The following is a 57,671-nucleotide window of genomic DNA, read 5'->3' as shown; positions in this document are numbered from 1 at the left end:
CCTGACATCATGCTCTTTGACGAGCCTACCTCGGCACTGGACCCGGAGCTTACCGGCGAGGTACTGAAGACCATGCGGGAGCTGGCGGCAGAGCACATGACCATGGTGGTAGTCACCCACGAGATGGCATTTGCCAGGGAGGCAGCGAACCATGTCATGTTCATGGCGGACGGAGTGATTGTGGAGCAGGGCATCCCGGCAGAGTTTTTTGCCCATCCTGCTCAGGAAAGAACCATAGCATTTTTGAATAACATGCTGTAACTATCGGCAATTTGCACAGCAGCTTTATGGCAATCAGCCTGCAATGCTGCTGTGCTTGCGTTTAGAATATCTGGAGGAATTGAAAGATGCAATATTGCGAAAAAAGAGCGTGGCTGTGCCTGTTCAGGCAGGCAATGCTGTTTATCGCTGGTTTTATGCTCATATTCGGAGCGGCTCAGGCCGAGGCGGCAGGCTTTGCGGAGCGTGCCGGTTCCATGTCTGAAATCAAGGCTGTCAGGGTTAGCAGTAGTGCTGACAAGACACGCATCGTGCTGGATGGCACCAAGGAAACATCCTACAAGGTCAGCATTCTGTCCAATCCCCAGCGCATTGTGGTGGATATACAGAATGCCTGGATTTCTCCTGACTTGAAAAAGTCTACTACGATAGACAGCCGTTTTGCCAAGTCTGTCAGGATTGCCCAGCATGATACCTCGACGGTAAGGGTTGTGGTGGAAAGCAGCATGGGAAAGAATAATTACAAGGTATTTCCTTTGAAAGGCGGCAGTACGGCATACCGCATCGTTATGGATTTTGGCAATCTGGGGGGCAGCAGCAGCGGTGCAGCCATTGATTTTAACCCTCAGCCGAAGCCAAAGGATGAGGACAAGGGGACTGCTTCCGGCTCCGGCACGGCAGGCGGTACTGGTGAAGGCACGGCTATTGGCGGAAGCACTGGCGGCACCGGCAGCAATACCGGCAGCGGCAAGGAAACAGTCACCAAGGGAGAGCCGGTTTTCACGCCTGGCCTGAAGGGCAAGATTATCGCCCTGGATGCTGGTCACGGCGGCAGTGATGTGGGGGCCATAGGCCCTACCGGCGTTACGGAGAAGGGTGTTACACTACGGGTGGCAACGGAGCTGCAGAAACGGCTGGTCAAGGAAGGTGCCACCGTGCTCATGACCCGCAGCACTGATACGGAGGTTTCCCCGAAGAAGGCGAAGGCATCCGATATTGAGGAGTTGCAGGCAAGATGTGATGTGGGCAACGACAAGAATGCTGACATTTTCATTTCCCTGCACATGGACTCCTTCACCAATAGCTCCCCAAGCGGTACTACCGGCTACTATTATGTTAATGGCAGCAAAGCTGGACAGCGGCTGGCAAAGGAACTGTCCGAGGGAATTGTATCCGCACTGGGGACCGGCAACCGGGGCATCAAGAGCTGCAACTTCTATGTGGTGAAGCATACCACCATGCCGGCTGCCCTGATTGAGATGGCGTTTATTTCCAATGACAGGGAAGAACGGCTGATGAATTCCGATGAGGGTGTCAAAAAGGCAGCAGAAGGCTTGGTAAACGGACTTATCAGCTTCTTTGGCTGAGTACCTTGCCAATAAATAAGCTGGCAGATAATATTCGATAGCAACTGGAGTGAATTTGCAAAGATGGAAACAGAAAGAGAATTTACCTTTTCTGAGGCGGAATACAATGAGCTGATGGAGGCGCAGAAGGCGGAGCGCATGAAAAGCCTGCGCCGGCACAAGCTGCCGGAAAAGCTCACCCTGCGGGAGGCTTTGAACGGTATGACCAAGCAGGAGCTGGAGGATATTCAGTACAACCTGAATCTGCCTATGGCAAAGAATATCGACCGTGTCAAGAAGGCGGAGATGCTGGACATGGTGGAGCCTGAGGTGGTGAAATTCGCCGGTCGCTGGTTTGTCAGTGCCTTGCAGGAGCAGAAGGAACTGTTCGATTATGCCTGCCAGCATAAGGGGCTTTTGGAGAATGTGCACTGCGAGGATTACCGGCTGGATTACCTCCGGGGCATCGGCGTGCTGTCCTGCGGCATGCAGGATGGAAATCTGGTGTGGTTTATGCCGGAGGAAATCCAGGCTGAGTATCAGAAAATCAACAACGGTGCCTTTGCCGATGCGGTCAACCTGAACTCGGAAGTAATGCGGCTGGCAGCAGGCATGGTCTTTTACTATGGCATCATCAACTACGATGAGCTGTACAAAAAAATCTGTGATTATATTGATGCCGACTTGGAGTTTGCCGATTTTATGGGCATTATCTTCAATGGGGGATGCTGGTATCCTCATGTGGTGACAGGCCAGCATGACCTGATGCATGAGTCACTGATGAATCCGGAGGCGTTGCAGCAGGCACAGCGGCAGCAGGGAAGCCTGGGTTATGCTGACCTGCCTTATGACAAGCTCTACGATGCAGGGCAGGATGGCTACATTGAGTCCACTGAGGCATATCGTGCCCTGGCACAGTATTTCATGCAGAAAAAGGAGCTGGATGTGCTGCAGGCGGCAGAGGCTGTGCGCAGCATTACCATCATTATTCAGAATGGCTACGGCATGAAGGAAATTGTGGGCTTTTTGGCAGACAATCAGCTGAAAATGGATAATGGTCAGGATACTGATGAGCTGTACCATCTGATTGGTGAGTACAACAACACCATGCCTCTCTGGATGCTGAAGGGGCATACCCTGGCAGATGCTGCCAGCCAGCCACGTCCTGCCGTAGTCCGGGAAGGCCGCAAGATAGGCAGGAATGAGCCATGCCCTTGCGGCAGTGGCAAAAAGTATAAGAACTGCTGCCTGGATAAGGAATGGAACTGAGATAAATTTCAGTTTGTCGTAGTGGTTATTCGTTACTTCGTGCATATACTGATGATTTAGTTTGATATTTCGTGGATTCTGTTCAGACATTATAAAGGGACAGGTAGCGGCAGTACCCATAGAAAACTCGCTCTCGCTCTTAGCACAGCCTCGCGCTTCTAAGCTCCTGCGTCGCTTACGCTCGCACTCGCTAAGAAGCGAGGCTGCACTCAAGGTTTTCTTTGGGTACATGCCGCACCTGTCCCTCTTTGTGTCTGAACAGATATGCACATAGTTATCAACTATACTCTGCTGTACGCTACCAAGGTAATCAATCTGACTTTACGAAAAAGCTGAAAAGGGGGAGCCGGGAGGCTGACGAAACTTGCTATTGCCGACCGCTGTATAAACTGAAATTCCTAAAATGTATAAAAATGTAATATCGTTTTTATTCTGCAAAATATATAAAAATAAGTATTGACTTCAATTAGGACTTTTTGCATAATGTATATAGAGATATTAGGCATAGATTACATAAATGTCCGTTAGGGGGGGGACGATACATATTTTTTATACTGTGCAGGCGTAGGTAAGGATGCACAGATTTGTGTTTTTTATGCAAAAAGGATTATATTTATGGAATTAGAAGGGGAATATATTTAATGAAAAAGATATTGATTGCCGACGATGCAGAGTTCAACAGGGATATACTCAAGGAAATATTCAGCGAGCAGTATGAGATTTTTGAGGCAGGAGATGGAGAGGAAGCGGTCAGGTGCATCAGGGAGAATTTTGAGAGCCTGTCGCTGATTTTCCTTGATCTGATGATGCCGAAGATGAGCGGCTTGGATGTGCTGGAGATCATGAAGGACGAAGGGTATCTGGACCTGATTCCGGTCATTATTATAACCGGTGAGGCTACAGTGGATACTGATGCCGCCGCTTATGATTATGGTGTGGCAGATATTATTTACAAGCCTTTTGCCCGCCGGGTAATCACCCGCCGCGCCCTGAATATCATCGAGCTGTATGAGCGCAGAAAAAATTTGGAACTGCAGCTGGATGAGACTACCTCGGAGCTTCTGGCAAGCCGGAAGAAGCTGGCGGAAAATAACGAATTTCTGGTGAATGCCCTCAGCTCCGTGGTGGAGTTCCGCAGCCTGGAGTCCGGCATCCATATTAACCGGGTTAAGGAGTTTACGGATGTATTGCTTCATACCTGGGCGGCACTGCACAGCGACTTTGACTACAAGGAGCTGGATATCAGGCAGATGGTGAATGCCTCTGCCCTTCACGACATTGGCAAAATCAGCATTCCGGATGAAATCCTGCTGAAGCCTGGCAGGCTGACCTTGGAGGAATTTGCCATCATGAAGGAGCATACTACCAAGGGCTGTGAGATTTTGGAGAAGTTCAAGCAGGAGGACAGCGATTTTTATCAATACTGCTATGATATTTGCCGCTATCATCACGAGCGTTATGACGGCAAGGGCTATCCTGACCATCTCAAGGGAGATGAAATCCCGGTATGGGCACAGGTGGTGTCAATTGCAGATGTGTTTGATGCCCTGATTAGCCCTCGTTGCTACAAGGTTCCTTATGCTATTCCGAAGGCTGTCGACATGATTTTTAACGGCGAGTGCGGTACTTTTTCGCCGAAGCTTTTGGAGTGCTTTGAATCAGCCAAGTTCAAGCTGATTGAGATTGCAGAGCGTGACTGATAGCCCGGAATTGGAAGAATGGAAATGGCTGCCAGCTATATAAGGAGAAAACAGGGGGAGCGGCTGGTGGCCAAGGGACAGCAGCTGGCAGAGCCTACGGATTACCTTGTGCTGAAGTAAAAGAAATGGAGAGGAATATGATAAAAAAGCTGAATGGAAAAACCTGCGGATATATTGCGGCTGTGGCGGTGCTGCTGCTGTCTTTTTTGCTGACAGGCTGCGGCAGTGATGACACCCCAAAGGCGGAGAACGGCAAGGAAAAGGTGACTATCGCCCTGTGGGGCAACGACCTTTTGGAGAATTATGCGCCTTATCTGTGCAGGCAGTTCCCGGATGTGGAGTTTGAATTTGTGCTGGCGACTAACTCCATTGATTACTACCGCTATCTCAATGAGCATGGTGATTTGCCGGATATCATGACCGTAAGGCGTTTTTCCATGCGGGATGCCATGGCCATGAAGGATGTGCTGTACGATTTGAGCAATACGGATTTGGCGGATATATATTACGGCACTTATCTGGACAACTATACCTACAGCGACGGTACGGTGAACTGGCTGCCGGTGTGTGCCGAGGTGGATGATATCATTGTCAACAAGACCTTGTTTGAGGAGAACGACATTCCGCTGCCTACAGATTATGACTCCTTTATTGCCGCCTGCCAGGCCTTTGAGGCAAAGGGCATCATGGGCTTTTATCCTGATTACGGCCAGGATTACTGCTGCATGGAGGTGCTGCAGGGCTTTGGCGCGGAGTATTTATACACTATGGAAGGCAGGGAGTGGCGCCAGCAGTACGAAAGCGGCCACACGGACCAGCTGGACGAAAAGGTGTGGCTGCCTGTTTTTGCCCGTTTTTTTGATTTAAAGGAAAAGACGGGGATTCAGCCGGAGGCTGCCACGGAAATGAACTTTGTCCAAAAAAACAGGTTTACTGCTGGCAAGCTGGCAATGTACCGGGGCACAGGCAATGATTTGATTACCTTTACGGGTAGAGCCGGCAAAAATGACGAGGTTGTCCTGATGCCGTATTTTGGCACAGAGAAAAAGGATGACTGGTATCTGACCTATCCTGCCTTCCAGGTGGCAGCTGCCAAAAAGGGCATGGAGAGCCCGGAGCGCAAGAAGCTGATTTTGGAGATTATGCAGGCAATGCTCAGCCAGGATGGACAGAACAACATTTCTCACGGCAAGAACATGGTTTCTTATACCAAGGGCGTCAAGCTGGAGCTTTTGCCGGAGCTGGATAACCTGCGTCCTTATATAGAGGAAAACAAGATGTATATCCGGCTGGCTTCCACCGATATGTTCAAGGTATCCAAGTCCGTGGTGCAGGGCATTATCAAGGGTGAGCTGAAGACGCCACAGGAGGCGCTGGAGGCCTTTAATGAGCAGATGAATGCGGACCCGGCTCAGGAGCCGGTGGTGGTGCATATCGACAAGGGCTATTCCCATGAGTTTACCAGCAAGCATGGCAATCAGGCCGCTTCTGCAATCTATAACACCATTCGCAAGAAGCTGGCTGTGGATATGGTCTTTGTGCAGTCCTGCTATGTCAGCGGCGATATTTATGCCGGTGATTATACGGAGAGGCAGCTGAGCTACCTTACCCATACGGATGCCGCCTGGCCGATGCTGGCGAGGCTGACCGGTGATCAGGTCTATGAGATGGTAGAAAGGACCTTTGCCCTCAAGAGTGGCTACGGGGTTATCAGCAATGACAGCACCTTGTATGTGTCCAGCGGCTTTGAGATGGATATTGCCCGGAATGGGGATGGCAGCTACAAGCTGAATAGGCTTACCAGAAATGGCAAGGAGCTGGACAGGAACGGAGTGTATACTATTATCCTGATGGGGGATAGAAACTGGACCAATCAGCTTATGATTACCAAGATGGGGATTACGGATTTTTCCTATGATATTGACAAATGCAATGTACAGCTTTACGATTATCTGGTAAAGGAAGGCGGCAAGCTGGAGGAACCGACAGATTATATTACGATCAATTAGCATTTCAGGGAATTGATGCCGATATAGGGGAGGCTAGGCGGAGTGAAATTAAGTTTGCAGAGGTTCACGAAAAATGATGTATCAAGGCACGTTGCACCGGTACTGTTTTCCATTATGTTAGCATTTGCCCTGATCGGGGGCGTTGTTCACCTCCGCAGCTTTATGATGGAGCAGATGGTCAATGAGCGTTCTGCCCAGCTGGAGGAGCTTATCGGGCAGATTCGGCTGAATCTGAGATATGGCATTGCCGCCCATTGGAATGTGGTGTCAGGACTGGATGAGGCATTGCACCGCAAGCATTATGCCAGCAGCCGGGAGCTGCTGGCAGGCATAAGTGATTTGGAGGGCCAGTTCTGTCTGGATTTGTACGGCAGCCGGATAATGCTGCTGGAGTCCACCGGCACGGTTTATACCCGTGATGGTGATATGGGCATCTGGGATGATATCAAGTTTGTATCTGGTGGCAACAGCCGTTACATTTTCGTTACTGATACCAGCAGTGTGAAGGGAACCTATTTGGCCTTTGCCCAGAAGCTGGAACAGCCGATTGTCACAGATAACGGCAGGGTGATTACCCACCTGATTTTGCTAAAGGATATCGCCAGTGTCAAGAAATACTACAGCACTGAGTCCTTTGGCGGTCATGCAGCAACTTATATTATTCAGAAAAATGGCACTCTGGCTTATTATGATGCAGATGAAGATGATATCATCGGTGCCAGGAATATCTACAAGGCACTGGGGGAGGCTGAATACGTGCGGGGCAGGAATTTTGCCCAGGTGCGGGAGTCTCTGGCAGAAAACGGCATTGCCACCGCCAATATCATGCTCAATGGGACGGAGTATTATTATTGCCTCACCAGGATGAAGGATTATGATCTGACTGTCATGATGCTGATTCCGGCAGAGTATGTGGCGATTAGCACCCGGAGTATGATGGAGTCCACCTTCCAGGCGCAGATGGCCTTCACGATTATTCTGCTGCTTTTGCTGGTGCTGGCAGTTGCCAGCGTGGTGAAGGTTCAGCGCAGCAGACAGCTGGTGAAGGTGGAGCAGGAAGCAAATCATGAGCTGAACAGGCTGAGGATTGCGGCGGAGGATGCCTTGCATGTAGCGGAGGCGGCCAACAAGTCCAAGAGTGTGTTCCTGTCCAATATGTCCCACGACATTCGCACCCCGATGAATGCGGTTATCGGCTTTGCTACTTTGGCTCTGACCAATCTTGAGCAGCAGGACAAGGTAAAGGATTACCTGTCCAAGATTTTGTCTGCCAGCAATCATCTCCTGAGCCTGATTAATGATATTCTGGATATGAGCCGCATTGAAAGCGGCAAAATCCAGCTGGATGAGATGGAGGCAAATCTGTCGGATATGCTCCACGATATCAAGGACATCATCGGCGGCCAGGTACAGGCAAAATCACTGGAGCTTTATATGGATGTTATTGATGTGGCAGATGAGGATGTGTACTGTGACAGAACCCGGCTCAATCAGGTGCTGCTGAATCTTTTATCCAATGCCATCAAGTTTACACCGCCGGGAGGCACTGTATCCGTGCGCATTGCCCAGCTGCACGGGGCTGCCGAGGGCAAGGGCATGTACGAAATCCGGGTGAAGGATAACGGCATTGGCATGAGCCAGGAGTTTGCGGCGAAGATTTTTGAGCCCTTTGAGCGGGAGCGTACCTCTACGGTCAGCAAAATTCAGGGCACGGGCCTGGGCATGGCGATAACCAAGAACATCATTGATATGATGGGGGGCACTATCGAAGTCATTACGGAGCAGGATAAGGGCACGGAGTTTGTCATCCGGCTGGAAATGCGTTTGCGCTCTGCCAAGAAGACCAGCTTCCGCATTCAGGAGCTGGAAGGGCTGAAGGCTCTGGTGGTGGATGATGATTTCAACACCTGCGACAGCGTTACCAAGATGCTGGTGAAGGTGGGCATGCGCTCCGAGTGGACCATGTTCGGCAAGGAGGCGGTGCTTCGGGCAAGGCAGTCCATTGAGCTGGATGATGCCTTCCATGTATATATCCTTGACTGGCGGTTGCCTGATTTGAACGGCGTGGAGGTGGCGCGGCAGATTCGCGCTCTGGGTGACGATACGCCGATTATTATTATGACGGCTTATGACTGGAACGATATTGAGGAGGAGGCACGGGCAGCCGGAGTGACAGCCTTCTGTGCCAAGCCGATGTTCATGTCCGATTTGCGCGACTCCCTGCTGACGGCTCTTGGCCAGCAGCGGGAGAAGCAGCAGGCAGCGGATGTGATGGCAAGAGGCAGTCAGGTCAGCTATGAAGGCAAGAGGCTGCTGCTGGCAGAGGACAATGAGATGAACCGGGAGATTGCCTGTGAAATCCTGGGGGACTACGGCCTTCTGGTGGAGACGGCGGAGAATGGTGCCAAGGCGGTGGAGATGGTGGCAAAATCCCAGCCTGGCTACTATGATATGGTGCTGATGGATATTCAGATGCCTGTGCTGAACGGCCATGATGCCACGGTGCGTATCCGTCAGCTGCCGGACAAGGCGCTGGCATGTATCCCGATTGTGGCAATGACGGCTAATGCCTTTGACGAAGACCGAAAGGAAGCGGAAAAGCATGGCATGAATGGCTTCATTTCCAAGCCGATTAATATGAAGGAAGTGATGGAGGCATTGTCCAGCTTCCTGCGGTAATTTGCTTAATTTGGTTGACATTTTATGGGGGTGTTTGCATAATAAGAGTAGTTTTTAGATTTGATTTGGAAAGTAGGTAAGTGATTTGACGATAGAAGAATTTTACAATGCAGTGGGAGGCAGCTATGCATCCGTCAAGGAGCTATTCCTGACAGATGAGCGCATCAGGAAATATGTGCTGAAGTTCAAGACTGAGGGCAGCTATCAGAAGCTGATGGATGCGGTGGCTTCCGGGGAGCCAAAGGCTGCTTTTGAGGCGGCTCACGCCTTCAAGGGGGTGGCTGGCAATATCGGACTTACCAGGCTCTTTAATGCGGCTTCTGATTTGACGGAGCAGCTGAGGGGCAGCCAGGAACCGGCGGACCCGCAGCTGGTAGAGAAAATCCGCGAGTATTATGCTGAAGTGCAGGAAAATATCCTCAAATTGTAGTCCGCCAACGTGCAAAGTAAATGATTGAAGGTCTCTTGAAGATGTCCTCCGGGGCATCTTTTTTTCTGTATTTTCTTGCTGTCAGGCTAAATGTCTGATATAATAATTATCGACATATAACGGAAACTAAGAGCGGAGGGATGAAATGGCAAGACCGAGAAGATGCAGGCGTGTGTGCGCGGAGCCGGTATATGGCAGCTTTTGCCCGGCAGGGAATGCTGCCAATGGCGAAGTCATGCTGACTTTGGATGAGTATGAGGCAATACGCCTGATTGACCTGGAAAAGCTGACACATGCCCAGTGCGCGGTGCAGATGGATATTTCCCGTACTACCGTGACGGAGATTTATGAGCTGGCACGCACCAAGCTGGCTGATGTGATTGTCAATGGCAAAAGCCTTTTCATTGCCGGGGGGGATTACCGCCTGTGTGATGGCTCTGCCCTTGCTTCCGGCTGTTGTCATCAGCGTTGCAGGAAATTTTATGCGGGCAGTGAAAGCCTGCTTTGCCAAGAGAAAGGGGAAAAGGCAATGAGAATAGCAGTAACCTACGATAACGGACAGATTTTTCAGCATTTTGGGCATAGTTCTCAGTTCAAGGTGTACGATGTGGAGGATGGCAGGATTGTCAGTGAGCAGATAGTTGACACCAATGGCAGCGGCCATGGCGCCCTGGCAGGCCTCCTGTCAGATGCCAAGGCGGATGTGCTGATTTGCGGCGGCATCGGCGGTGGTGCCCAGATGGCACTGGCAGAAGCAGGTATCAAGCTGTATGGCGGTGCAGCAGGTGATGCAGATGCGGCAGTTGCAGCTTTCCTCCGGGGAGAGCTTGCCTACAATCCTGATGTGCGCTGCAGCCATCACGACCATGGCGGCCACGGTCATGGCAGCTGCGGCGAGAATAAGCACGGCTGCGGCGGCAGCTCCTGCCATTAAGTGAAATAGAATAATAATATGCATAAAAAAGGATGCCGTACTAGCAGATAGACGGCATCCTTTTTTTAGAAATGGAAATGGTTCATCATCTTGGTGGCAAGCTTCTTGGCATCGTCATTTTTGTGCTCAAGGATGTAGTCCAGGGAGCTGACGAAGAAGAATGAGTTGATGGGCAGGTAGCGGCGGCGCTTCTTGAAATTTGCCCAGTGGAAAATCTTGTCAAAGACCAGCTCGTAGTCCTCCCGGGTAGCGTTGTGCCTGGCAATGATTTTCTTCAGCCGGAAGTCATTGCAGCCATACTCGTACATGGTATCGAGAAGCTCAGCCTTAGTCATTTCGCCCCGCTCCAGAAAGGCGAGAATCAGGCTGTTGATGTAGTTGTCCCGGCGCATAATCCGCTTCATGGCAAGGTAAAAGGTCACTGCCAGAAACAGCATGGTGCCGATGTAAATCAGTTTTGCAGTCATAAGTATTCTATTTCTCCTTGGTTGCAAAAATATATCTTACAGGTGCTTTACTATGGCAGCCAGATAATGGAAGCCATAGTCGGATGCCCCGTGCGTATCAGCATGGCCCGCAGCCTTTCCAGCCTGCCCCAGAGGGGGGCACCGTGGAGCCGCAGCTTGAATTTCCAGAAGGAATGGGCATTGTGACCGAAGATAGGCACCCGGCTCAAAAGGTAGGGATTATCCCCCGGATGTACCAGGTCGTAGCGCACGGTAAAGCCCCCCTTGAAGCCGCAGTCCCTGGCAACCGCCAGCACATCGGCATTGTAGGAGCCGCATGGGTAGGCGATGTACTCGGTGAATCGCAGGGTTTTCCACTCTATGGCCAGCTTGCCGCCCTCTATCTGCTGATAAAGCTCCGCCTTGGACAGCCCCGGCAGCTCAAAGTGGCTCAGGGTATGTGCCCCCATGTAAATTCCGGCTTCGCTCATTTCCTGCACCTGCTGCCAGGTGAGATATTTGTCAAACCTGTCCATGAAGTCCGAAATCAGGAAGATGGTGGCGGTCATGCCATACTTTTGCAGCACAGGAAAGGCATTTTCGTAGTTGTCACGGTAGCCGTCATCAAAGGTAATCAGGACAGGCTTCTCCGGCAGGGGAGCACCTTCCGTCAGATAGGCGTTGAGCTGGTCCGGGGTGATGGCGTGGTAGCCGTTATCATGCAGGTATGCCATCTGCTGCTCAAAGACTGCTGTGGGAACGGTCAGGGCATTGTCATCCTCATCATTGACCTGATGATAGCTGAGCACAGGCACCCCCACGGCGGCTTCCCGTTCCAGGCAGAGAAAGCCTGCCAGCAGCACCGCTATCAGCAGATAAAGGCAAATTAAGCCCCATTGCTTGAGAGATAAAACCATTTTAACACGACCTTTGCTTTCTTATCGTCTAATAATTGTACAATGGTATATTGAGATAGTCAAGAATAGGACAAAAATGCCCCAATCTGCTATAATAATTTTATTATGGAAGCTGTTGCCAGCTATGTGATTGAGCAATTTTAGAGGATTGGTGCGAGGTAAATGATATGAAAAAGAATTTTTATCTGGATATTGTTATCTTTATCGCCTGCCTGGCATGCCTGATTACGGGGCTGATGCTGGATTTTCATCTCTTTGAAGGAGGCAGGGAAGTGCGGCATTACTGGCGTGACATACACGCCTATATCGGCTATGTGATGGCTGCCGGGGTGCTGCTGCACATCATCTGGCATGTGAAATGGATTAAGGTGGCGGCAAAGCAGATTTTTTGTAAAAAATAAGGGTGGACTATTTTCGATTTTCCTTTATAATTATAGATGGACTGTTATTTTTTGCGTGCAGGGAATAATAGCCACAGTGTAATTGAAAGGAAGCTACTTCTGTATGAATAGAAATGATTTGTGCTGGTGCGGCAGTGGGCGTAAGTACAAGAAATGTCATCTCGCCTATGATGAGCGACTGGATGCAATGAAATTTGATTTTTTTAAGGGGCAGGTGCGTCCGCCCAGGAATATCATCAAGAATGCAGCGGATATCGAGGGCATCAGGAAGGCTGGCGTTCTGAACGATGCGGCTCTCGACCTGGCTGCCAGCATGGTGGAGGAAGGCAGGGACACCGCTTCCATTGACGATGCGGTGCGCAAGCTGATAGAGGGCAACGGGGGCATTCCTGCCTGCCTGAACTATGAGGGCTATCCCAAGAGCATCTGCATTTCTCTGAATGATGTGGTGTGCCACGGCATCCCTTCCCGGAAGACAATCCTCAAGGAAGGGGATATCCTGAATGTGGACATTACCACCATCCTGGATGGCTATTATGCCGACGCTTCCCGCATGTTCATGGTGGGCAAGGTTGCCCCCGAGGCAGAGCGGCTGGTGCAGGTGGCCAAGGAGTGCATGCTCATCGGCATTGAGGCGGTGAAGCCCTGGGGCTATGTAGGGGATATCGGTGCTGCCGTCAACGCCCATGCCAAGGCTAACGGCTGCTCCGTGGTGACGGAGCTGGGAGGCCACGGAGTAGGCAAGGACTTCCACGAGGATCCGTATATTCCCCATGTAGGGGAGCGGGGCACCGGCATGCTGCTGGTGCCGGGCATGGTCTTTACCGTGGAACCCATGATTAATGCCGGCAGGTACAAGGTAACCGTGGACAAGAAGGACGGCTGGACGGTGCGCACCAAGGACCATTCCCTGTCTGCCCAGTGGGAAAAGACCATTCTGGTGACTGAGACAGGGGTAGAGGTGCTGTCCAGCTAAAGATGCCCGGTTAAGTGTTTTCGTGTATTCCCATCAGGTGCATCCTGACTGGCAAGGAGGTGGCAGCTGCTATGCTGAGGGAGTTTTTGGGACAGGCTGAGGATGGCAGCATGGATATTTCCTCTGCCCGGAGGCTGAAGGAAATTGTGGCAGTGCTCAGGGACAGGGAGCTCTTGCAGGGGGTAACCCCGGTGAAGGTGCGGCAGGTGCTGGAGGATTTGGGACCTACTTTTGTGAAGCTGGGGCAGATTATCAGCATGAGGCCGGATTTTTTGCCCAATGAGTACCAGGCGGAGCTGACCAGGCTGCAATCCGAGGTGAAGCCCATGGATTTTTCCGTGGTGAAGGAGATTGTCCAGCGGGAGTACAACCAGAGCTGGGACGGGATTTTCGCCTCCATTGATGAGCATGCCATGGGCTCCGCTTCCATTGCCCAGGTGCACAGGGCAAGCCTTTTGAACGGTGACAGGGTTGTTATCAAGGTGCAGCGTCCCGGTATTTATGAGGTGATGGCCAAGGATATCGCCCTCTTGAAAAAGGCCATTTCCCTCCTCAATCTGGTGCGGGATTCTGAGGGTGTTGTCAACCTTGAGAGCATCGTGGATGAGATGTGGGAGATTGCCAAGCAGGAGATGGATTTTCTGCTGGAGGCTGATCACATCGAGGAATTTGCCCATCTGAACAAGGATGATGAAAATATCCTCTGCCCCAAGGTCAACCGCCAGCTGACCACCCAGCGCATCCTGGTGATGGAGTGCATGGAGGGCATTCCGCTGGATGACGGGGAGGGGCTGCAGGCCGCCTGCGTGGACATGGAGCGCATCGGCAGGAGGCTTGGCATCAACTATGTGAAGCAGATGATTGATGACGGGTTTTTCCATGCGGACCCCCATCCCGGCAATATCTGGGTGAAGGACGGCAGGATTATCTGGCTGGACCTGGGGATGATGGGCAGGCTGTCCGTCAGGGACAGGAACAGCTTCCGCCACGCCATTATGGCACTGGTGACCAATGATGTCTACGGCATGAAGGAAGCGGTGCTGGCCCTGGGCATGCCCCGGGGCAAGGTTGACCACATCCAGCTTTATGACGATGTGTCCGCTCTGATGGCACAGTATGGTGACCTGGACTTTGAGCACCTGAAGGCAGGCGAGGTGGCCAGGAAAATCCTCATGGTGCTGAAAAGCAATAACATCGCCATCCCTCACGGCTTCAGCATGTTTGCCAGGGGCGTGATGATCATGGAGGGTGTAATGACCAGGTGCTGTCCCCAGGTGAATTTTTCCGAGATTTTTGCCAAGGGGCTCAGGGTCAGCATGGAGAAGGATTTCAGCTGGCTGGCGGAGCTGAATAAATTTAAAAGGGACAGCTACATGCTGATGAAAAAATCCATGCAGCTGCCGGAGCAGATTTCTGATATACTAAAGATGACATTGAGCGGCCAGACCAAGGTGAATCTTGACCTGACCGGTTCCCAGGAGCCCTTGCAGAAGCTGGACAGCATGATAAACAAGATGATTATGGCCATCATCAGTGCCGCCCTGCTGCTGGGTTCCAGCACAATCTGCACCACTCAGATGGAGCCGAAAATCATGGAAATCCCCCTGCTGGGAGTGCTCGGTTATCTGGCTGCCATGGTGCTGTGCAGCAAACTTTTGTGGAGCATAATAAAGACGGACAGGAGGAAGTAGGAGCTTGCGAGGAATCAGAGGAGCCATTACAGTTGAGGAAAACACTGCAGAAGCAGTGATGAGTGCCACTCAGGAAGTGGTCAAAGCCATGCTGGAAGCAAACGGTATCAGGACAGAGGACATCGGGGCGGCGATTTTTACGGCTACCGAGGATATTACGGCGGTATTTCCTGCCAAGGGAGCCAGGGCATTGCCGGGCTTTGACCTGGTGCCCCTGTTTGATGCCCGGCAGATGGATGTGGATGGTGCCCTTGACCACTGCATCAGGGTGCTGCTGCTGGTAGATACTGACAAGGGACAGCGTGATATCAAGCATATATTCCTGGGCAGGGCAAAGGGATTGCGCCCTGACCTGGTGAAATAATTTACCGGCAGAGGCATGGCGGTGCAGCTGCACTGGCAGGAATATATGCCGGTATTTTGGTAAGGCAATAGGACTAGGAGGTTAATTATGAACAAGATTATTTCTACTGACAGAGGACCTGGGGCAATCGGCCCTTATTCGCAGGCTGTGCAGACTGCTGGCGGCATGCTGTTCGTTTCCGGGCAGATTCCGCTGGTACCGGCTACCGGTGCCATGGTAGAGGGGGGCATCGAGGCACAGGCAACCCAGGTGCTGGAAAACCTGAAGGGCATTGTGGAGGCGGCCGGCTATCAGCTGTCCGATGTGGTGAAGACCACCGTGTATCTGGCTGACATCAATGATTTTGGCACTGTGAATGGAATCTATGCCAAATACTTTGTGGAGAACTGCCCTGCCCGTGTCTGTGTGGAGGTCAGCAAGCTGCCCAAGGGCGCCTTGGTAGAAATTGATGTAATTGCTTCCAAGTAATGAGGCAAATCTGCAAATCTGCAAATCTGCGAATCTGCAAATCTGCAATATGCAATATGGATTAGAGGTATCTGTATAACAGAAGGAGAGTGTTACCGTTGATTAATGTTGAGAACACCAGTGTAAATGCCATCCGTATTCTGGCTGCCGAGATGATTCAGAAGGCAAAGTCCGGCCATCCTGGCCTGCCGATGGGCTGTGCGCCAATCGCTTACGAGCTGTGGGGCAGGCACATGAGCCACAATCCGAAAAATCCAAAGTGGCTGAACCGGGACCGCTTTATCCTGTCCGGCGGCCATGGCTCTGCCATGCTGTATTCCCTGCTGCATCTCTTTGGCTACGGCCTGACCATGGATGACCTGAAGAATTTCCGTCAGCTGGATTCCCTGACTCCTGGCCATCCTGAGTACGGCCACACTGTAGGCGTTGAGGCAACTACCGGCCCTCTGGGAGCAGGCATGGGCATGGCAGTGGGCATGGCGATTGCCGAGGCACATCTGGCTGAGAAGTTCAACAAGCCGGGCTATCCTGTGTATGACCATTATACCTTTGCCCTGGGCGGTGATGGCTGCATGATGGAGGGTATTTCCTCCGAGGCCTTCTCCCTGGCAGGCACCCTTGGCTTGTCCAAGCTGATTGTCATCTATGACAGCAACAACATTTCCATCGAGGGCGATACTGATGCTGCCTTCACTGAGGATGTGCAGAAGCGCATGGAGGCATTCGGCTTCCAGACTATCGATGTGGCTGACGGCACTGATCTGGCTGCTATCGGCAGGGCTATCGAGGAAGCAAAGGCTGACAAGGAGCGTCCTTCCTTTATTACCGTCCATACCCAGATCGGCTACGGCTGTCCGGCAAAGCAGGGCAAGGCCAGTGCTCATGGCGAGCCTCTGGGGGAGGAAAACCTGCAGGCAGCCAAGGATAACCTGGGCTGGACTAGCGAGCCGTTTACTGTGCCTGAGGAGGTCTATGCCGACTATGCAGCCAAGGCTGCCAAGGGACAGGAAGCAGAGGACAAGTGGAATGCCATGTTCTCCGAGTGGAAGGCGAAGTTCCCGGCAGCAGCAGCTCTCCATGACAAGTTCTACGATCAGGATGCCATCAAGGCTGTGATGGAGGATGAGTCCTTCTGGGCTCCGGCTGAGAAGCCTACTGCCAGCCGTGCCCTGTCCGGCAACATCATCAACAAGCTGAAGGATATCGTGCCAAGCCTCATGGGCGGCAGTGCTGACCTGGCTCCATCCAACAAGACGGAGATGAAGGATGAGGATTTCTTCAGCAAGGAGAACCGCAACGGCCGCAACATGCACTTCGGTGTCCGGGAGCTGGCTATGGGGGCTATCGGCAACGGCATGGCCCTCCATGGCGGCGTGACTGCCTATGTGGCTACCTTCTTCGTATTCTCTGACTACATCAAGCCGATGATGCGCTTGGCTGCCCTCATGAAGCTGCCTGTTACCTATGTGCTGACCCATGATTCCATCGGCGTTGGCGAGGACGGCCCTACCCATGAGCCAATCGAGCAGCTGGCTATGCTGCGCGCCATGCCGAACATGCAGGTATTCCGTCCTGCTGATGCAGTGGAGACCGCTGCCGGCTGGTACACTGCTTTGGCTGATACGGAGAGCCCTACTGCCCTGGTGCTTACCCGTCAGAACCTTGACGTTATCCCGAGCAGCAAGGAAGGTGCCCTGAAGGGCGGCTATGTTATCGCTGATGCAGCGAAGGATGTGCCGGACGGCATCATCATCGCTACCGGCTCCGAGGTGGGCATTTCCCTGGCTGCCAAGGAGATTCTTGCGCAGGAGGGCAAGGATGTACGGGTTGTTTCCATGCCTTGCATGGAGCTCTTTGAGCAGCAGAGCGATGAATACAAGGAGCAGGTGCTGCCGAAGGCTGTCCGTGCCCGCGTGGCTGTGGAGGCCGGCTCCGACTTTGGCTGGGGCAAATACATCGGCCTGGATGGCGCCGCTGTGTGCATGAAGGGCTTTGGTGCTTCCGCACCGGCTGCCGCTCTCTTTAAGAAGTTCGGCTTCACCAAGGAGAATGTGGCTGAGACCATGCGCAGCCTGCTGAAGTAAATTTCACGAATTAAAACACCCCTGATATGTACTGCACTTTGCAGGCATATCAGGGGTGTTTGCATAATAACGCTAAATTATCTTAGCCGAAGAACTGGTTGTACATGCTTAGTCCCAGCAGGCAGATGGAAGCCAGCATCAGGGCGGAGCTGACACCGATGAGCACCTTGCGCACCTGGTCGCTGAACTCCATGCGGCGATTGATGTATACTACGACCATGCCTACGAACAGGGCGCCGTACATGCCCCTGCCGATGCCGTCCATGTTGCTCCATGCCAGCACCAGGATAATCAGTGTCACGGCAATGAGCACCAGCAGCAGCGCATCACGGCTGGCCTTTGGCTTCAAATCCACATTCTCCTTTTTCTCATCCTTGGGATGTATTTTATTCTGAATTTTTTTGTACTGTGTTGCCATTTTTCATCTTCCCTTTCATTAGACCTTCTTGCCAAACAGCAAATCCATTATATCATAATTTGTGAGTGTGTAAAATAAATTTGCAGTAGAAAACTTGTAATGATAGAATAAGGGGTGTAAAGTGAAGGGAAGGATGTTACAATGATCAGAGGGCCGCGCAGCCGCGAAAAGCTAAAGGCATATTATGAATCATATATGAAGACAGGCAGACCGGACCCCAACGTAAATCCGGAGGTGGCTGCTTCCTGGGCGAAAAGCCGTGCCTACGGTGCGCCTACAGACAGGATTCATACGGACCACAGGCTGTCCAGGGAGGATTTTGCTGCCCGGCAGAGGCTGCACAAGGAAGCCATCAGCTACCTGCGGCACCTGACCAACAACCTGCGGGATTTTTTCAAGGAATACGATATCAGCCTGCTGCTTTTGGACGAGGAATGTGTTATCCTCAAGAGCTATACCATGCCCTTTTATCAGATGACGCCGGGGGAAATCGAGGGCGTCCGGGTGGGCGTGGAGGAAATCGGCACCAGCAGCGTCAGCATGGCTTATGATTTGCAGCAGCCATTCTGGCTTTTTGGCCCTGAGATGTGGGTGCAGGATTCCCATGAGAGCGACGCCTGCTCGGCACCGATTTTCGTGGACAAGAAGATGCGCTATATCATCACCATGGTAGGCATGCACTATCAGAACATGCCCCAGGAGGCGGTGATGGCAGTGCTGAAAACCCTGTGCTACGGCCTGGAGAACTATATCCAGCAGCAGACCCGGCTGAAGGCTCAGGAGGCAATCCTGGATGTGATACCCTTTGCGGTATACCATGTGCAGGAGGGCTCCGAGGTGGCTTATGCCAACAAGCTGGGCATGCAGCGGCTGAAAAAAATCGGCATCGGCCGCAAGGATAACAAGAGCTTCGGCACAAAGCTCAGCGATGTGGTGCTGAATTACCGCCACACGCCTATATATTCCGGCTTTCAGGGGGTGCTCAGCCACAACCGGGAGGTGACCTGGATTACTCCCAGCAAGACCTATGAGGATATTACAACCGTGGTGCCCTTTGAGCGTGACAGTGAGGACGCTGTGCGCAGCGTAGTGGCAATCTCCATGCCCATAGAGGATTTGCGGACGATGGTGGCTCATGCGGCAGGCTTCACTGCCAAGTACAGCCTCAGCTCCATGGTCTGTGCCAGCGCAGCCTTTAGCTCCGTCAAGGAGAAGGCACTGCGCCTGGCCAAGGGCAGAACCCATATCCTGCTGCAGGGGGAGAGCGGCACCGGCAAGCAGCGCATGGCTCACGGCATCCATCAGGCCAGCCCTTTTGCCACCGGGCCTTTTATTGCCCTGCATTGCGGCGATGTTACCCCGGAGCTTCTGGAGCAGGAGATTTTTGGTGTCAGCATCAGCAGGGAGGTCAGCCATCCCGGCAAGCTGGAGCTGGCATCCGGCGGCACTCTTTTTATAGACGAAATCGAAAAAATGCCAACGGATATCGCCCGTGCCCTGGCGGCCTCCCTGACTACCATGGAGTCCAGCCGTATCGGCGAGGAGACCAGCCGTCCCATCAATGTGCGGCTGGTAGCTGCCTGTGATACGGAGCTCCGGCGGCTGACAGAGCGGGGCAGCTTTGACAAGTCCCTGTATGAGGTGCTGTCCCACAGCGTTATCCGCATACCGCCTCTCAGGAACCGCAAGGAGGATATCGGGGTGCTGGGAGAGCATATCCTGTCAGAGCTGGCAGGGCTGCACCAGTCCTCTGCCAAGGCACTGGCCCCGGATGCGGTGGATTTTCTCATGACCTATGAGTGGCCGGGCAATATCAAGCAGCTGCAGAATGTGATAGAGCATGCCTTTTTCCGCACGGAGGGGGAGGTTATCCACGCTGAGGACATCAACCTCTTTGGGGATATTACCCTGGATGCCAGATGGAAAGAGGACAAGGAGGTATTTATCAAGGTGTGGCGCGTGGCAGGAGGCAATATCAGCCGCCTGTCTACTCTCTTGCATGTGAGCCGTGTCACCCTGTACAGATACCTCAAGAAATACGGCATTGAAAAGAGCAAGATTGATAGCTGATATTTGCTATTTAATATTTAATATTTGCTATGTACTTATTAATTATTAAGACGTTGTGATTGATAGATAACAGCGTAGTATAGGAGGAAGCTTGTGCGTTTAAGAAGAAAACCCTGGGTAGACGAAGCTATTCACGATTTTGATGATTTTGTATTCCCGAAGGACAGGCCGGCAGGCGAGGAGCAGAAGGGCTGCTGGCAGCAGGTCTTTGGCAGGCCTGGCAGCCTTTATGTGGAGCTGGGCACCGGCAAGGGTGATTTTATCAGCCAGCTGGCCCTCAGGCATCCCGAGGTGAATTTTATTGGCATCGAGGCTCAGCAGGATGTGCTTTATTCGGCTGCCAAAAAGGCGCGGGCATTGGGGCTTGCCAATGTAAAGCTTTTGGTATTTGATATAAACAATATTGAAAATATCTTTGCCGAGCATGAGGTGGATCAGTTCTACATCAATTTCTGCGACCCGTGGCCAAAGGCGCGGCATGCCAAGAGGCGGCTTACCCATATCGGCTTTTTGCAGCGGTACGGAAAGCTCCTGAAAAAGCCGGGCAGGCTGATTTTTAAGACGGATAACCGTCCCCTCTTTGATTTTTCTCTGGAGCAGTTTGCGGAAGCAGGCCTTGCGGTGGAGGATGTTTCCTTTGACTTGCATAGCGAAAACCGTCCGGACAATATCATGACCGAGTATGAGCGCAAGTTCAGCGGCTTTGGCGAGAAGATAAATAGATGTGAGGTCGTGTTCGCTTGAAAAAAGTGCTTATTCCAAAGAGAAAGCTTCCCTGGGGCAGTGACCACGAGGCAATAATCTGGCTAATGGCGGTGCTGCTGGTAGTGGGGATGGTAAATGTTTTTAGCTCTACATTTATTACGGCAGAAAATGAGAATAGCGCACCCTATGCATACCTTTTGAAGCATCTCATCAGCATGGGGATAGGCTTCGTGCTGTTTGCCATGTCCTGGCGGGTGGATTACCACAAGTGGCGTGACTGGCTGGGGCCTGTAGCCCTCAGCATAGCGGCACTGCTGCTTTTTGTGCTGGCGGCAGGCACTGTGGTCAACGGTGCAAAGCGGTGGATTTACCTGGGGGCATTTTCCTTCCAGCCGGCGGAGTTTGCCAAGATATGCAGCGTGATGATAGCGGCCTATATCCTCTCCTACCGGGTGGAGCACAAGCTGCCCATCAATATCCTCAACGCCCAATACGCTTTTATTGCTTTTTTGTTTGTGGCGGTTGAGATGGAGCCGGACATGGGGACGGCATGCGTCATTCTGGGCATACCCATTGTGATGCTGTGGATGGCGGGGCTGAAAACCTACAAGCTGCAGCGGCTGGCTCTGGTGGGGCTGGCAGCGGTGGTGGGCATGTGCATCTATCAGCCCTATCGCCTGGAGCGCATCAAGGTCATGTTCAACCCCTGGTCTGATGCCCAGGGCATGGGCTATCAGACGGTGCAGTCCGTGACGGCCATCGGCTCCGGCGGCTTTTGGGGCATGGGGCTGGGGCAGGGACTGGCAAAGTACGCCTACCTGCCGGAGGCGCATACTGACTTTGCCTTTGCGGTGTTCTGCCAGGAGAACGGCTTTGTGCTGGTGGCACTGGTGCTGCTTTTGTATGGGGCTTTTGCCTATTATGCCGTGCGGATTGCCCGGGATGCCTATGATGTCTACGGCCAGCTGCTGGCAGGGGGCATCATGCTTTTGGTGGTAGGCCAGGCGGTGGTGAATATCTCCATGGTGGCCGGCTGCTTCCCGGTGGTGGGCGTGCCGCTGCCCTTTATCAGCTATGGCGGCACATCCCTGATGATGACCATGTTTTCCGTGGGGGTGCTGATCAATATCGGCCGCTACAGCAGGGCGAAGCAGGCCAAGGAAAAGCTGGACGAGCTCCGGCGCAACAACCTGAAAAATCACGAGGCGGCACTGGCTGCCATGCCGGGGCGGCGCAGGCTGCAGCGGATTAAGTGATGCTGTCAATGCATGTTAATGCTTTGGTGGCAAATAGCATGGCAAGTGGTATGGGAAATGACATGAGAAATGACATGGTGAAAAGATTTTTTGACGGTGGCTGTGACTATGAATAAGGCGATGGTTGAGAATATGGATAATATGGCGATGAAAAGACAGAAGCGCATTGCGCTGATAAATGATATGACAGGCTTTGGCCGTTGCTCCATCGCGGTGGAGCTGCCGTTGATTTCTGCCATGAAGATTCAGGCATGCCCGTTGCCTACGGCGGTTTTGTCCGTGCACACGGGGTTTGCCGAGCATTATATTGACGATTATACTGACAGGATGCGCCCTTATATGGAAAACTGGGCGGTGAACGGGCTGGAGTTTGACGGCATCTGTACCGGCTTCCTGGGCTCCGTGGAGCAGATAAATATCGTGGAGGAGTTCGTGCGGCGGTTCAAGAAATCCTTTACCCGGGTGATGGTGGACCCGGTGATGGGGGACTACGGCAAGCTGTATTCCTCCTATACGCCGGAAATCTGCCGGGAGATGAAAAGGCTTCTGAAGCATGCCGACCTGGTGACGCCGAACCTTACGGAGGCCTGCCAGCTTCTGGATGAGGCATATCCTGAGAACGGGGTGATTGGCGAGGATGCCCTGGCGAAGATGGCCAGGGCGCTGTCCGAAAGAGGCCCGGAGCAGGTGGTGATTACCGGCTTGCAGGGGGAGGGGCAGGTGCTGAACTTCCTCTATGAGAAGGGAGGCAGCCATTCCATTGTCCGGGAGCCGAAAATAGGCGGTGACAGGTCAGGCACAGGTGATGCCTTTGCGGCCATTGTGGCTGGCGGCCTGGTCAGGGGCCTGTCCTTGCAGGAGTCGGTGGAGAAGGCGGCAGGATTTATTACCAAGGCGCTTCGGTACACGGTGGAGCTGGATTTGCCGTGGAACTACGGGCTTGCCTTTGAGGAATACCTGACGGAGCTGGATTAGTATTTGTGGCCGTTTGGATATGGTTTATACATGGTTTGTATATGATTTGTATATGATTTGTATATGATGGCGTGTTATTGTTATATTTTTGATGTGGAGTGAGAGAATTTGAGTATGCTGGTTTATGCCGTTCATGAGGGCGGCCGCTACGTGCAGGTGGCAGACAGCCTGAAGGAGCAGCCTGAGGGCAAGCGCGGCTTTTATGTGAATATTACCAATCAGTGCAATTGTGCCTGCACCTTTTGCCTGCGCACCATGAAGCACATGGCGGAGGAAAGCACCCTGTGGCTGAAGCAGGAGCCATCGGTGGATGAGGTCAAGGAGGAGCTGGACAAGCTGCCGTGGGACATGGCAAAGGAGATTGTCTTCTGCGGCTTCGGGGAGCCTACCATGCGGCTGGATGTGCTGCTGGAGCTGATGGCTTATGTGCGGCAGAAGCATCTTGATATGCCTATCCGGCTGAACACCAACGGCCTGGCTGACCTGGCCTATGGGCGTTCCGTGGCAGGGGATTTCGAGGGCCTGGTGGATACCATCTCCATCAGCCTGAACGCTTCCAACGCAGAGCGTTATCTGGAGCTGACCAGGGCAAAGTACGGCATCGGTGCCTTTGAGGCCATGCTGAAATTTGCCATGGACTGCAAGGAGCATATTCCCAATGTGGTGCTGACGGTGGTGGAAAAGGTGGAGGACCAGGCTGAGATTGAGGCCTGCCGGAAGCTCTGCCAGGAAAAGGGCTTGCAGCTGAGAGTACGCATTTATGAGGACAGCTGATTTTGTGACAGATGGCTTGATGATAGCTGATTTTGGTGACGGCTGATTTTACTGGCATCTGATTTTTGTGGCAGCTGATTTTGGTGATAGTGACAGGAGTGACGAAAAAGCATGAAAAAGTTGGTTGTGATTCGCGGCGGCGGCGAGCTGGCTACCGGCATTGCCCATCGCTTGTACAATACGGGCTATCAGGTCCTGATGCTGGAGAAGGAATACCCTTCTGCCATCAGGCGCAGCATTGTCTTTGCAGAGGCTGTCTATGAAGGGGAAAAGAAGGTGGAGAGGCTTACCTGCTACAAGGCGGCTCATCTTTCCGAGGCAGAAAAAATGCTGAAGGATGGCAAGCTGGTGATTATGGTGGACCCGGAGGCGGCGTGCCTGTCCAGGCTGAAGCCGCGCATTCTGGTGGATGCCATTTATGCCAAGCGCAATATGGGCACCAGCAAGGACATGGCGGACTTTACTATCGCTATCGGCCCGGGCTTTACTGCCGGCAAGGATGTGAACTGCGTGGTGGAGACTACCCGTGGCCACAACCTGGGGCGCCTCATCTATGAGGGGCAGGCACTGCCGGAGAAGGAAACCATTGAGGTCCGCGCCCTGATGCGTGCCTCCCATTCCATCAATGCCCCGTGTGACGGCTATCTGGAAGCAGGTCATCCCCTGTCCTACATCGTGAAGAAAAATGAAACCATTGCCAAGTTGCACATGGATGGTGGGCATGTTTTTGAAATCAAGGCTCCTGTGGAAGGCGTGCTCAGAGGGCTTTTGCATGACGGCTGCCCGGTGCGCACAGGGCTCAAGATTGCGGAGATTGACCCTAGCACCATGCCTACCAACTGTGTGACCATTTCTGCCAAGTCCCGCTGCATTTCCGGCTCCGTGCTGGAGGCTATCCTCATGTGGGAAAATGCCAATGTGAAGAAATCCCGCCTGCCGTGGAAGAAATAATGGGAAACGTGCCGGGGAAAGTAATGTAAAACATGATGCGAAACATGATGTAAAACATGATGCAAAGTATTATGATGTAAAGTATGAGGTTAAAATAATGCGTAAGTATGTGAAAGGGGGCAATGGATTTTGGCTTATGTGGTAACAAAGCTGGTGACTACGGAGGAAAGCATTGATTTTTCCCTGCTGGGCATCTTCAGCGACATGAAGCAGGCTGCCGCAGCCGCTACGGATGTGTACAAGGAATACAACAAGAAGGCCTCTTTCGTCAATCTGGAAATGGTCAATGAGTGGCTGTCCACCCGTGGGGAGTATTCCTTCCGCCGGGACAAAAACAACCGCCTGCAGCTGGATATTAGCATTGCCGAGGAAAATCAGGTTATTCCGGCTGATCACCAGCGGATTTTTACTTGCAGCGAGCAGGACAAGGTCTGGGTGCAGATGAGCTCCGCCCTGGTGCCGGACGGGGTGAGCAAGGCAAGCTTGTGAGATGTGGGGGCGAAAATGCGAAATTTTTTTCATGAAACCTTGACAATCATGGTATAGAATGGTATTATATGTAGCGTTGATTGACTCAGTAGCTCAGCTGGATTAGAGTATTTGACTACGAATCAAAGGGTCGGGGGTTCGAGTCCCTCCTGGGTCACCATTTGAAAGATAGCATCCTGTTTCGGCAGGATGCTTTTTGTTTTGCTGGTGTTTCTTAGAAATTATTAGAGATTCATTAAAATTTGTTCAGTGGGCTTGATTTTATGTTTCAGGTATGTTAATATGTGGTTGTGTCAGAGATGAAGACGAAGTACATCGCAGAGGAAACATGGCAACTCTTGGGATAAGGCTTCTAAATTCATCCCCGACAAATAAGTGTTTTTTATTTGTAAAAGGAGGAATTTCTTTATGAAGAAGACTCTCGTATCCGCATTGACTACCGCTCTGGTAGTAGGCGCTGCTTCCACTACTTTTGCAGCTGCTAATCCTTTCGCTGATGTTCCTGCAGACCATTGGGCATACGATGCTGTTGCTCAGCTGGTACAGGACGGCGTTGTAAACGGCTATTCCGCTGATGGCACCTTCAAGGGTGACCAGAGCATGAGCCGTTATGAGATGGCTCAGATTGTTGCAAAGGCTATGGCTAAGTCCGATGCTGCTGACAACAACAACAAGGCTCTCATTGAGAAGCTGTCCGCAGAGTTCTCCGATGAGCTGGCTAACCTGGGCGTTCGCGTTGCTAACCTCGAGGCTAAGACTGACAACGTTAAGTGGACTGGCTTGATCCGTTATGACTGGAATACCACTAACTATGAGGCAGAGGATGGTCACAGAGAGCCTGAGACCAATAACCTGAAGTTGCGTTTCACTCCATCCATCACTATCAACGAGAACTGGACTGGCTACTCTGAGATTGATTATGATGTAAATCCTGATGAGACTGGTGCTGACAATAATGGTGCTACTGTTTCTAAGATTTATGCAGAGGGTGTATATGGCAAGGCTGACATCAAGCTCGGTCGTTTCGGCTCCTTCTCCGATGCTTCCCACGGCTTGTTATTCGATGACAAGGTAACTGGTGCTGAGTTGACTTATGCTCCAACTGAGAAATGGGCTGTAAAGGCAACTGGTGGTCGTATTGATGCTAAGGGAACTGCATTCCAGACTGCTGGTAAAGTAAAGGGTAATGCATATATACCTGGTGGCACTATTTCAGATATTAATGATGACATTTCTGTTCCATATGAGGCAGACGGTTTGATTCCATCTTCTGCCACTTATTATGGTATTGAAGTTCTTTACAAGAATGGCAAGATGGATGCAGGCGTAGGTTACCACGCAGCTGGTGCTAACCATACTTTGGTTGGCAACGGACACGATAAGTATCAGGTAGTGGATGCTGGTGTTGGTTATGCATTCGATAGCAATGTAAAGGCTACTGTTGACTATGCTCGTGGTAATGAGTGGGCTAATGATCGGTTCAGCAAGGATGCTTACAGCATTCAGGTTAACTACAAGGGTGCCAATGCAGCTCAGAAGGGTTCTTGGGGTGCTTATGTAGCATACCGCAAGTTGTCTCCAATTGCTGCTTTCCAGGCCACCTATGACCACAAGGAAGGTGTTAATGAGTTTAACTCCTTGAAGGGCTGGGAGATTGGTGCTGACTATGCATGGGCTAAGAACATCGTATCCACCTTTAAATTCTTCACTGGCAAGGATACTGATAAGACCGTTGTACAGGATAAGGTTACTGGCGTATGGAGCCGTGTTGACTTCTTGTTCTAATCCTATTAGGACGAGCGGTTTCACAGCTTTACAAAAGCATAAAACAACAATTAAGAGCGGCTCATCGAGCCGCTCTTTTCACATGTAAAAGACAAATCTATTGCAGAATATGTATTTATTTGCTATAATAATTACGAAAACGATAAAAACGTTTCCATTTACACCACAGTGCAAGCCTTCGATCTGCTCATCGGGGGCTTGCATTTTCATATAAGAATATTTTTGTATATTTACTTGTAATTTTTTTTCAAGTATGATATACTGCAATTGATAAATGACATAAGCGTAACCGGTATGTACGCTGTAAAACGAAAACCCCCGATGGTGGTCGGGGGTTTTCTATTCCAATTTTAGGAGTGGCTTATGCTCCAGGCTTACTGCTTGCTGTCAAAATGCCTGTCAAGCCATTTGCAGATATAATGCGTCACTATGCCTGCCGCAACAGACACTATAAACGACATAAACACCACGGCATGTACACCTCCTTTCTAGAGATTGGAGGTAGCAGCACACCTATTATAGCATAGCTTATGTACGTTCGTAAAGTTATTTGAACTTATGTAGTGCAAATAGCTCTATTATTTTGTAGCATCAATATAAGAATACTTTACATGTGAAAAGAGCGGCTCGATGAGCCGCTCTTAATGTTTGTTTTATGCTTTTGTAAAGCTGTGGTACATCTAGTCCTAATAGGATTAGAACAAGAAGTCAACACGGCTCCATACGCCAGTAACCTTGTCATCGGTGGTGAGGAGAGTATCCTTGCCGTTGAAGTACTTGAGGGTGGATACGATGTTCTTAGCCCAAGCATAGTCAGCACCGATCTCCCAGCCCTTCAGGGAATTTAAACCATAGGTGCCTGCCTTGTGGTCATAGGTAGCCTCAAAAGCTGCAAATGGAGCCAGGGAACGATATGCTACATAAGCACCCCAGGAACCCTTGTCAGCAGCGTTAGCGCCCTTGTAGTTCAGCTGAATGCTGTAAGCATTCTTTGCAGCTTCCTTCAATTTGCCATTCTGGTCAACGGATGGACCAAAAGCATAGTCAGCAGTCAGCTTTACATTCTTGTCAAAAGCATAGCCAACACCGAGGTCAACTACACGGAAGGAACCATCATCGCTATTAGCATCCTGCAAAGTACGGGTATCAGTTACATTGTGGTAGCCGATACCTGCATCCCACTTGCCATTCTGGTAGCCAGCCTCAACAGCCCAGTAAGTAGCAGAATCGCCATCCTTAGTACCAGTTGCAAGGTTCTCATTAGGGTTATAACGGCCAGCAGTGGCCTTCAACTTCCAGTTGCTGGTAGGAGCATAGGCAATCTCAGCACCAGTTACTTCAGTATCGAATACGAGGCCATGGGAAGCATCGGAGAAGGAACCGAAACGACCGAGCTTAATGTCAGCCTTGCCGTATACGCCCTCTGCATAAATCTTAGCAACCTCTACAGTCTTTGCTGCATCAGTGTTGTCCTTTTCGATATCATAATCAATACGAGCATGGCCAGTCCAGTTCTCATTGATAGTCATGGATGGCTCAAAACGCAACTTAACAGTGTTAGTCTTGCCGTCCTTATCGTCAGCAGTAAGATCGCTTCTGTGCTCATAGTTAGTGGTATTCCAGTCATAACGGATCAAGCCGTTCCACTTAACGTTGTCGGTCTTAGCCTCCAGGTTAGCAACGCGAACGCCCAGGTTAGCCAGCTCATCGGAGAACTCTGCGGACAGCTTCTCGATGAGAGCCTTGTTGTTGTTGTCAGCAGCATCGGACTTAGCCATAGCCTTGGCAACAATCTGAGCCATCTCATAACGGCTCATGCTCTGGTCACCCTTGAAGGTGCCGTCAGCGGAATAGCCGTTTACAACGCCGTCCTGTACCAGCTGAGCAACAGCATCGTATGCCCAATGGTCTGCAGGAACATCAGCGAAAGGATTAGCAGCTGCAAAAGTAGTGGAAGCAGCGCCTACTACCAGAGCGGTAGTCAATGCGGATACGAGAGTCTTCTTCATAAAGAAATTCCTCCTTTTACAAATAAAAAACACTTATAAGGCTCTTTAAAACGTAAAAAAAGAAATCTTTATGAAAAAAGATTTCTTGGCGAACATGTTATTTGTATGCTATAATGAAGTTGCTGCCACCTCCAATCTAACGAAAGGGGGGTGCATATATGACCTTGGTGACGTCTATGATTGTGTCTGTTGCGGCAGGTATAGTGACGCATTATATTTGCAAATGGCTTGACAGATACTTAGACAGCAGGCAGTAAGCCTGGAGCGTAAGCCTCTCCTAAAAATGGGAATAGAAAACCCCCGATCTCAACCATCGGGGGTTTTCGTTTTACAGCGCATATATGCCTTTTGGCAACGTCGTCTACAACCAAAGTATAACACATGTCATCAGAAATTACAAGTATCTAGTTGGTTGTTTTGTGGCTGCAATGGAAAAGAGCAGCTCATGGGAACTGCCCTCATTATTTGTAATATTATCCCTTAAGCTTAGTGACTTGCCAATCAACAGATTAGAACAAGAAGTCAACACGGCTCCACAGACCAGTAACCTTGTCCTTATCGGTCTCCTCGAGGGTATCCTTACCGGTGAAGAACTTAGCAGTTGCTACGATGTTCTTTGCGAAAGCATAGTCAGCACCGAACTCCCAGCCCTTCAAGGAGTTGTATCCATCAGCACCGGCAGCGTGGTCATAGGTTGCGCCGAAAGCTGCGAATGGGCTGAGCTGACGATATGCAGCGTAGATGCCCCAGGAACCCTTGTCAGCGGCATTAGCACCCTTGTACTGGAGCTGGATGTTATAAGCATTCTTGCTGGCGTTATCGTAATCTTCGCCGGTCAGGGAAGGCCCAAAAGCGTAATCAGCGGTCAGCTTTACGTTCTTGTCGAAAGCATAGCCAACGCCCAGGTCAACGACACGGAAGGAACCATCCTTCTCTGCGGCATCCAAGTCCTGGAAAGTCTCAGTAGTTGTTACATTATGGTAGCCTGCACCAGCCTCCCACTTGCCATTCTGGTAGTTAGCCTCAACAGCCCAGTAGGTAGCATTGTTGTCCTCGCTAGGACCATGGGACAAGCCGTGAGCTGGTTCAGTTACAGTTGCCTCAGTCCAGAAGCCGGAGAGACGGGCAGCAGTAGCCTTTACCTTCCAGTTGCTGGTAGGTGCATACTGGAACTCAATACCGGTAGTGGAATCAATATCAGTTACCAAGCCATGGGAAGCATCGGAGAAGGTGTTGAAACGACCAATCTTGGTGTTCAGCTTGCCATGGGTACCCTCTGCATAAATCCACTCTACAGTGTTACCACGAGCGTTTGTATTGTCCTTATCTACAACATAGTCCAGACGGGCATGGCCGGTCCAGTTCTCGTTGATGGTGATGGAAGGCTCGAAACGGAGACGAACATTGTTGTTTTCAGTCTCTCTATGCTTCTTCTGGCTCTCATAGTTAGTGGTGTTCCAATCATAACGGATCAAGCCGTTCCACTTAACGTTATCGGTCTTAGCCTCCAGGTTAGCAACGCGAACGCCCAGGTTAGCCAGCTCATCAGAGAACTCTGCGGACAGCTTCTCGATAAGAGCCTTGTTGTTGTTGTCAGCAGCATCGGACTTAGCCATAGCCTTGGCAACAATCTGAGCCATCTCATAACGGCTCATGCTCTGGTCACCCTTGAAGGTGCCGTCAGCGGAATAGCCGTTTACAACGCCGTCCTGTACCAGCTGAGCAACAGCATCGTATGCCCAATGGTCTGCAGGAACATCGGCGAAAGGATTAGCAGCTGCAAAAGTAGTGGAAGCAGCGCCTACTACCAGGGCGGTAGTCAATGCGGATACGAGAGTCTTCTTCATAAAAAAATTCCTCCTCTAGCCAAATAAAAAACACTTATCGGAATGTTTAGGTTATATAATAATGAATTTTTAACAAATTTCTTTTATTTACCGAATTTTTTCATGAAAAAGTTAGTAAAATATATAATACCATGTTAAAAGATAGCTATATAATGTTAGGTCAAAGGCGTAGCTGGTTTGATAAAGTTACACCTTTTCTATAAAATCTAAGTATGCCGTATGTTGACGTGGTTGGGAGATGTTATCATGAAAAAGACAGGTAAAAAAATCGTCACGGTGCAGGAAGCATTTGAAGTCTGGTTCGAGGAATATGTAGACGTCAATACCAGGACTAACACCCAGAAATCCTATCGGGGGATGATTGAGAAGCATATTTTTCCCAGGCTGGGGAATATGGAGATGAAAAAGCTGAATGCACGCATTTTGCAGAAGTTTATCAATGAAAAGAGCAAAATACTGAAGCGGTCTTCCTTGAGCAAGCTGCTGGCCATCATGCGCTCCTGCTTCAGCTATGCGGTAAATCCCTGCGAGTTTTGCCGTAGCAATCCTGCTGAGAATGTGTGGCTGCCCCGTGATATGGAGGAGCTGGGCAGGACGGTGCATGTATTTTCTCCTCAGGATGTGGCAGCCATAGAGGAGCAGTATCCGCCGGAGCATGATTATTACATGGCACTGCACATCTGCTACTATACGGGGCTGCGGATTGGCGAGGCGCTGGGGCTCAGGTGGCAGGATGTGAATCTGGAAAAGCATGAGCTGACGGTTACGGGCACGATGCTGGAAAACGGGCTGCGGCAGAGCATGCCAAAGACCAGGAGCAGCTACCGGACTATTCCCTATGGGACACAGCTGCAATTGCTTTTTCAGCGGGAATGGCTGCGGCAGAGGACTGTGCGCCAGTCCATAGGGAATCGCAGGTACAATAAGGGGGACTATGTATGCTGCCGCCTGGAAAGCGGCAAGCAGATTTGTGCACCGGATTTCCGTTTTTTTAATGCCTGGTGCAAGAAGCAGCTGGGAGGCGGCTCCACTCATTCCTTGCGGCATACCCACGCAACCATGCTGCTGGAGGCAGGGGAAACCATGGATGCCGTGTCCAAGCGGCTGGGGCACAGCAGCATTGCCATTACGGCGAAGTATTATTCCCATGTGACGGAAAAGGGCAAGCTGAAAATGAGGGCAACGCTGGACAATCTTTTTCCGCCAGGCAATATAAGAGGGTAAACATGGCATAGCAGGATATTTTGTGATATACTAGACAGAGCAATTATTAGTGGGAGCGTGAGCTTATGGCTAAAATTAAAAAAGCGGTAATTCCGGCAGCCGGGTATGGTACCAGGTTCCTGCCTGCTACTAAGGCAACTCCGAAGGAGATGCTACCGATTGTGGACAAGCCTACTATCCAATATATAGTGGAGGAAGCCTTGGAGAGCGGCATTGAGGAGATTTTGATTATCAGCGGCCATGCCAAGCGGGCGATTGAGGATCATTTTGATTCGGCGCCGAATCTTGAACGGGAGCTGGAGGAGAAGGGCAAGGATGATTTGCTGGCCATCGTCCGGGAGACGGCAGATATCAATGTGCACTATATCCGCCAGAAAAAGATGCGGGGGCTGGGAGATGCCATTCTCTGTGCCAAGTCCTTTATGGCCGGGGAGCCTTTTGCGGTGCTGCTGGGGGATGATGTGGTCTATGCAGATGGCAGCAGGGGGCAGAAGCCTGCCCTGCGGCAGCTGATAGATATTTATGATGCCTATGGCGGTTCGGTGCTGGGCTGCCAGCAGGTGCCGGACGAGAAGGTTTCTTCCTATGGCATCGTGGCTGGCAGTGAGATTGCCGGTTCCAGCCTGGTGAAGGTCAGCGATATGATTGAGAAGCCTGAGCTGGCAGAGGCACCGAGCAATATGGCTGTGCTGGGGCGATATATTATTTCGCCGACTATATTTGAGATTTTGGAGCATACGGCACCTGGCAAGGGCGGTGAGGTTCAGCTGACGGATGCCCTGAAGCAGCTGGCGGCTGTAGAGCCGGTCTGGGCATATTGCTTTGAGGGCAAGCGGTATGATGTGGGTGACAAGCTGGGCTTTTTGAAGGCTACGGTGGAGTTTGCCCTGCGCCGTGATGACCTTGGGCCTCAGTTCGGAGCCTATTTGCGTGAGCTGATAAGGGAGTAATGAGCATGAAGGTATTATTGGCAGGGGGTGCCGGATATATCGGTACCCATACAGCTGTCCAGCTTTTGAAGGGCGGCTATGAGGTAGTTGTGGTTGATAATTATGATAATAGCTGCCCGGAGGCGGTGAAGCGGGCTGAGGCACTGGCTGGCGGCAAAATCTCCCTTTATGAGGCGGATATTCAGGATAGGGATGCAGTGCAGGCGATACTGGCCAAGGAACAGCCTGAGACGGTCATCCATTTTGCCGGCCTGAAGGCGGTGGGGGAGTCCGTGGCAAAGCCGCTGAAGTATTATCGCAACAACATCAATACGACTTTGTCACTGCTGGAGGCAATGGCTGACACGGGAGTAAAGCGGATAATTTTTTCTTCTTCGGCTACTGTCTATGGGGAGCAGAATCCGGCTCCCTATAACGAGGAGATGCCCAAGGGGCTCTGCACCAATCCTTATGGCTGGACAAAATCCATTATGGAGCAGATTCTGGCGGATGCCGCCACAGCCAATCCTGAGCTGGGGGTAGTGCTGCTGAGGTATTTTAATCCTATCGGTGCCCATGAGTCCGGGCGGATTGGGGAGGACCCCCAGGGTATCCCCAATAATCTGATGCCTTATGTGTCCCAGGTGGCGGTAGGCAGGAGGGAGCAGCTGACGGTGTTCGGCGGTGATTATGATACGCCGGACGGGACATGCCTCAGGGATTATATCCATGTGATGGATTTGGCAGACGGCCATGTAAAAGCGGTGGAGTTTTCCGCCGGTCACAAGGGCGTGGAGATTTTTAACCTGGGCACCGGCAAGCCATATAGCGTGCTGGATATTGTGAATACCTTCCAGCAGGTGAATGGTGTGAAGGTGAACTACGCCATCGGGCCGCGCCGTGCCGGTGACCTGCCGGTTTGCTATGCGGATGCCGGCAAGGCGAAGAAAGTGCTGGGCTGGGAGGCAAAGCGCACCCTGGCTGATATGTGCCGCGACAGCTGGAACTGGCAAAAAAATAATCCTGATGGGTATCAGGATGCATAAATTTATAAAGGTGGAATAAGGTTTTGAGTAATTTAGAAGTAGGTATTGTAGGACTGCCCAATGTGGGCAAAAGCACATTGTTCAACGCCATTACCAAGGCAGGTGCCGAGGCGGCAAATTATCCTTTCTGCACCATCGAGCCAAATGTGGGCATCGTGGATGTGCCTGACCAGCGCCTGCAGGTGCTGCATGAAATGTACAATTCCAAGAAGACTACCCCCGCGGCTTTCCGCTTTGTGGATATTGCCGGACTGGTAAAGGGGGCTTCCCAGGGTGAGGGCCTTGGCAACAAGTTCCTGGAGCATATCCGCCAGGTGGATGCGGTGGCGCAGGTTGTCCGCTGCTTTGAGGATGGGGATATTACCCATGTGGAGGGTTCTATTGACCCTATCCGGGATATTGAAATCATCAATACGGAGCTGTGCCTGGCTGATATGGAGGTGCTGGAGCGCCGTATGCAGAAGCTGGTGAAGCTGGCCAAGGCAGGTGTCAAGGAGGCCAAGGCTGAGCAGGCGGTTCTGGAAAAAATAAAAGCAGCCCTGGACGAAGGCAGGACTGTGCGCAGCGTGGATTTAACTGAGGATGAGCTGGCTCTTATCAAGGAGATGAATTTCCTGACCATGAAGCCTACCCTGTATGTGGCCAACGTGGGCGAGGATGAGGTTGCCACTGCCGATGCGGAAAATCCATATGTGCAGAAGGTAAAGGAGTATGCCGCTACCGAGGGCGCAGAGGTTGTGGCGATTTCTGCCCGGGTGGAGTCGGAGATTGCAGAGCTGGATGAGGACGAGGCAAAGGAATTTTTGCATGAGATGGGGCTGGAGCAGTCCGGCCTGGAAAAGCTCATCCATGCCGCCTTTGACCTCTTGGGGCTGATGACCTTCCTGACGGCAGGCCCGGATGAGTGCCGCGCCTGGACCATCGTCAAGGGGACTGTAGCTCCGAAGGCCGCCGGCAAAATCCACTCCGATATTGAGCGGGGCTTTATTCGTGCGGAAATCGTCAGCTTCGATGACCTGGTGGCTGCCGGTTCTACCGCTGCTGCCCGTGAAAAGGGGCAGGTGCGCCTGGAGGGCAAGGACTATGTCATGCAGGATGGCGATGTGACGTATTTCCGCTTCAACGTATGAAAGCATAAGTTATGCTGACTATCATTTCGTCAGCTTGTACAGCTCGGGACGCCTGTCCTTGAAGATGCTGATGTCGCTCCGTATCTGGCTGATCATGCCGGGCTGCAGGTTGGCATGGAGGATTTCCCCGTCCAGGTTGTCGGTGGAGCCCTGTGCCAGCAGGCTGCCCCATGGGTCGTAGATGGCGGAGCCGCCTCCCAGGTGCATGGCATCCCCCAGATGGGAGGAAATGCCGTTGGCAGCCACTACAAAGAATTGGTTTTCGATGGCGCGGGCCCTGAGCAGGGTGTCCCAGTGCTGGATGCGCTCTACAGGCCAGGCGGCGGCTACAAAGAGGATGCTGATGTCCTGCAATGCCAGCTGCCTTACCAGCTCCGGGAAGCGCAGGTCGTAGCAGATGATGATGCCGCACTTGACGCCGTCGATGCTGAAGGTTGCCAGCCTGCTTCCCGGGGTGAAGTCGGCATTTTCCCCGGCAGGGGAGAAAAGATGCGTCTTTTCGTAGGTGGCGATGTTTGCACCGGTTCTGTCAAAGACATAGCAGGTGTTGTAGATTTTGCTCTTCCGTGCTACGGCGATGGAGCCTGCGATGATGTTGACAGTGTATTCGGAGGCAAGCCTGCCCATGTGCTTTTTCCAGATATCCTGGCTGTCAGCGTACTCGCTGATTGGCTTCGGGTAAAAGCCCGTATTCCACAGCTCCGGCAGCAGTACGGCATCAGGCCGCTGGTCACTGTTGATGGCCTTGTCCAGCATGGCTGCCATGGTATCCAGGTTGTGCTCGATATCGCCCTCCTGGATGGGCATTTGCAAAACAGATATTTTCATGATAAAATAAACTCCCTTTCGTAGATAGGATGATTTTTATGCCAGTAAAATTTAATGTAGGGGATATCGTCAAGATGCGCAAGGCTCATCCCTGCGGCAGTGACCTGTGGCAGGTTACTCGCACCGGCATGGACTTTGGCATGAAGTGCCAGGGCTGTGGTCATTTTGTGATGCTGCCCCGAGTCAAGTTTGAGCGTATGGTGAAGTCAGTGGTGGCTCCGGCAGGGGAATGATTGCTTGTTTGCTTGCCTGCCGTGCCGCCATTGGTCCTAGCTATATTATATCATTTTTACCCCGGGAAGGAAGTCTGTTTTTTTGGAAGATTTTTTCAAGTGTAAAAAAATATCTGCATATAAGAAAAAAATGCGGCTGTTCAGCTCCCCGGCATGGCTGCTTGCGGCTATGCCTTTCTTTGTGATTGTGCTGCTGCTTTCGGGCAGTGTGGAGGCTGCCAGGGCTGACAGGTATTTTGTGGATTATGAGGGCAATACCGGCTATTATGTGGATGTGAATTCCATCGAACTGCCCAGCGACCATGAGGTGGAGCTGGATCTTTATCTGGTGAAGCTCCACAGCAGATATATGTACCGCTACCGGGCTTATTTCGACACGGCGGAGGGCTCCTATGAGTATCGCAATGCCAAGGTGTATAACTATGAGACGAAAAAGCTGATGAGCGGTGCGGCTTATGTGCAGGAAAGGCTGTCCTATGGCAAGAACACCATGTTGCAGGAAGTGGTGGAGTTTGCCGTGGGGTGGAAAAAAAGCCATATATATAAAACCCAATATGGAGAAACATGGGAATAAATTAAAGGTGTTCAGTGTGAACGCCTTTTTTTTAGTTATTTTTTATAAAAAATGCCAAAGTGCCTTTACAAATGACCTGCTGACGGTTATACTATCACATGTGGTCGTTAGAGACTATTGTTTGTATACAGTGGATATTATAACAAAATGTACATAGATGTATACAAAAGGCATTATAATTGTTATAGGGGGAATTTGTATGGATTTTGCAGCTATTATGAAGCAGGTGAATGACTTCGTCTGGGGCCCGGTAATGCTGTGCTTCCTGGTAGGAACCGGCATTTTTCTGACGGTGCGCCTGAAGTTCAAGCCGTGGCTGAACCTGCCTTATGCAGTGAAGATGATTCTGACCAAAAAGGACAATACCGAGGGTGACGTTACGCCTTTCCAGTCCCTGATGATTGCTCTGTCTGCTACTGTGGGTACAGGCAATATCGTGGGTGTTGCCACTGCCATGGTGCTGGGCGGCCCTGGTGCCCTGGTGTGGATGTGGATTTCTGCAGCCTTCGGCCTTTCCACCAAGTACGGTGAGTCCGTGTTGGCGGTGAAGTACCGTGAGACCAACGAGCGGGGAGAGATGGCAGGCGGCCCGATGTATGCCATGAAGAACGGTATCGGCGGCGTAGCCGGCCGTGTACTGGCTTTCCTTTTTGCAGTATTTGCAGTTTGCGCTTCCTTTGGTATCGGCAACATGACTCAGGCCAACTCCATTGCCGCTGCCTTTAACAGCAGCTTCGGGGTGGATCCGGCATTGATTGGTTCTATCCTGGTTATTCTCTCCATGGTTATCCTCTTTAAGGGTGTGCGCAGCATCGGTGCTGTTTCCAGTGTAGTGGTACCTGCTATGGCAGCCTTTTATGTAGTGATGGCACTGATTGTCATCGTGGTGAATGCAGGCAACCTGCCGGCAGGCATCGGCGAGATTTTCCGCATGGCTTTTGCTCCTGAGGCTGTGGCCGGTGGCGTTGGCGGTTCCATTATCGCTTCCATGCTGACTGCCATGCGCTGGGGTGTTGCCCGTGGCGTATTCTCCAACGAGGCAGGCCTTGGTTCTGCGCCTATTGCGGCAGCTGCTGCCAAGACTGACCATGCTTCCCGTCAGGGCTATGTCAACATGACCGGCACATTCTTCGATACCATGATTATCTGCGTGCTGACCGGCCTGGTTATTGCTTCCTCAGGCATGCTGGGCACTATCGACCCGGAGACCGGCAAGGCTGTTTCCGGTGCCCAGATGACGATATTGGCATTTTCTTCCGTCTTCGGTGAGCATGCCCGTGTAATCGTTTCCACTTCCCTGGCACTGTTTGCTTTTTCCACCATCCTTGGCTGGGAGTATTATGGCGAGAAGGCTCTTGAGTATCTGGTGAGCAACCATGATATCCTGGTGGCATACCGCGTGATTTTCTCCTTCATCACCTATGTCGGTGCTACTCAGACACTGGATTTGGTATGGGATTTCTCCGATACTGCCAACGGCCTGATGGCGATTCCGAACCTGATCTGCCTGTTGTGGCTCAGCAAGGATATTGCCAAGGAGTGCTTTGATTATGAGGACAGGGTAGTTGTCCGGGAAAAGCAGGGCGAAAAGGTGGACTTGTCTGTAGAAGGCTGATGTAAATAATCGCATAATCATATAATCATAGAAACAATCCCTTCTAACCGTAGTCGGGATTGTTTTTTTATGATATACTAAAGAGGTTAGTAGCTTTCTTTAAGTGTGGAGTGATGATTTTGGGAATCTGGAATCAGTTAATGTACATAGTGATGATGCTGTTTGCCCTGACGTCGAATGTTTCCATTGCGGCTACCAGCGTCTGTATCGTGCTGGGGGCGCTGGTGATGATTGCTCAGAAGGTCTGCACCGGCAGCCTGCCGGATATGGACAAGGGGCTGGTGAAGATTGTGGCTGTCTACTGCGTGCTGCAGGTGGTGGCAGCCCTGATGGCGCCTGACCCGGCGGACAGCCTGGGGGAGGTATGGGGCATCATCTACCGCCTCAGCCCGCTGTTCATGGGCATCGGCTATTTGCAGACCCGCAGGAGGATGGCGTGGATTCTGGTGGCATTTGCGGTGTCGGTGCTGGTCTGTGATGCTATGGGGGCCTATCAGCTGGTGGTCTGGGATGACTATGCCCCGGTGGGGGCCAGCAGTGCCGCTTCTTTTTATGCGACTCATCTGTTGATGGCGATACCTATTTTTTATCTCATGTGCCATCAGGATGAGGGGGTGTTTGCCAAGAAGGCGATACCTGCTTTTATGCTGGTGGTTTCTATTGCCATGTATATCGTTGTGTCCTGGAGCGATTGGAGCGGCCAGGCGGATTGGGCGTCGGTGCTGAGCCAGAGCAGCTTTGTGAAGATATTTGCAGAAGGTGGCCTGGTGGGGCTGGCTTCCTTTGTGATGCTGCAGGGGTATATCCTGTACCGCTTGGTGAAGCTGTATCAGGCGGAGAAGTCCATCAGCCGTTCCGTGAATACCGCCTCCTATGGCATGATCGGAATCCTGGTGCTGGCAGGCATCCATCTGGAGGGCATGACTGAGAGCAGCATGCTGCAGATTTCTATTATGCGTGAATACTGGCTGCTGATCGGCTTGCTGCTGGCAGCCGGCAAGATGAGATTGTTGGAAGCGGGGAAGATGGAATAATGGATATACCTGGATTCGCGGGATTTTTTGGCGGCTGGCAGCGATGCCGCCTGTTTTGTGTATAGTTTTTTGTTTTGATCTGAATGAATGGGCGGCATGGGACAGAGATGGTGGAGAGGCTGATGGAGTTGGATGACAAGGAGTGCGGTCTGCTGCGGTTTTTGACTGCCTGCGGCACAGGCTACAGGATGCTGATGGTGGAGTGCTGTGAGTATCTGCCACATCTCAGGCAGATGTTTCCGGCAGCGGAGCTGTGGTGCGCCGTAGCTGACAGGGAAAAGGCCTATGCTTTAGCTGATGAGGAAAATGACGGGCGGTTAGATGATGTCCATTGGGTATTTACGGATTATCTTTCTGAGCAGCTTCCTTTGGAAAAGGAGTTTTTTGATTATATCCTGGCGGAGGATGGGCTGTCCCAGGCTGGCAATCCCCAGGACATTGCTTCGGGGCTGGGGCTCTATCTGAAGCCTACGGGCTATCTGCTGCTGAGCTTTGCCAACATCCGCTACTGGCGCGTGCTGGAAAATCTTATGGATGGACATTTTTATCATGTGTGCACCCGTGCCTTTGCCCGGGATGAGTTTACCAAGCTGATGGCGGCATCCTTTTACAAGGATGTCAGTTTTTTGCCGGTGGAGGGCAGGAAGCCCCCGGAGGGCCTGGTGGCAAGGCTGGAATCGGCAGGTTTTCAGAATATCGATAATGACCTGCTGGCAGAGGCGTGGCTGGTGCAGGCCGCCAAATCTACCCCGGAAATCATGGAGCTAAAGCGCATGTATACGCCTGCCGTCCGGCAGCAGCTGGCTGTTCTCCTGCGGCGTCTGGAGTATGGCATCAGGCTGGACGGGGAGGGCAGGGGAAATTTGTCCCTGATGTGGCAGCTGTGCAGGGAGAATTTTATCTTTCCTGCCTATCTGGCTGCCTTTATCAAGGAGATGACCGTGCATACCAACAGCCTTTTGTGGAGTCTGTCTGCCTGGCAGGCTTCTCCCCGTAGTGAGCAGCAGGAGTTCTGGGGTGAGCTTCTGGAGGAGATGCAGGATGCGTACCTGGACAGGCAGGATTTTCAGGTGGTGGCGGCATGGCAGCAGGGCTGCCCGGAGCCGCTTTTCTCCCAGCCGGAGCCGGACCTGGGCGGTATAAAAATTAGTGCCGGGACGCGGATTGCCTTTATCACCTGCGTAAACAGGCCGGAGCTTTATGCAGAAGCATTGCTGTACATGAAGCAGCTGCGGTTGCCGGATGGCATGGAAGCGGAGTTTATCCCTGTCACAGGGGCGGAGTCCATGTGCAGCGGCTACAATCAGGGCATGGCAAAAACATCTGCGGCATACAAGGTCTATGTGCATCAGGATGCCTTGATTGTCAATAAGAATTTCGTCTTTGACCTGCTGAAAATCTTTGCAGCTGATGATGTGGGCATTGTGGGCATGATAGGAGCCAGGAAGCTGCCTGCCTCCGGTGTATGGTGGGATGCCATGCGCACCTATGGCAGGGTGCTCCATGCCTGTGAGCCGGAATGCGTGGTGGAGACTGCCTGCATGGAGCCGGTGGGAGACTGGCTTGGGATGGAGGCACTGGACGGGCTGCTGCTGGCAACAGCAGTGGATGTGCCCTGGCGTGAGGATTTGTTTGATGGCTGGCATTTTTATGATGTGAGCATGTGCAAGGAAATGCAGAGGCGAGGCTACAAGGCAGTTGTGCCCAGGCAGGATAGCTTTTGGTGCATTCACTGCCCCAAGGAAAAGCCACTGGCAGCGGAGTACAAGACATATCAGCGCAGGTTCCTCAGGGAGTATGGCCATGAGCTGGAGCCTGAGATATAAACTGCCGTAGCATGGCAATGATTATGGATATGGATACGATGATTTTATGTGGTGAGATAGGATGGAACTGGAAGTTGTAAATGAGTGGGCAAAGTCAGCGGAAGGCTGTTTTGCCCGTGGGGATATGAACAGCATGCGGGCCTGTGGCAGGCAGCTTTTGGAGGAAGTGCCGGAAAGTCCGGAGGGGCTGGCACTGGTGGCAGAGGCATCGGTTTATTTGCAGGACTTTGAGACGGCGGAGGAATATTTGCAGAAATTTTGGGAGCTGCCCAGCCAAAAAAGTGTTTCGACAGCCAATCTGCGGGGGCTTTTGGCGGCAGCGGTGTTTTTTGGTGCCAGGTATGAGCTGGATAGGGCTCTTTCTGCTTATGAGCAGCTTTTCAGCCGCTATCAGGATGGCATCAAGAAGGGGCTTTCCTCCAGGCAACGCTTTATTTTAGGACAGGCGGGCTGGAGCGAGCTTGACAGGCAGCTGGTGATGCGGGGCTACAGCTTTTATGCTGATACCTGCCTTTTGGCAGGGGAGACGGAAAAGGCGGCGGAGGCGGCATTTATGGTCAGCAGTATGCTGGAGGACAGGGCTGCGGCTGCCAGCTATTTCAGCAAGGGCTTGTTTTTGAGCAATTATCGCAGCGCGGATGCCCAGAGCCTGGCGGCAAAGCACGCCCAGTACGGCCAGATGTACCCGGAGCAGCTGGGGTTTCCCCATGATGCCAATACGAAAAACAAGCCTCATGCCCTGCGCATCGGCTATATTTCCCCTGATTTCCGCCTCCATGCGGCGGCGTATTTCTTTACGGCACTGCTGAAGGATGGCAATCATGGGGAGTTTACGGTGTACGGCTATTCTACAGGCAGGGAGGACCATGTTACCCAGAGGTTCAAGAAAATGGCTGACCGCTGGCGTGATGTGCACGGGCGCACCCCCCAGGAGATTGCCAAGCTGATTCATGATGACCGCATCGACATCCTGGTGGATTTGTCAGGCCATAGCCAGAACAGCTGCCTGCCGGTGATGGCATGCCGTCCCGCGCCGGTGCAGGTGTCGGGCATTGGCTATATAAATACCACGGGGCTTCCGGCGGTGGATTTTTTCCTGACGGATGAATGCTGCATGCCAAAAGGTGAACGGAATAGCGGCTTCATGGAGCAGCCTCTCAGGCTGCCTCACTGCCATCTGTGCTATCGCCCGGAAACCATGCGTGACCTGCGTTCCCAGGGACATAACGCCCCGGGCATGGAGCGTGGGTACATTACCTTTGGCAGCTTCAACAGCTTTGCCAAGGTGACGGATGCCATGCTGGTACAGTGGCGGAATATTTTGCAGGCGGTGCCGGATTCAAGGCTTGTTATCAAGTGCAAGATATGCAGCGTGCCATCGGGGCAGGAGATTGTGCGGCAGAGGTTCCGCAGGCTGGGGGGCGATGCAGAAAGGCTGGAGCTTCGGCCTTTTACGCCGGATTATCTCACCCAGTACAACGATATTGATATCATATTGGATACAGCTCCTTACAATGGTGGCTTGACCACCTGTGATGCCCTCTACATGGGGGTGCCGGTGATTACCCTGCGGGGCAAAACCCATGGTTCCCGCTATGGCGCCTCTATCCTGACTGCCGCCGGCCTGCCGGAGCTGGTAGCAAATAGTCCCCGGGAATATGTGGCAAAAGCAGTTCAGCTGGCCACCAACGGCATAATGCTGAACAAGCTGCACCGGGATCTGCCGGAAATGATGCGCAATTCACGCCTCATGGACGGCAAGGCATATATGCAGGATTTGGAGGCCGCCTACAAAAAAATCTGGCAGCACTATTGCAGCGGCAGCTTATTGCCGATAAAATAGGTATAAAGGAGGGGATTTTATGGATTATATGAGCATTGCAGCCATGTCCGTGGGCCTGCATCAGCAGCAGCTTGACATGCAGGTGGGCACTTCGGTCATGAAGATGGCAATGGAAACCTCGGAAACTGCCATGATGGATATGCTGGAGTCTATTGATGTATCCGCCATGACAGGCATAGGCGGCAATATAGACATTCTGGCATAAAATTTATGCTTCTGTTCATGCCCTAAAGTCTCAAAAGCAAAGTTGTCTGAAACTTTTACTTGCTTTTTTTCCCTCATGCAAGTATACTAAGTCGTAGTAGGATGTCTCTTTGTCCACCTGGGATTAGGTAAAAGAAGTAAGCGCACATATGGGATATTCAAAAATTATAATGGGGGATTTTTTTCATGGCATTTGTAGACGAGACTTTAGTATGTAAGGACTGCGGTAAGGAATTCATCTTCAGCGCAGGCGAGCAGGAATTTTACGCAGAAAAGGGCTTTGAGAACAAGCCGGTTCGCTGCCGTGATTGCCGCGACAAGAGACGTCGCAATCGTGAAGGTGGAGAGAAGGAACAGCGCCAGATGTTCACCGTAGTATGCGCTCAGTGTGGCAAGGAGACCGAGGTTCCATTTGAGCCGAAGAACGACCGTCCTGTATATTGCCGCGACTGCTTCCAGGCAAGGAAGAACGGCTGATAAATATTGGCTGTGTGCCGCCGGCATAATCGCATCGTTGTGCGTACATAACTAAATGTGGCAATGAAGCCCAGGATTCGCAAGCGTTTCTTGGGCTTTATTTTATGGCTGGGGAATATTGAACCAGTAAAATGTTTTTTGAAGCAAGGGGGATTTTTTACATGTCAAGGAAATTATTGGTACTGTGCATGGCTGCCCTGATGGCTATGGCTGCCCTGGTGGCTGGCTGTGGCGGTGAGCAGAAGGCTGCTGAGAGCGAGAAGGTTCTGAAGGTTGGCGTAAATGCTGATTTTGCTCCATTTGAGTTCCAGGATGAGAACGGCAAGGAGTATCAGGGCTTTGATATGGACCTGATCCGCGCTGTAGGCGAGGAAATGGGCTACAAGGTAGAGATTAACAACCTGAACTTTGACGGCTTGATTCCTGCCCTGGAGGCTGGCAACATTGATGTCTGCATTTCCGGCATGACCATCAACGAGGAGCGCAAGCAGAAGGTAAACTTCTCTGATCCTTATTACAAGTCCGGCCTGTCCATCATCGTGGCAAAGGATAACGATTCCATCAAGAAGTTTGAGGACCTGAAGGGCAAGAAGGTTGCCGTGCAGATTGGCACTACCTCCGCTGCCGAGGTAAAGAAGATTGAGGGCGTTGAGGTAAAGGAGTTCAATTCCTCTGCTGATACCTTCATGGAGCTTCGTGCCAAGGGCGTTGATGCAGTAGTAAATGACCGTCCGGTAAATGACTACTACATCATGAAAAGCGGCGAGACCAACGTGAAGGCGCTGCCTGACCTGCTGACCTCCGAGGATTACGGCATTGCCGTATCCAAGAAGAACGAGGAGCTTCTGAACAAGGTGAACGATGCCCTGAGAAAGCTCCATGAGAACGGCAAGTATGACGAGATCTTCACCAAGTGGTTCGGCACTACCAGCAAGTAATTGGTGCTGCCATGCTGCCGGTTTGTCCGGGCAATGCCTGTGGCGCAGTGGCCGGCAAAAGCATGCAAATCACATAAATAATGCAAAATGCACTGTTGCTTTGGCGATAGTGCATTTTTATTTTGTTGACACTAGTGCTTTGGTTTCATATAATATGTTAGTAATATTATTTTAGAGGACGTGTATGGATATGAATTTGAATGTTGATCTGATGATCAATTCCCTTCCCCTGCTGATTACAGGTGCCGGAATTACGATACAGATTACGGCTATTTCTGTGGGACTGGGCTTGATTATCGGCATGTTTGTGGGCATTGCCAGGATTTCCAATGTCAAGCTGCTGCGCTGGCTGGCGGCAATCTATATTGATTTTCTGCGGGGCACGCCGCTTTTGGTGCAGATTTTCCTGATTTACTTTGCCCTGCCGGTCATTCTGGAGCAGAGGGTGGACCCCTTCATCGCTGCCATCACCGCTTGCGGCATCAACAGCGGTGCCTACATCGCTGAGATTTTCCGTGCCGGTATTCAGGCTATTGACGAGGGGCAGATGGAGGCCGGCAGGTCACTGGGCATGACCTGGGTGCAGACCATGCGCTATATTATTGTGCCCCAGGCCTTCAAGAACATCGTGCCGCCCCTGGGTAACGAGTTTATTGCGCTTCTCAAGGATTCCTCACTGGTGTCCGTTATCGGCTTTGAGGAGCTTACCCGCCGTGGTCAGCTGATTATTGCCCGTACCTACGGCTCCCTGGAAATCTGGATCAGCGTGGCGCTTATCTATCTGGTCATGACGCTGACAATTTCCCGTCTGGTAGCATATCTGGAGAAAAGGTTGGATACGAAATGATTGATATAAAGAATTTGCATAAATCCTTCGGGGAGCACGAGGTGCTGAAGGGCATCGACCTGCACATCAATCCCCAGGAGGTAGTGGTTATTATCGGGCCGTCAGGCTCCGGCAAGAGCACCCTGCTTCGCTGCATGAATCTCCTGGAGGAGCCTACCAGCGGCAGCGTGGTGGTGGACGGCATTGACCTGACCGGGGACTCTGACATCAACAAGGCCCGGGAGGAAATCGGCATGGTGTTCCAGCGGTTCAACCTGTTTCCTCACATGACGGTGCTGCAGAATATCACCCTGGCTCCTATCAAGGTGCGCAACATGGCCAAGGATGAAGCGGAAAAGATTGCCAGGGAGCTTTTGGAGCGGGTAGGGCTGGCTGACAAGGCTGATGCCTATCCGCCGCAGCTTTCCGGCGGACAGCAGCAGCGTGTGGCAATTGCCAGGGCTCTTGCCATGCGCCCGAAGGTGATGCTCTTTGATGAGCCTACCTCGGCACTGGACCCGGAGATGGTAAACGAGGTGCTGGATGTAATGAAAAGCCTTGCCAATGAAGGCATGACTATGGCAGTGGTTACTCATGAGATGGGCTTCGCCCGGGAGGTGGGGGACAGGCTGCTGTTTGTGGATGGCGGCAATATCATCGAGCAGGGTGCTCCGAAGGATGTATTTGAAAATCCTAAAGAGGAGCGGACGAAGCTGTTCCTGTCAAAAGTATTGTGATATAAAAAAGAGACATCAGAGCAATCTCCGATGTCTCTATTTTTTATGGTTTTTCAGTTAAATGCTGTATGCTTTATGCTCAGTATTCGGACTCAATGAGGCCGTACTTCCCATCGCTGCGGCGGTATACCACGCTGACGGTCTCTGTATCAGCATCCCGGAACACAAAGAAGTCATGATTGAGAAGGTTCATCTGCATGATGGCTTCCTGCACATCCATCGGGCGCACGTTGAACTTCTTTTTCTTGACAACAGGGAACTCGTCTTCCTCGTCAGGGATTGCTGGCGCAAAAGGAGCAGCGGCAAAGGCCTCATCCAGCAGGGTGCCGTCGCGGAAGCGGCGTTGCATCTTGGTCTTATGCTTGCGGATCTGGCGATCCAGCTTCTCGATAACCAGGTCAATGGAGGTATACATATTATTAGTTACTTCCTGACCGCGGAGCAGGACGCCCTGTACAGGAACCGTTACCTCAACCTTCTGGCGCTCCTTTGATACGCTGAGCAGTACAGCGATATCCCCCACGTCATTGAAGTAGCGGGTAACCTTGCCGACACGCTTCTCCACATAATCCCTCAGGGCAGGAGTAACTTCTACGTTTTTTCCTCTAATAGTGAATGTTGCCATAATAACATCCCCTTTCTAGTAGACTATGTTGTTATATTCGCCATTAGTATGCGAAAACCCTCTTTTTTGCAGAAAAATATTTGTGAAATTTTGACTTATAGTTGATACTTTGATAAACTAATGTAGAGTTTTTGTGTATTGATGGTATTGCGGTGCTGCCCCATTGTTGCATTGTGATATGCTAAATTGCTGCATTGTATCTTAATTATAGATGAGATGTTGATAAATAATGAGTCATGGAGACCGAGAAGACCATGAAATAGGAGTGAGTTCATGTTTGGTATTTTAAAACGCTTTTTGGGCGACAACAACGATAAAGAGGTTAAGCGCCTGCGCCAGATTGTGGAGAAGATTAATTCCTACGAGGATAGCCTGACAAACCTCAGCGATTCCTCACTGACACGCTATACGGAGAAATTCAAGGACAGGCTGGCAGCCGGTGAAACCCTGGATGACATTCTGCCGGAGGCATTTGCAGTGGTTCGCGAGGCATCCAAGCGTGTGCTGGGCATGCGCCACTTTGACGTGCAGATGATGGGCGGTATCTGCCTCCACGAGGGCAAGATTGCCGAGATGCGTACCGGCGAGGGCAAGACCTTGGTTGCCACCCTGCCGACTTATCTGAACGCCCTGACAGGCAAGGGCGTGCACATGGTTACAGTCAATGATTACCTGGCAAAGCGCGACAGCATCGAGATGGGCAGGCTGTACAACTTCCTGGGGCTGACCGTGGGGCTGATCCGCCATGACATGGATTTTCCGGAGCGCAAATTTGCCTATAACTGCGATATTACCTTTGGTACCAACAACGAGTACGGTTTTGATTACCTCCGTGACAACATGGTGGTAGACCTGAATCAGATGGTGCAGAGGGAGCTGAACTTCGCCATCGTGGATGAGGTGGACAGCATACTCATTGATGAGGCAAGGACACCGCTGATTATCTCCGGCCCCGGTTCCAAGTCCACCGACAGCTATGTCAGGATGGCAAAGGCAGTGGAGCATCTGAAGGAGGGCACGGACTATACCGTTGACGAAAAGGCTAAGACCGTGGCTCCTGCCGACAGTGCCGTACCGAAGATTGAGAAGCTGGTAGGGGTAAAGAACCTTTACGACCCTGAGAATATTGAGATGTCCCACTGCTTTACGGCAGCCCTGCGTGCCAAGGCACTGATGAAGCGGGATCGTGACTATGTAGTCAAGGATGGCGAGATTGTCATCGTGGACGAGTTTACAGGCCGTCTGATGGAGGGACGCCGCTATTCTGACGGACTGCATCAGGCCATCGAGGCCAAGGAGGGACTGGAGGTGCGCCGGGAGTCCCAGACGCTTGCATCTATCACCTTCCAGAACTACTTCCGCATGTACAACAAGCTGTCCGGCATGACTGGTACTGCCAAGACAGAGGAAGACGAGTTCCTGAAAATCTACAAGCTGCCGGTAATCGTGATTCCTACCAACAGGCCGATTGCCCGCATCGACCATCCTGATGTGATCTACAAGACAAAGCGTGCCAAGTACAAGGCGGTTGCCAATGACGTGGCAGAAATCCACGCCAAGGGGCAGCCGGTGCTGATTGGTACTACTTCCATAACCCAGTCCGAGGAACTGAGCCATATCCTGAAGGAGCGCAATATCCCTCACAACGTGCTGAATGCCAAGTTCCATGAGCAGGAAGCGGAGATTATTGCCGATGCCGGTCAGAAATCTGCCGTGACTATAGCAACCAACATGGCAGGCCGCGGTACTGATATCAAGCTGGGAGAGGGTGTGCCGGAGCTGGGGGGGCTTTTCATCGTGGGCACGGAGCGCCACGAGTCCCGCCGTATCGACAATCAGCTCCGTGGCCGTGCCGGCCGTCAGGGTGATCCGGGCGAGTCCCGTTTCTATCTGTCCCTGGAGGATGACCTGCTGCGCCTCTTTGGCTCTGACAACATCTCCAATATCATGGACAGGCTGGGCATGGGTGAGGATGACCCGATTGAGCACAAGCTGATTACCCGTTCCATTGCCAACGCCCAGAAGAAGGTAGAGGGCAGGAACTTTGATATGCGCAAGCACGTCCTGCAGTATGACGATGTTATGAATCAGCAGCGTGAGGTCATCTATGCCGAGCGCAGGAAGGTGCTGAAGGGCGAAAATCTCCGGGATCATATCCTGACCATGATTGGCGGCATTATCGAGGCGGAGATGAATCAGTATGCCAACGAGAAGCTCTATCCGGAGGAATGGTCACTGGATGAGCTCATCAAGGATGCGGAGAGCATTTATGCGCCTACCGGCAGGCTGAAGCTGGATGAGCTGGAGGAAATGAGCCGGGACGAGGTGCAGGATTTCTTGAACCAGATGGCGGAGGAATCCTATGCTCAGCGTGAGCAGCTCTTTGGCGAGGCCAACATGCGTGAGCTGGAGAAGATCATCATGCTCCGGGTGGTGGACAACCGCTGGATGGAGCACCTGGACCGCATGGATATGCTCCGTGAGGGCATCGGCCTTCTGGCTTACGGCCAGCGCAATCCTCTGATTGAGTACAAGATTAAGGGCCATGAGATGTTCGGTCAGATGATAGACTCTATTCAGAACGATATTGCTTCCCTGATTTTCCGGGTGAACATCATCACCCAGGAGCAGCAGGAGGCCATGGAGCGTGAGGCGCAGCAGCGCATGGCGGCAGCCAAGCAGACACATGGTGACCAGTCTGATGATGCCGTGAAGAAGCAGCCGGTAAAGAACGGCGAGAAGGTGGGCAGGAATGATCCTTGCCCGTGCGGCAGCGGCAAGAAATATAAGAATTGCTGCGGCAGAAAAGAATAATCGGCAGGTATAATTTGATGAAGAAGCGGCAGGCAGGAAGCTTGCACTGTGCGCGTAAGGAGTGAAATAGAATGCTGGAGGATTTGAAGCCGGAAATCACGGCTCTCCAGGGGCGGCTGGCAGAGATGGAAAAGGCTCTGGACGTGGCCCATAAAGAAGGAAAAATCGCAGAGCTGGAATACAAGATGGGGGAGCCCACTTTTTGGGACAATCCTGAGGAGGCACAGCGCATCAATCAGGAGCTGAACGATGTAAAAATCAGCGTGGACAAGTACAAGGCCCTCCTTGCCAAGTATGATGATGTGCAGGTAATGTGGGAAATCGGCATGGATGACAAGGACGAAAGCGTAGAGGCTGATGTCCGTGCCGACATGGATGCCATTAACAGGGCTTTAGAGGAATTGCAGCTGGAGGTGCTGCTGTCCGGCAAGTATGATGCCAACAACGCCATACTTACCCTTCATGCAGGTGCCGGTGGCACTGAGGCCCAGGACTGGACCAGCATGCTGCTGCGCATGTATGGCAGGTATGCGGAGCGCCATGGCTTCTCCGTGGAGACTGCTGACCTTCTGCCGGGAGATGAGGCAGGCGTCAAGTCTGTTACCCTCTTTATTAAGGGGCATAATGCCTACGGCTTTTTGAAATCTGAGAAGGGGGTGCACCGGCTGGTGCGCATTTCTCCCTTTGACTCAGCGGCGCGCCGCCATACTTCCTTCTGCGCCTGTGATATCATGCCGGAGCTGGATGATACCGTAGAGGTGGAAATCAACATGGATGATGTGCGTGTGGATACCTATCGTGCCAGCGGTGCAGGTGGACAGCACATCAACAAGACATCTTCTGCTGTCCGCATGACCCATGAGCCTACCGGCATCGTGGTACAGTGCCAGAATGAGCGCTCCCAGATTCAGAATAGGGAGCAGTGCTTGAAGATGCTCCGGGCCAAGCTTTTTGAGCTGGAGGAAGAAAAGAAGGAGAAGGAGATTGCTGCCCTGGAAGGCGATCAGCAGAAGATCGAGTGGGGCAGCCAGATTCGTTCCTATGTTTTCCATCCGTACAATATGGTCAAGGACCACCGCACCAGTGCGGAAACGGGCAATACCCAGGCCGTGATGGATGGGGATATTGATATGTTCATTGAGGCGTTTTTGCGTGCTAAGGCCAACCATCAGCTGTAATGGATGGTTGTGCCTGTGCAGCAGCCTGAGAATATAGGAGTTTGTATGCGCAGGTTTTGTGTTGTTTTGGCTGCGGTGCTGGTGATTTTAGCGGCTTTCAGCCAGCTTGTCCTGCCCGGGCTGATGGAAAACAGGCTGGGCAGCAGTATTCGTTCAGCCCTGCAGGCGGAGAATGTGACAGTGAATATGTCTGCCCTGCCGGGACTGAGGCTTTTGGCAGGCCATGCCGACAGCATTGATATTGTGGTGGACAAGGCACAGCTGGGGGATATCCAGGTGGAAAAGCTCACCCTTCATGGTGAAAATGTACAGGCAGATTTTTCAGCCCTGGACAAGCGCGACGGTTCTGCCATCAGGTCAGCTGACAGCCTGGAAATGACCGGCACTATCACCCAGCAGGCATTGCAGGAGATGCTGGAAAAGAAGCTGGACAAGGTGGAAAAGCTCGAGGCTGTCATGGACAGGGACAAGCTGGCTGCTTCCGGGCAGGTGAAGTTCATGGGCCGCACGGCGGAGATTCATCTGGAAGGCAGGGTGCTGGCAAAGGACGGCGGCGTGTATTTCCACATGACGCAGCTGGACATACGCAATGCTGTCTTTGGGCAGGCAGTGCTGGGCAATTTCTTCGGGGATATTCTGCTGTTTGATTTGTACAGCTCCCCTGTCAGGGCGGAGATTGAGGATGTAGAGCAGTATGATGGTTATGTAGTCATACGGGCTAAATCATAAAGGTATGCTGCAACTACAATGGCTGAGGATAGGACGATATGAAGCAATTCAAGTACAATAAATTTTTAATCTTGCTGATTGTCATCGGCTTGCTGGCTTCATTGGTAATCGATGTGGAACGTCATCAGGTGGAGCAGCAGAACAAATCCATTGAGCTGGTCATGGATTATGAGGATTTGGTGGAGCTGGCGGAGAAGGAAGGTGTCCAGCCGGAGGCAGTGCTGGCCAAGGCAAAGGAAGCCGGGGTAACCTCCCTGGCTGTCTATGAGACTACCTTCAAGAAACTGAATGTCAACGGCAAGGCTGTGGCTGTCAACGGCAGCACTATTTTGGCAAACTATCAGAATGGCGGCATCAGCGATGCCGGCTGGCGCAGCCTGGTGGAGTCCGGCCAGATTAAGGGCACCAATGTTTATGTGACGGGACATCATCAGCAGACTTTTCAGGAGGTTCATGAGGATTTGGTGCGCCGCCTGGGGGCTGACAGGGTAAAGGAGCTTACCGTCAGCGGCCAGCGGGTACTGGAGGTCAAGGCAAACTACGAGGAACTTGAGAAGATGGACCTGGGCATGCCTACGGACGAAATGCAGGCAGTGAATGATGCAGGCTTTTATGTGCTGGCACGGCCTACCAATTACCGCCAGTGTACCCGTGATGACATTGACGCCTTTTATGACCGTTTGGATGGCTTCCGGGTGTCAGGCATTGTTTTCTCAGGCTCCCAGACCTTGGGGGCGCCGGATGAGTCCGAGTATATGGCGGAGCAGATGCTGAAGCGGGATTTGACGCTGGGCATGATTGAGGGTGTTACCCAGCTGCAGTTCTTCCATCAGGATGGCATGCTGGAGATTGCCAAGGCAATGGATTACAAGTCTGCACGGCTGTATTCCATCCCGAAGGACGAGCAGAAGAAGATGAAAATCGCGGAGGCCATCGACCGCTGGGGTACCACGGATGATGAGCGCAATATCCGCTTCAATCTTGTGAAGACCTTTGAGAAGCCATCTCCCGGCATGACACTGCTGGAAACTAATATGACCTATGTTTCAGGTGTCCGGGACAAGCTGGAGGCTCAGGGCTTTACCATGGGCAGGGCAGGGGTGTTTGAGCATTTCTATCCGTCAAGCATGGTACGGGCTTTGGTTATTCTTGGGGTAGTGGCAGCAGGCGTGCTCTACCTTACCCTGGTGATACCGGGGATGAAGCCTAGGTATGCCTATGGCTTGCTGCTTATTATCGGCGCGGTTGCCCTGCTGCCTGTGCTGATGGGGCATGGCAGCAAAATCCGCCTGGTGGCTGCATTGGTGGCAGCTAACGTGTTCCCTGCTATTTCCGTGCTGTGGATGCTGGACCGCATCCGGGGAAGGATGGCAGCAGGCAATGCCGGTCTCGTGCGCATGATAGGCACGGGTGTTGTAGCCTTGGCAGTTTGTGGTATAATGTCTTATGTGGGGGCTGCGTACCTGTCAGGCTCATTGGCGGATACGGAGTATCTGCTGGAGGTAAATATCTTCCGGGGCATCAAGCTGACCTTCCTCATGCCGATTGTGCTGGTGGCGATTGGTTTCTTGCAGCGGTTTGACGTGTTTGACGGCAAGATGGATGACACAGAGGGCTTTTTGGAACAGTTCAAAAAGATGCTGGATACCCCTGTAAAAGTAAAGACACTGCTGGGGCTGTTCCTGGTGCTGGTGGCAGGCGTGGTTTTCGTGGCACGTTCCGGCCACACCATGGGCATGCCGGTATCGGCTACCGAGCTGAAATTCAGGGCTTTCCTGGAGCAGGCCATGTATGCACGTCCCAGGACCAAGGAGTTTATGATCGGGCATCCTGCCTTTTTGCTGGCGGTGATGGCATGGTTCCGCAAGTGGCCTACCATGGTGCTGTTTGTGCTGGTACTGGTGGCCACCATCGGGCAGGGCTCTATGGTTGAGACCTTTGCCCACATGCGCTCCCCTGTCTTCATGTCCTTTGCCAGGGGCATCGGTGGACTGGTGCTGGGGGCCGGTGTGGGTGCTGTCTGCATGATTTTTGTTGATTTGTGGATTAAGTATGTGGCACCGAAGCTGGCAACAGGGAAAAAGTGATTTGATTATGTTGATGTACTTTAGATGTTTAGAAGGAATGACAACAGAGCATGAGTAATGTTGTAATTTCCGGATATTACGGCTCCAGAAATGCCGGCGATGAAGCGATGCTGGCGGCTATGGTAGAGGTTTTATCGGATTTGAATCCCAAAGTGAATATAACTGTAATATCTGCCAGCCCGGAGGATACCAGGCAGCGCCACGGCGTAAATGCCGTGGGCTGGCTGGACCTGCGGGGGATTTTTGCTGCTGTCAGGAGGGCTGATCTGCTGATCAGCGGCGGCGGCAGCCTGCTGCAGAATGTGACCAGCCGCAGGAGCCTGTACTATTATCTGCTGATTATCTGGCTGGCCGAGCTTTTGGGGACTCCTGTCATGCTCTATGCCCAGGGCATAGGCCCCATTAATGGCGGTTTTGCCCGCTGGTTTATGGGCTATATCGGCAACCGTGTCAGGATGATTACCGTCCGTGACCGGGGCTCCCTGAAGGAGTTGAAGGCACTGGGGATTACCCGTCCCCATATTGAGCCTACGGCGGACCCTGTCCATGCCATTCATCAGGTGGACAGGAGCATTGGCAGCCAGATTTTGCAGCGGCACGGGATTTCCGTAGGAGAGAAGCCGCTGGTCTGCATCTCGGTCCGTGAATGGTGCGGCATGAGCCATTACAAGGAAGTGGTGGCAAGGGCAGCTGACAGGATTGTGGAGGAATTTTCCGCCAGGGTGGTTTTTCTGCCGATGCAGTACCCGGAGGATGTGCGGACGGCAGAGCAGGTGGCGGCTCTGGCAAAGCACGATATGATGGTTCTGCCGGAGGAATACAACACCAGCCAGCTGTTATCTATAGTGGGCAACATGGAATTATTGATATCTATTCGTCTTCATGCCCTGATCTTTGCCGGTGTGATGGGGGTACCCATGATTGGCATTTCCTACGACCCGAAGGTGGACCGCTTTTTGGAGTCCGTAGGCGAGCAGCCTGTGGGAACGCTGGAGAATGTGGATTTTGACAAGCTGATGGAGCAGATTCGTGCCAAGTGGAATGACAAGGCAGGCTTCAGCCAGCAAAATGAGCAGCTTTTTGATGATCTGCGGCGGCTGGCGATGCACAATGCGGAGCTGGCGTACAGCGTGATTCGCAAGGTATAGATGGCTTCAAGCTTGCTTGGCAAAGGTATGATGGTGATACGTGCCGGGCAGCTGCAAATAGAAAAGGACATGGGATGCTTCAGGCACTCCATGTCCTTTTTCCGTTATGCTGCATATTTTATGAAGCCCTGCCAATGGGTTACAGATACTGTGACCTGAGCAGGGCGATTTCCTGGCGGTAGCCGTCGTTATCGTTTGGCGTTTCCAGGATAAATGGCAAATCCCGCAGCAGGGGATGGTTGATAACCCGGACGATGGCGTCCAGTCCCAGGCTGCCTTCGCCGATTTTGGCGTGGCGGTCCTTGTGGGAATTGAAAGGAGTCAGGCTGTCATTTAGATGTATCGCCTTGAGGCGGTCCAGTCCGATGATGCGGTCAAATTCCGCCAGCACCCCGTCCAGGTCATTGACAATATCGTAGCCTGCACTGTAGACGTGGCAGGTATCAAGGCAGACTCCCAGATGGCTGTCCAGCTCCGTGCGGTCGATGATGGATTTGAGCTCCTGAAAGCTGCGGCCAACCTCCGTGCCCTTGCCGGACATGGTTTCCAGCAGTACGGTAGTGGTCTGCTCCGGCTGCAGCACCTGATTGAGGAGCCCGGCAATCAGCTCGATTCCTTTTTCTGAACCCTGTCCTACATGGGAGCCGGGATGAAAGTTGTAGTAGTTGCCGGGGGTGTACTCCAGCCGCTTCAAATCGTCTGCCATAACGGAGGCCGCAAACTCCCGCAGGTCATCCTTGGCGGCGCAGGGATTCAGGGTATAGGGGGCATGGGCCACCAGCCTGCCAATCTGCTTTTCTTCCTTGTACTTGAGAAAGGCGGCAACATCCTCGGGATTGATGTCCTTTGCCTTGCCACCCCTGGGATTGCGGGTAAAGAAGGCGAAAACATTGCCACCCAGCGAAATTTCCTCCTTGCCCATGGCCAGATAGCCTTTGGAGGAGGAGACATGATTACCAATATTCAGCATAAAGCTCACCTCGGAAATATCATAGCATATATTCGGATGCCTGCCTATGGCCCGGGGAAAAATCAAAAAATATTTTGTTTTTTTGCCTGTTTGATGTAAAATATACCATGTATGGCTATCTTTAAGCTGGCTGTAATTTCGTTAATAGATTGGTGGGCAGAGTGAGCGGCAATGGCACAGTATACGACAGAGGCTCTCATCATTGGCATAAAAAACTGGGGTGAGGCGGACAAGATAATAACCCTGCTGTCCCCGGAAAGGGGACGCATCAAGGCCGCAGCCTTTGGCTGCCGTAGGCCCAAAAGTGCGCTGGCAGGCTCCCTGCAGATGTTCAATCAGGTGGAGGTGCAGGTCAGGGAAGGTGACAGGCTTGATACCATCAGGAGCTGTTCCCTGCTGCGTGCCTACCGCATCATGAGCACGGATTTTGCGGCGATGGCCTATGGCTCATTTGTGGCGGAGACTGCCAGCCGCCTGGCTATTGAGAATTTTCCCCAGCAGGATATGTACAGCCGCCTGCAGGAGATTTTTGAGGCTTTTGGCAGGCGCAATCCCCGGGTGGCGGCACTGGCTGCGGCCTATCAGCTTTTGGAGTATTCCGGCATGCAGATGAGCTATCAGTATTGTGCCGAATGTAACCGGGAGCTGGAAGGGGACGGGGGCTTTGCCTTTGACCTGGGCGGTGCCCTGTGCAGGGATTGTGCAGGCAGCAGGAGGCGTGAGCTGGGGGAATATGGCGTGCTTGCCTATAGCGGTGAGGTCAGGGAATTTATCTTGCAGCTTCTGGAGCTGGACTGGCACAGCAAGCCTTCCTTCACGGTCAGCGGCAGGACGCTGGTGGCAGCGGAGGCACTGCTGCTGGGGTATCTCCGTCACATCTTTGAAAAGCCATTGAAATCCCTGGAGTTTATCAGGCAGATTGGCTGAGGGATGGCAATTGATTTAGTGATTGATATAGTATTAATATAGTATTTGATTTAGCAATTGATTTTTGTAGCAGTTTGAGAGAAACGAGGGTGCGTTATTGCAAAAGGCAGCAGAGGAAATTATTGAATTTCAGGACAGGCAGGAGGCTCAGGCACTTCTTGGGGAACGTGACGAGTTTGTACGGGTATTGATGGACAATTTTGATGCCAGGTTCGTCAGCCGGGGAGAAAGCATCTCCATCAGCGGCGAGGCCGGTGAGGTGGAGCAGGCGGCGAAGATTATGCGTGAGCTGCAATATCTCTACCGGCAGGGAACTGCCATCACCATGCATGAGGTACGGTACAGCGTGGGGCTGATGAAGGGAGGCAAGGGGGAGGCACTGCACAATCTTTTCAGTGATACCATCCTGGTTACCTCCCGGGGGCGCCATGTCCGTCCCAAGACTCTGGGACAGAGGATATATGTGGATACCATCAAGCACAATTTTATTACCTTCGGTGTGGGGCCTGCCGGTACA

General features: G+C 52.0%; 52 protein-coding genes and 1 tRNA gene (2 of these 53 only partly in view). 45 read left to right on the top strand and 8 right to left on the bottom strand.

Annotated elements, in window-relative coordinates; genetic code table 11:
- The 8 genes from FYJ84_RS03275 to FYJ84_RS03240 all read left to right on the top strand — a co-directional run.
- A protein-coding gene (locus tag FYJ84_RS03275; protein WP_407060737.1) for an amino acid ABC transporter ATP-binding protein crosses the window boundary here: on the top strand, positions 1 to 261 show its 3' portion. The gene continues 546 nt to the left of window position 1, outside the view; the window shows 261 of its 807 coding nt (coding positions 547-807); the start codon falls outside the window, past its left edge; the stop codon is at positions 259 to 261.
- Between the two features lie 86 nt (positions 262 to 347).
- Entirely contained in the window at positions 348 to 1,586 is a 1,239-nt protein-coding gene (locus tag FYJ84_RS03270) for an N-acetylmuramoyl-L-alanine amidase (RefSeq protein ID WP_235901332.1), read from the top strand.
- Between the two features lie 63 nt (positions 1,587 to 1,649).
- A complete protein-coding gene (locus tag FYJ84_RS03265; protein ID WP_154406112.1) occupies positions 1,650 to 2,834 on the top strand; it encodes a YecA family protein in 1,185 nt (394 codons plus the stop codon).
- A gap of 641 nt (positions 2,835 to 3,475) precedes the next feature.
- Complete coding sequence (locus FYJ84_RS03260) at positions 3,476 to 4,534, top strand: HD domain-containing phosphohydrolase (RefSeq protein WP_154406110.1); 1,059 nt, start codon at positions 3,476 to 3,478, stop codon at positions 4,532 to 4,534.
- Positions 4,535 to 4,671: 137 nt separating this feature from the next.
- The gene (locus FYJ84_RS03255; protein ID WP_205764077.1) at positions 4,672 to 6,543 is read left to right on the top strand and encodes an ABC transporter substrate-binding protein; all 1,872 of its coding nucleotides are present in this window, start codon (positions 4,672 to 4,674) and stop codon (positions 6,541 to 6,543) included.
- Positions 6,544 to 6,585: 42 nt separating this feature from the next.
- Complete coding sequence (locus tag FYJ84_RS14590) at positions 6,586 to 9,222, top strand: hybrid sensor histidine kinase/response regulator (RefSeq protein WP_205764076.1); 2,637 nt, start codon at positions 6,586 to 6,588, stop codon at positions 9,220 to 9,222.
- Between the two features lie 85 nt (positions 9,223 to 9,307).
- Positions 9,308 to 9,652 (top strand): Hpt domain-containing protein, encoded by a 345-nt coding sequence (locus FYJ84_RS03245; protein WP_154406106.1) that lies wholly within the window; start codon positions 9,308 to 9,310, stop codon positions 9,650 to 9,652.
- A gap of 145 nt (positions 9,653 to 9,797) precedes the next feature.
- Complete coding sequence (locus FYJ84_RS03240; protein WP_154406104.1) at positions 9,798 to 10,586, top strand: DUF134 domain-containing protein; 789 nt, start codon at positions 9,798 to 9,800, stop codon at positions 10,584 to 10,586.
- 65 nt (positions 10,587 to 10,651) lie between these two features.
- On the opposite strand, the gene FYJ84_RS03235 is transcribed toward FYJ84_RS03240, so the two are convergent.
- Together FYJ84_RS03235 and FYJ84_RS03230 are read right to left on the bottom strand one after the other, a co-directional pair.
- Positions 10,652 to 11,053: a hypothetical protein gene (locus FYJ84_RS03235; protein ID WP_154406102.1), complete on the bottom strand. Its 402-nt coding sequence runs from the start codon at positions 11,051 to 11,053 to the stop codon at positions 10,652 to 10,654.
- A gap of 50 nt (positions 11,054 to 11,103) precedes the next feature.
- Positions 11,104 to 11,949 carry a polysaccharide deacetylase family protein gene (locus FYJ84_RS03230; RefSeq protein ID WP_154406100.1) on the bottom strand — a complete coding sequence of 282 codons (846 nt, stop codon included), beginning with the start codon at positions 11,947 to 11,949 and terminating at the stop codon, positions 11,104 to 11,106.
- 167 nt (positions 11,950 to 12,116) lie between these two features.
- Between FYJ84_RS03230 and FYJ84_RS03225 the strand changes: the two genes are divergently transcribed.
- From FYJ84_RS03225 to tkt, 6 genes are all read left to right on the top strand, one after another.
- A complete protein-coding gene (locus FYJ84_RS03225) occupies positions 12,117 to 12,350 on the top strand; it encodes a DUF4405 domain-containing protein (protein ID WP_154406098.1) in 234 nt (77 codons plus the stop codon).
- Between the two features lie 103 nt (positions 12,351 to 12,453).
- Positions 12,454 to 13,326 (top strand): methionyl aminopeptidase, encoded by an 873-nt coding sequence (locus FYJ84_RS03220; RefSeq protein WP_154406096.1) that lies wholly within the window; start codon positions 12,454 to 12,456, stop codon positions 13,324 to 13,326.
- Between the two features lie 71 nt (positions 13,327 to 13,397).
- Positions 13,398 to 15,017 (top strand): ABC1 kinase family protein, encoded by a 1,620-nt coding sequence (locus FYJ84_RS03215; protein ID WP_154406218.1) that lies wholly within the window; start codon positions 13,398 to 13,400, stop codon positions 15,015 to 15,017.
- A gap of 4 nt (positions 15,018 to 15,021) precedes the next feature.
- Complete coding sequence (aroH, locus tag FYJ84_RS03210; protein ID WP_154406094.1) at positions 15,022 to 15,381, top strand: chorismate mutase; 360 nt, start codon at positions 15,022 to 15,024, stop codon at positions 15,379 to 15,381.
- Positions 15,382 to 15,468: 87 nt separating this feature from the next.
- Positions 15,469 to 15,849, top strand: a complete 381-nt coding sequence (locus tag FYJ84_RS03205; protein ID WP_154406092.1) for a RidA family protein — start codon at positions 15,469 to 15,471, stop codon at positions 15,847 to 15,849.
- Between the two features lie 152 nt (positions 15,850 to 16,001).
- Positions 16,002 to 17,933, top strand: a complete 1,932-nt coding sequence (tkt, locus tag FYJ84_RS03200; RefSeq protein WP_407060736.1) for a transketolase — start codon at positions 16,002 to 16,004, stop codon at positions 17,931 to 17,933.
- An 82-nt stretch (positions 17,934 to 18,015) separates the two neighbouring features.
- On the opposite strand, the gene FYJ84_RS03195 is transcribed toward tkt, so the two are convergent.
- The gene (locus FYJ84_RS03195) at positions 18,016 to 18,351 is read right to left on the bottom strand and encodes a hypothetical protein (protein WP_154406088.1); all 336 of its coding nucleotides are present in this window, start codon (positions 18,349 to 18,351) and stop codon (positions 18,016 to 18,018) included.
- Between the two features lie 141 nt (positions 18,352 to 18,492).
- Here FYJ84_RS03195 and FYJ84_RS03190 point away from each other — a divergent pair, with 141 nt between their 5' ends.
- From FYJ84_RS03190 to FYJ84_RS03150, 9 genes are all read left to right on the top strand, one after another.
- On the top strand, positions 18,493 to 20,421 hold the full coding sequence (locus FYJ84_RS03190) for a sigma-54-dependent Fis family transcriptional regulator (protein WP_154406086.1): 1,929 nt from the start codon (positions 18,493 to 18,495) through the stop codon (positions 20,419 to 20,421).
- A gap of 93 nt (positions 20,422 to 20,514) precedes the next feature.
- On the top strand, positions 20,515 to 21,165 hold the full coding sequence (gene trmB, locus FYJ84_RS03185; protein ID WP_328596313.1) for a tRNA (guanosine(46)-N7)-methyltransferase TrmB: 651 nt from the start codon (positions 20,515 to 20,517) through the stop codon (positions 21,163 to 21,165).
- Between the two features lie 5 nt (positions 21,166 to 21,170).
- Complete coding sequence (locus FYJ84_RS03180; protein ID WP_328596318.1) at positions 21,171 to 22,382, top strand: FtsW/RodA/SpoVE family cell cycle protein; 1,212 nt, start codon at positions 21,171 to 21,173, stop codon at positions 22,380 to 22,382.
- 147 nt (positions 22,383 to 22,529) lie between these two features.
- Entirely contained in the window at positions 22,530 to 23,357 is an 828-nt protein-coding gene (locus tag FYJ84_RS03175; protein WP_154406217.1) for a pyridoxamine kinase, read from the top strand.
- A gap of 114 nt (positions 23,358 to 23,471) precedes the next feature.
- Positions 23,472 to 24,131 carry a TatD family nuclease-associated radical SAM protein gene (locus FYJ84_RS03170; protein WP_154406216.1) on the top strand — a complete coding sequence of 220 codons (660 nt, stop codon included), beginning with the start codon at positions 23,472 to 23,474 and terminating at the stop codon, positions 24,129 to 24,131.
- A gap of 111 nt (positions 24,132 to 24,242) precedes the next feature.
- Positions 24,243 to 25,082: a selenium-dependent molybdenum cofactor biosynthesis protein YqeB gene (gene yqeB, locus FYJ84_RS03165; protein ID WP_154406082.1), complete on the top strand. Its 840-nt coding sequence runs from the start codon at positions 24,243 to 24,245 to the stop codon at positions 25,080 to 25,082.
- Positions 25,083 to 25,211: 129 nt separating this feature from the next.
- Positions 25,212 to 25,571 carry a hypothetical protein gene (locus tag FYJ84_RS03160; RefSeq protein ID WP_154406080.1) on the top strand — a complete coding sequence of 120 codons (360 nt, stop codon included), beginning with the start codon at positions 25,212 to 25,214 and terminating at the stop codon, positions 25,569 to 25,571.
- 82 nt (positions 25,572 to 25,653) lie between these two features.
- Positions 25,654 to 25,731 (top strand) — tRNA-Arg (locus FYJ84_RS03155).
- A gap of 248 nt (positions 25,732 to 25,979) precedes the next feature.
- Positions 25,980 to 27,356: a putative porin gene (locus FYJ84_RS03150; protein ID WP_154406078.1), complete on the top strand. Its 1,377-nt coding sequence runs from the start codon at positions 25,980 to 25,982 to the stop codon at positions 27,354 to 27,356.
- A 695-nt stretch (positions 27,357 to 28,051) separates the two neighbouring features.
- Here FYJ84_RS03150 and FYJ84_RS03145 read toward each other — a convergent pair.
- Positions 28,052 to 29,365 carry a putative porin gene (locus FYJ84_RS03145; protein ID WP_154406076.1) on the bottom strand — a complete coding sequence of 438 codons (1,314 nt, stop codon included), beginning with the start codon at positions 29,363 to 29,365 and terminating at the stop codon, positions 28,052 to 28,054.
- A 509-nt stretch (positions 29,366 to 29,874) separates the two neighbouring features.
- Positions 29,875 to 31,212 carry a putative porin gene (locus FYJ84_RS03140; RefSeq protein ID WP_154406074.1) on the bottom strand — a complete coding sequence of 446 codons (1,338 nt, stop codon included), beginning with the start codon at positions 31,210 to 31,212 and terminating at the stop codon, positions 29,875 to 29,877.
- A gap of 246 nt (positions 31,213 to 31,458) precedes the next feature.
- On the opposite strand from FYJ84_RS03140, the gene FYJ84_RS03135 reads away from it, so the two are divergent.
- The 4 genes from FYJ84_RS03135 to ychF all read left to right on the top strand — a co-directional run bounded on the left by FYJ84_RS03135 (position 31,459) and on the right by ychF (position 35,541).
- Positions 31,459 to 32,436, top strand: coding sequence for a tyrosine-type recombinase/integrase (locus tag FYJ84_RS03135; RefSeq protein WP_205764075.1), 978 nt, complete (start codon positions 31,459 to 31,461; stop codon positions 32,434 to 32,436).
- A 65-nt stretch (positions 32,437 to 32,501) separates the two neighbouring features.
- Positions 32,502 to 33,386: a UTP--glucose-1-phosphate uridylyltransferase GalU gene (gene galU / locus FYJ84_RS03130; protein WP_154406070.1), complete on the top strand. Its 885-nt coding sequence runs from the start codon at positions 32,502 to 32,504 to the stop codon at positions 33,384 to 33,386.
- Between the two features lie 5 nt (positions 33,387 to 33,391).
- Positions 33,392 to 34,411, top strand: a complete 1,020-nt coding sequence (gene galE, locus FYJ84_RS03125; RefSeq protein ID WP_154406068.1) for a UDP-glucose 4-epimerase GalE — start codon at positions 33,392 to 33,394, stop codon at positions 34,409 to 34,411.
- Between the two features lie 23 nt (positions 34,412 to 34,434).
- Positions 34,435 to 35,541 (top strand): redox-regulated ATPase YchF, encoded by a 1,107-nt coding sequence (ychF, locus tag FYJ84_RS03120; RefSeq protein WP_154406066.1) that lies wholly within the window; start codon positions 34,435 to 34,437, stop codon positions 35,539 to 35,541.
- Between the two features lie 21 nt (positions 35,542 to 35,562).
- Here ychF and FYJ84_RS03115 read toward each other — a convergent pair whose 3' ends face one another.
- Entirely contained in the window at positions 35,563 to 36,369 is an 807-nt protein-coding gene (locus FYJ84_RS03115) for a carbon-nitrogen family hydrolase (RefSeq protein ID WP_154406064.1), read from the bottom strand.
- Positions 36,370 to 36,407: 38 nt separating this feature from the next.
- Here FYJ84_RS03115 and FYJ84_RS03110 point away from each other — a divergent pair, with 38 nt between their 5' ends.
- The 11 genes from FYJ84_RS03110 to FYJ84_RS03060 all read left to right on the top strand — a co-directional run bounded on the left by FYJ84_RS03110 (position 36,408) and on the right by FYJ84_RS03060 (position 46,676).
- Positions 36,408 to 36,602 (top strand): DUF951 domain-containing protein, encoded by a 195-nt coding sequence (locus FYJ84_RS03110; protein ID WP_154406062.1) that lies wholly within the window; start codon positions 36,408 to 36,410, stop codon positions 36,600 to 36,602.
- An 82-nt stretch (positions 36,603 to 36,684) separates the two neighbouring features.
- Positions 36,685 to 37,176 carry a hypothetical protein gene (locus FYJ84_RS03105; protein WP_154406060.1) on the top strand — a complete coding sequence of 164 codons (492 nt, stop codon included), beginning with the start codon at positions 36,685 to 36,687 and terminating at the stop codon, positions 37,174 to 37,176.
- 199 nt (positions 37,177 to 37,375) lie between these two features.
- Positions 37,376 to 38,791 carry an alanine/glycine:cation symporter family protein gene (locus tag FYJ84_RS03100; RefSeq protein WP_205764074.1) on the top strand — a complete coding sequence of 472 codons (1,416 nt, stop codon included), beginning with the start codon at positions 37,376 to 37,378 and terminating at the stop codon, positions 38,789 to 38,791.
- A gap of 119 nt (positions 38,792 to 38,910) precedes the next feature.
- The gene (locus FYJ84_RS03095) at positions 38,911 to 39,825 is read left to right on the top strand and encodes a hypothetical protein (protein WP_154406058.1); all 915 of its coding nucleotides are present in this window, start codon (positions 38,911 to 38,913) and stop codon (positions 39,823 to 39,825) included.
- Between the two features lie 1,145 nt (positions 39,826 to 40,970).
- Positions 40,971 to 41,651 carry a glycosyltransferase family protein gene (locus FYJ84_RS03090; protein ID WP_328596317.1) on the top strand — a complete coding sequence of 227 codons (681 nt, stop codon included), beginning with the start codon at positions 40,971 to 40,973 and terminating at the stop codon, positions 41,649 to 41,651.
- A 61-nt stretch (positions 41,652 to 41,712) separates the two neighbouring features.
- The gene (locus tag FYJ84_RS03085) at positions 41,713 to 43,494 is read left to right on the top strand and encodes an O-linked N-acetylglucosamine transferase, SPINDLY family protein (protein ID WP_154406056.1); all 1,782 of its coding nucleotides are present in this window, start codon (positions 41,713 to 41,715) and stop codon (positions 43,492 to 43,494) included.
- A 19-nt stretch (positions 43,495 to 43,513) separates the two neighbouring features.
- Positions 43,514 to 43,699, top strand: a complete 186-nt coding sequence (locus tag FYJ84_RS03080) for a YjfB family protein (protein ID WP_154406053.1) — start codon at positions 43,514 to 43,516, stop codon at positions 43,697 to 43,699.
- A gap of 185 nt (positions 43,700 to 43,884) precedes the next feature.
- Positions 43,885 to 44,175 carry a zinc-ribbon domain containing protein gene (locus tag FYJ84_RS03075; protein ID WP_154406051.1) on the top strand — a complete coding sequence of 97 codons (291 nt, stop codon included), beginning with the start codon at positions 43,885 to 43,887 and terminating at the stop codon, positions 44,173 to 44,175.
- 161 nt (positions 44,176 to 44,336) lie between these two features.
- Positions 44,337 to 45,113 carry a basic amino acid ABC transporter substrate-binding protein gene (locus tag FYJ84_RS03070; RefSeq protein ID WP_154406049.1) on the top strand — a complete coding sequence of 259 codons (777 nt, stop codon included), beginning with the start codon at positions 44,337 to 44,339 and terminating at the stop codon, positions 45,111 to 45,113.
- A 190-nt stretch (positions 45,114 to 45,303) separates the two neighbouring features.
- A complete protein-coding gene (locus FYJ84_RS03065) occupies positions 45,304 to 45,960 on the top strand; it encodes an amino acid ABC transporter permease (protein WP_154406047.1) in 657 nt (218 codons plus the stop codon).
- Positions 45,957 to 46,676, top strand: a complete 720-nt coding sequence (locus FYJ84_RS03060; protein WP_154406045.1) for an amino acid ABC transporter ATP-binding protein — start codon at positions 45,957 to 45,959, stop codon at positions 46,674 to 46,676. The genes FYJ84_RS03065 and FYJ84_RS03060 overlap by 4 nt, the downstream gene beginning before the upstream one ends.
- 79 nt (positions 46,677 to 46,755) lie before the next feature.
- Here the strand turns inward: FYJ84_RS03060 and hpf are convergent, their stop codons facing one another.
- Positions 46,756 to 47,301: a ribosome hibernation-promoting factor, HPF/YfiA family gene (gene hpf, locus FYJ84_RS03055; protein ID WP_154406043.1), complete on the bottom strand. Its 546-nt coding sequence runs from the start codon at positions 47,299 to 47,301 to the stop codon at positions 46,756 to 46,758.
- Between the two features lie 273 nt (positions 47,302 to 47,574).
- Between hpf and secA the strand changes: the two genes are divergently transcribed.
- From secA to csaB, 5 genes are all read left to right on the top strand, one after another.
- Complete coding sequence (secA, locus tag FYJ84_RS03050; protein WP_154406041.1) at positions 47,575 to 50,115, top strand: preprotein translocase subunit SecA; 2,541 nt, start codon at positions 47,575 to 47,577, stop codon at positions 50,113 to 50,115.
- Between the two features lie 71 nt (positions 50,116 to 50,186).
- Positions 50,187 to 51,293, top strand: a complete 1,107-nt coding sequence (gene prfB / locus FYJ84_RS03045; RefSeq protein WP_154406039.1) for a peptide chain release factor 2 — start codon at positions 50,187 to 50,189, stop codon at positions 51,291 to 51,293.
- A 45-nt stretch (positions 51,294 to 51,338) separates the two neighbouring features.
- The gene (locus FYJ84_RS03040) at positions 51,339 to 52,022 is read left to right on the top strand and encodes an LmeA family phospholipid-binding protein (protein ID WP_205764073.1); all 684 of its coding nucleotides are present in this window, start codon (positions 51,339 to 51,341) and stop codon (positions 52,020 to 52,022) included.
- A 38-nt stretch (positions 52,023 to 52,060) separates the two neighbouring features.
- The gene (locus FYJ84_RS03035; protein ID WP_154406035.1) at positions 52,061 to 54,109 is read left to right on the top strand and encodes a DUF5693 family protein; all 2,049 of its coding nucleotides are present in this window, start codon (positions 52,061 to 52,063) and stop codon (positions 54,107 to 54,109) included.
- A gap of 50 nt (positions 54,110 to 54,159) precedes the next feature.
- Positions 54,160 to 55,257, top strand: a complete 1,098-nt coding sequence (gene csaB / locus FYJ84_RS03030; RefSeq protein WP_154406033.1) for a polysaccharide pyruvyl transferase CsaB — start codon at positions 54,160 to 54,162, stop codon at positions 55,255 to 55,257.
- 139 nt (positions 55,258 to 55,396) lie between these two features.
- On the opposite strand, the gene FYJ84_RS03025 is transcribed toward csaB, so the two are convergent.
- Positions 55,397 to 56,227 (bottom strand): deoxyribonuclease IV, encoded by an 831-nt coding sequence (locus tag FYJ84_RS03025; protein WP_154406031.1) that lies wholly within the window; start codon positions 56,225 to 56,227, stop codon positions 55,397 to 55,399.
- 171 nt (positions 56,228 to 56,398) lie between these two features.
- Here FYJ84_RS03025 and recO point away from each other — a divergent pair, with 171 nt between their 5' ends.
- Both recO and FYJ84_RS03015 read left to right on the top strand, forming a co-directional pair.
- Positions 56,399 to 57,154: a DNA repair protein RecO gene (gene recO / locus FYJ84_RS03020; protein ID WP_154406029.1), complete on the top strand. Its 756-nt coding sequence runs from the start codon at positions 56,399 to 56,401 to the stop codon at positions 57,152 to 57,154.
- A gap of 97 nt (positions 57,155 to 57,251) precedes the next feature.
- Positions 57,252 to 57,671, top strand: partial view of a PhoH family protein gene (locus tag FYJ84_RS03015; protein WP_205764072.1) — the 5' portion only. It continues 555 nt past the right edge of the window; only the first 420 of its 975 coding nucleotides appear in the window; the start codon lies at positions 57,252 to 57,254; the stop codon falls past the right edge of the window.

Source organism: Anaerovibrio slackiae (assembly GCF_009695585.1).
Classification (GTDB): Bacteria; Bacillota; Negativicutes; order Selenomonadales; family Selenomonadaceae; genus Anaerovibrio; species Anaerovibrio slackiae.
Note: the sequence above shows the minus strand (reverse complement) of the source record. Positions and strands in the feature narration are given on the sequence as shown.

Excerpts from the sequence above, each read along its gene's own strand:
- FYJ84_RS03270 (WP_235901332.1), top strand. The coding sequence starts at position 348 with ATGCAATATTGCGAAAAAAGAGCGTGGCTGTGCCTGTTCAGGCAGGCA.
- FYJ84_RS03265 (WP_154406112.1), top strand. The coding sequence starts at position 1,650 with ATGGAAACAGAAAGAGAATTTACCTTTTCTGAGGCGGAATACAATGAG.
- FYJ84_RS03260 (WP_154406110.1), top strand. The coding sequence starts at position 3,476 with ATGAAAAAGATATTGATTGCCGACGATGCAGAGTTCAACAGGGATATA.
- FYJ84_RS03255 (WP_205764077.1), top strand. The coding sequence starts at position 4,672 with ATGATAAAAAAGCTGAATGGAAAAACCTGCGGATATATTGCGGCTGTG.
- FYJ84_RS03240 (WP_154406104.1), top strand. The coding sequence starts at position 9,798 with ATGGCAAGACCGAGAAGATGCAGGCGTGTGTGCGCGGAGCCGGTATAT.
- FYJ84_RS03235 (WP_154406102.1), bottom strand. The coding sequence starts at position 11,053 with ATGACTGCAAAACTGATTTACATCGGCACCATGCTGTTTCTGGCAGTG.
- FYJ84_RS03230 (WP_154406100.1), bottom strand. The coding sequence starts at position 11,949 with ATGGTTTTATCTCTCAAGCAATGGGGCTTAATTTGCCTTTATCTGCTG.
- FYJ84_RS03225 (WP_154406098.1), top strand. The coding sequence starts at position 12,117 with ATGAAAAAGAATTTTTATCTGGATATTGTTATCTTTATCGCCTGCCTG.
- FYJ84_RS03220 (WP_154406096.1), top strand. The coding sequence starts at position 12,454 with ATGAATAGAAATGATTTGTGCTGGTGCGGCAGTGGGCGTAAGTACAAG.
- FYJ84_RS03215 (WP_154406218.1), top strand. The coding sequence starts at position 13,398 with ATGCTGAGGGAGTTTTTGGGACAGGCTGAGGATGGCAGCATGGATATT.
- FYJ84_RS03205 (WP_154406092.1), top strand. The coding sequence starts at position 15,469 with ATGAACAAGATTATTTCTACTGACAGAGGACCTGGGGCAATCGGCCCT.
- tkt (WP_407060736.1), top strand. The coding sequence starts at position 16,002 with ATGATTCAGAAGGCAAAGTCCGGCCATCCTGGCCTGCCGATGGGCTGT.
- FYJ84_RS03195 (WP_154406088.1), bottom strand. The coding sequence starts at position 18,351 with ATGGCAACACAGTACAAAAAAATTCAGAATAAAATACATCCCAAGGAT.
- FYJ84_RS03190 (WP_154406086.1), top strand. The coding sequence starts at position 18,493 with ATGATCAGAGGGCCGCGCAGCCGCGAAAAGCTAAAGGCATATTATGAA.
- FYJ84_RS03175 (WP_154406217.1), top strand. The coding sequence starts at position 22,530 with ATGAAAAGACAGAAGCGCATTGCGCTGATAAATGATATGACAGGCTTT.
- FYJ84_RS03170 (WP_154406216.1), top strand. The coding sequence starts at position 23,472 with ATGCTGGTTTATGCCGTTCATGAGGGCGGCCGCTACGTGCAGGTGGCA.
- yqeB (WP_154406082.1), top strand. The coding sequence starts at position 24,243 with ATGAAAAAGTTGGTTGTGATTCGCGGCGGCGGCGAGCTGGCTACCGGC.
- FYJ84_RS03150 (WP_154406078.1), top strand. The coding sequence starts at position 25,980 with ATGAAGAAGACTCTCGTATCCGCATTGACTACCGCTCTGGTAGTAGGC.
- FYJ84_RS03145 (WP_154406076.1), bottom strand. The coding sequence starts at position 29,365 with ATGAAGAAGACTCTCGTATCCGCATTGACTACCGCTCTGGTAGTAGGC.
- FYJ84_RS03140 (WP_154406074.1), bottom strand. The coding sequence starts at position 31,212 with ATGAAGAAGACTCTCGTATCCGCATTGACTACCGCCCTGGTAGTAGGC.
- FYJ84_RS03135 (WP_205764075.1), top strand. The coding sequence starts at position 31,459 with ATGAAAAAGACAGGTAAAAAAATCGTCACGGTGCAGGAAGCATTTGAA.
- galU (WP_154406070.1), top strand. The coding sequence starts at position 32,502 with ATGGCTAAAATTAAAAAAGCGGTAATTCCGGCAGCCGGGTATGGTACC.
- galE (WP_154406068.1), top strand. The coding sequence starts at position 33,392 with ATGAAGGTATTATTGGCAGGGGGTGCCGGATATATCGGTACCCATACA.
- FYJ84_RS03115 (WP_154406064.1), bottom strand. The coding sequence starts at position 36,369 with ATGAAAATATCTGTTTTGCAAATGCCCATCCAGGAGGGCGATATCGAG.
- FYJ84_RS03110 (WP_154406062.1), top strand. The coding sequence starts at position 36,408 with ATGCCAGTAAAATTTAATGTAGGGGATATCGTCAAGATGCGCAAGGCT.
- FYJ84_RS03100 (WP_205764074.1), top strand. The coding sequence starts at position 37,376 with ATGGATTTTGCAGCTATTATGAAGCAGGTGAATGACTTCGTCTGGGGC.
- FYJ84_RS03085 (WP_154406056.1), top strand. The coding sequence starts at position 41,713 with ATGGAACTGGAAGTTGTAAATGAGTGGGCAAAGTCAGCGGAAGGCTGT.
- FYJ84_RS03080 (WP_154406053.1), top strand. The coding sequence starts at position 43,514 with ATGGATTATATGAGCATTGCAGCCATGTCCGTGGGCCTGCATCAGCAG.
- FYJ84_RS03075 (WP_154406051.1), top strand. The coding sequence starts at position 43,885 with ATGGCATTTGTAGACGAGACTTTAGTATGTAAGGACTGCGGTAAGGAA.
- FYJ84_RS03070 (WP_154406049.1), top strand. The coding sequence starts at position 44,337 with ATGTCAAGGAAATTATTGGTACTGTGCATGGCTGCCCTGATGGCTATG.
- FYJ84_RS03065 (WP_154406047.1), top strand. The coding sequence starts at position 45,304 with ATGAATTTGAATGTTGATCTGATGATCAATTCCCTTCCCCTGCTGATT.
- FYJ84_RS03060 (WP_154406045.1), top strand. The coding sequence starts at position 45,957 with ATGATTGATATAAAGAATTTGCATAAATCCTTCGGGGAGCACGAGGTG.
- hpf (WP_154406043.1), bottom strand. The coding sequence starts at position 47,301 with ATGGCAACATTCACTATTAGAGGAAAAAACGTAGAAGTTACTCCTGCC.
- secA (WP_154406041.1), top strand. The coding sequence starts at position 47,575 with ATGTTTGGTATTTTAAAACGCTTTTTGGGCGACAACAACGATAAAGAG.
- prfB (WP_154406039.1), top strand. The coding sequence starts at position 50,187 with ATGCTGGAGGATTTGAAGCCGGAAATCACGGCTCTCCAGGGGCGGCTG.
- FYJ84_RS03040 (WP_205764073.1), top strand. The coding sequence starts at position 51,339 with ATGCGCAGGTTTTGTGTTGTTTTGGCTGCGGTGCTGGTGATTTTAGCG.
- FYJ84_RS03035 (WP_154406035.1), top strand. The coding sequence starts at position 52,061 with ATGAAGCAATTCAAGTACAATAAATTTTTAATCTTGCTGATTGTCATC.
- csaB (WP_154406033.1), top strand. The coding sequence starts at position 54,160 with ATGAGTAATGTTGTAATTTCCGGATATTACGGCTCCAGAAATGCCGGC.
- FYJ84_RS03025 (WP_154406031.1), bottom strand. The coding sequence starts at position 56,227 with ATGCTGAATATTGGTAATCATGTCTCCTCCTCCAAAGGCTATCTGGCC.
- recO (WP_154406029.1), top strand. The coding sequence starts at position 56,399 with ATGGCACAGTATACGACAGAGGCTCTCATCATTGGCATAAAAAACTGG.